Raw genomic sequence first — 57671 nt, forward strand, 5'->3', positions numbered from 1 at the left:
CCGAAGAAGCAGCTCGAGGGGGTGGGACTCACCCTCACCGGCGCGTGCGTGCTCCTCGTTGCCCTCATCGTTATCACGCTCATCTTCATGGTCGCCAAGCAGGGCCTATCCGCCTTCTTTGTGGACGGCATCAACTTCTTCTCGTTTATCTCGGGCACCAGCTGGGTCCCCTCCGATGGCGTCTATGGAGCGCTCCCGCTGATCGTGACTTCCTTTGGGGTCATGCTCCTGGCAACGCTCTTCACGCTGCCCATAGCGCTTGGTAGCGCCATCTTTGTGGTGGAGGTCCAGCCCGGTTTTGGCCACCGCGTCTTCCAGCCGCTGGTCGAGCTCCTGATGGGCATCCCCTCGGTTGTCTACGGCCTTATCGGCCTCACGGTGGTCAACTCGGCGATGCGTGCAATCTTTGGCGAGGCAGCGGGAACCGGCGCGGGCATCCTTTCCGGCGGCATTGTGCTTGCCGTGATGATTCTCCCAACGGTTACCACGCTCTCCATCGATGGCCTGGCGGCCGTCCCCAACGAGTACCGCGAAGGCTCCTATGCCCTGGGCTGCACTCGCTGGCAGACGGTTTGGCACGTTGTTCTCAAGAGTGCCATGCCCTCCCTCATGACTGCCGTCATTCTCGGCATGACCCGCGCCTTTGGTGAGGCTCTCGCCGTCCAGATGGTCATCGGCGGCGTCGAGAAGGTCATGCCCGCCGGTCTCCTTTCTCCTGCGGCAACGCTCACCACGGCTCTCACCTCGGGCTTCTCTAACGCAACCACGGGCTCCATCCAGTACCACGCCCTCTGGGCGCTGGGCCTACTGCTCATGGCAATGTCTCTAGTCTTTATCCTGATCATCCACATCATTGGCGCAAGGGGGGCGAAGAACCGTGGCTAGCGAGACTACCGCAAAGCAGGTCGGCAACGATCTTGGCGTCGACCTCGACGATCACGTCAAGAGGATTGGCAGGCAGGACCGCGTGGCAACGGGCATCCTTACCGTTATCGTTGCCTTCGTCCTTCTCCTCCTTGCCTCGATCGTGGCATTCATCCTCGTCAAGGGCCTGGGCAAGGCGCTGACGCCGGGCTTCCTCACCACTTCGCCCTTGGCAGACGAGAACCCCGGCATCTCCACCGAGATCTTCGACTCGTTCTACATGCTCTTCATCACGCTGCTCATTAGCGTGCCCATCTCGCTCGGCGCGGCCACCTTCCTTGTGGAGTACGCACCTGACAACTGGGCGACCAAGGCTGCGAGCACGGCCATCGAGACCCTCTCGAGCCTTCCCTCCATTGTCGTGGGCATGTTCGGCTCGCTCTTCTTCGTGGTCACGCTCGGCTGGGGCATCTCGATCATCGCGGGTGCCATGGCCCTCACCATGTTCAACATCCCCATCCTCGTCCGCGTGATCCAGCAGGCACTGCAGGACGTTCCGCGCTCGCAGCGTGACGCTGCACTTGCCATGGGCCTCACCCGCTGGGAGACCACGCGCCACGTGCTGCTCCCGGCGGCCATGCCTGCCATCGTCACGGGCATCGTGATTTCCGCCGGCCGTGTGTTTGGCGAGGCGGCTGCCCTAATCTTCACCTCCGGCTCCGCCGCTGTGAACATCAACTTCGCAAGCGCGAACCTCTCGAGCCCGCGTAACCCCTGGAACATCTTCAGGCCTGCCGAGACCCTGGCCGTCCACATCTGGAAGCTCAAGATGGAGCCTACCCCTGGCAACGACGAGATCGTGTGGGGCACCGCAGCCGTCCTTATCATCTGCGTGCTGCTTTTCAACATCCTTGCGCGCGTCCTGGGCAAGGCGCTTGCCAAGAAGATGACGAGCGAATGATGGAGAACGAGAAAATGACACCCACTTCGGGCGAGGGTAGCGCCCTCCTCTACACCAAAGACGTCACGGTCAAATACGACTACACGCATGAGGCCCTGCACCCAACGTCGCTCTCCTTCGACGCTGGCACGGTCACGGCGCTCATTGGGCCCTCGGGCTGCGGCAAGTCCACGTACCTGCGCTGCCTGAACCTCATGAACCGAGAGATTCCTCGCTGCGTGGTCGAGGGCGAGATCCACTACCACGACCATGACGTGAACACGCCCGACGAGAACCTCTTCGAGCTGCGCAAGTCCATCGGCATGGTGTTCCAGCAGCCCACGCCGTTCAGGAAGTCCATCCGCGAGAACATCCTCTTCGCTCCCAAGCGCCATGGGCGCATCAAGAGCCGTGAGGAGGCAGACGAGCTGGTGGAGACGTCACTCAGGCAGGCAGCCCTCTGGGACGAGGTCAAGGACAAGCTCAACCAGAGCGGCCTTGGTCTCTCCGGCGGCCAGCAGCAGCGCCTGTGCATCGCGCGCACGCTTGCCATGAAGCCCGACGTCGTCCTCTTCGACGAGCCCTGCTCGGCGCTCGACCCCATTTCCACCTACTCCATCGAGGAGACCATCAGGTCCATCGCCTCGACGGGCATCTGCTGCATCATCGTGACGCACAACATGGAGCAGGCCACGCGCGTCTCCGACCGAACAGCCTTCTTCTACGTGGGCAACATGGTCGAGACGGGGACGACCAAGCAGATCTTCTCGGCGCCCAATGACCAGCGGCTTGCCAACTACCTGTCCGGACGCTTTGGTTAATGGAGCTGATGATGGAGAAAGAGTTCACGCAAACGCAGCACAGGAGCGTGGCGGACGTGTCCCCCGTCATCTCCGTGAAGCACTTCAACCTCTGGTACACGGACTTCCAGGCGCTCAAGGACATCTCGCTGGACATCCCCGAGCACCGTGCCACGGCCTTCATTGGCCCCTCGGGCTGTGGCAAGTCGACCCTGCTGCGCACCTTCAACCGCATGTGCGACTTTGTCGAGGGCGTGCGCACCGAGGGGGTTGTGGAGTTCAAGGGCCAGGACATCTTCAAGACCGACGCCAACGCCCTTCGTGTGCACGTTGGCATGGTGTTCCAGCACCCCAACCCGTTCCCCATGAGCATTCGCGAGAACATCCTCTACGGTCCGGCGCGCATGAAGCGCCTCTCCCGCGACGAGGGTGACCAGATCGTGGAGCGCTGCCTCACCCGGGCGGCGCTCTGGGACGAGGTCAAGGACAAGCTCAACCAGAGCGGCCTTGGCCTCTCGGGCGGCCAGCAGCAGCGCCTGTGCATCGCGCGCGCCCTGGCAACGAGCCCGGACGTCCTGCTCATGGACGAGCCCACAAGCGCCCTCGACCCCATCTCAACTTCGATGGTGGAGGAGCTCATGGTGGAGCTCTCCCGTGACCACACCGTGGTTGTCGTGACGCATAATATGCAGCAGGCAACGCGCGTGGCGGACAAGACCGCCTTCTTCTACCTGGGCCAGCTCATCGAGGAGGCCCCCACGGCAGAGCTCTTCTCCAACCCGCGCGAGACCCGTACGCAAGAATACCTCTCAGGGAGGTTCAGCTAATGACCATCCAGACCCGCTCCAAGCTCACCGCTCAGCTCAAGGACATCGAGGACCTGCTCGTTCGCTTCAAGGACAAGTGCGCGGCCGACATCCGCGCCACCGGCCTCGCCGCTACCGGCGACAAGGGCGCCCAGGAGGGCCTGGCCCGAGGGCGCAAGGCAGAGGACCGTCTGCGCTCCTCGATCGAGTCCTCCTGCCTCGATGTGCTTCTCCTCCAGCAGCCACTCATCGGCGATGACATGCGCTTTGTCACCGGCTCCTTCAGGATTGTCTCGGACCTCTCGCACATCGATGGCATGACGCGCGACGCCAGCTTCCTGGTGTCAGAGGTTCCCGAGAAGGCCACGTCCAAGTTCACCAGCGAGTTCACCCAGATGGCCGATGCCACGGCAAAGATGGTCGAGAAGGCCATCGACGCCTTCTGCAACTCCGACGTTTCCGCGGCCCAGGAGGTCATTCAGGACGACGCCGCCGTCAACCTCATCTACGGGGACGTGACGGAAAAGCTCGTGGCCCAGATCCGCGAGGGCAAGTCCTCTGCCCGCTACCTCCCCGAGGTCCTCATGGTGGCCAAGTACTTCGAGCGCATTGGCGACCTTGCCAAACGCATTGCCTCTTGGGCCATCTTCCGCGTGACGGGCGAGCACGTGACTGAGAAGGGCGTCGATCCCATCCCGACCGACGACTAGACTCTCTGTTTGACAGCGCAAGGGAAGGGACGGGTTTAGTCGATGCCAGAGAAGGCGGCACCGGTCTCGGGCGTGGTGTACTACGTCGAGGACGACAAGAACATTCGCGAGCTCACGGTCTACGCGCTGCGCCAGGCGGGGCTCGATGCAGTTGGGTGTGACGATGACTCCGAGTTCAGGCGCCTGTGCGCCGAGAGGAGGCCGGACGCCGTGCTTCTCGACATCATGCTTCCCGATGCTGACGGCCTGGACATCCTGGCGCGCATTCGCCACACGCCGGGTATCACCCGCGTGCCCGTGATGATGCTCACGGCGAAGGACTCCGAGCTTGACAAGGTGCGTGCCCTTGACGGTGGTGCCGACGACTACCTCTCGAAGCCCTTTGGCATGATGGAGCTGGTGAGCCGCACCCGTGCCCTTCTCAGGCGCGCTGGCCGCTTGTCCGACAGCATGCCCGAGCGCAAGGCGCTCTCTGTCGAGAACCTCACGCTCTGGCCAGACCGCCGCGAGGCGACCATCGATGGCGAGCCCCTGTCGCTCACAATGCGCGAGTTCGATCTTCTCGAGTTCCTCATGAGGAGTCCCGGCGTGGTCTTCTCGCGCGAGACCCTGCTCCAGCGCGTGTGGGGCTGGGACTTTGACGGCGGCTCCCGCACCGTCGACGTGCACGTGCAGCAGATTCGCGCCAAGCTCGGGGATTCCTCGGATCTCATCGAGACCGTACGCGGCGTTGGCTACCGCATGCGCGGGTAGGCGAGGCCGGTGCCAGATGGAACCAATGGAGTCGTGAGCGGAACCCATTCGCTTCGCAGGGGCGTCTTTGTGTCGTTTGCCGTCTCGTGTTCGGTTGTGGCGGTCGTTTTGCTCCTTGCGCTCTCGCTGTTTTACCAGTCGTCCGTCCTTGCCGACGTCAAGGGGATGCTCGCGCGCGAGTGCGACACCGTTGCAACGGCAATCGATGATGGGGGAACCGCCAAGGAGGAGATTGCCCTTCTCTCCTCAATCGACTTTGGCGAGGAGCGCGCGACGCTGGTGGCGCCCGACGGCACCGTACTCTATGACTCGCAGGTGGATGCCGCCACGCTTGAGAACCACGCCGACCGGCCGGAGATTGCCGAGGCGCTCAAGGACGGCGAGGGTGAGTCTGACCGCGACTCGGATACGCTGGGCTATGTGAGCCTTTATCATGCGCGCCGCCTTCCCTCGGGTGATGTTGTGCGTCTGGGGCTGGACCGCAGCAGCGTCGGGCGCATAGTTGGCCAGGACCTTTTCATCTTGGCCATCGTTGTTGGGTGTCTGGTTGTTGTTGCGTGGTTCGTCTCGCGCGTCATCGCCAATAGGCTTGTGCGTCCCATCCTGGAGATTGACCCCGAGGCCGAGGAGGCGAAGGCCCCCTATGTGGAGCTCGAACCGTTGGTCTCGCGCCTGAACGAGCAGCACCACGACCTTGTCGAGCGCATGGACCAGGTCCAGAGCGCCAGCGACATGCGCCGCGAGTTCACCGCCAACGTGACGCACGAGCTCAAGACGCCCATCGCTGCCATTTCCGGCGCCTCCGAGCTCATTCGCGATGGCATCGTGCGCCCGGAGGACATCCCCAACTTTGCAAGCCGGATCTACGACGACGCGCAGCGTCTCTCGGCCTTGGTGAGCGACATTCTCACGCTATCCAAGTTGGATGAGACGGAGCGCTCCCAGGATCGGCAGCTCTTTGGCAGCGTCGAGCCCGTTGACCTGCTCTCCGTTGCCTCGGACGTCTGCCAGCGCTACGAGCAGCGTGCCCGCGACGCAGGCGTGAAGCTCAAGCTGGACGGCGTGTCCACCACCATTAAGGGCAACGCACGCCTGCTTGACGAGTTGATTGGCAACCTTGTCTCTAACGCCATCAGGTACAACCGTCGCGGCGGCAGCGTCTTTGTGTGGGTGCTGCCGCAGGACGGCAAGCCGTGCGTTCGCGTGAGCGACACGGGCATCGGGATTCCTCAGGAGGACCAGGCCAAGGTCTTTGAACGCTTTTATCGTGTTGACAAGGGACGTAGCCGCGAGAAGGGCGGCACCGGCCTTGGGCTTGCAATCGTGAAGCACGCTGCGGCCTTCCACGACGCGACAATCGATCTCAAGAGCGAGCTCGGCAAGGGCACCCAAATCACAGTGACGTTTCCGTGAGACAAAGGGACAGTCCCTTTGTCTCACTGGCGGACCGTTGTGCCGTGCTCGCTCGCGCGTAGCGTGCGAACCCACAGCGCGGGCATGGCCTCGCCCACGGCGCGGGCAACGCTTGCCGCGCGCTCGTCACCGTCGGCAATCGCCATCATCGTGGCACCCGAGCCCGAGATGAGGAACGTGCATGCGCCGTTCTCGTGCGCCGCGTCGTGCAGCATCTGGTAGTCGGGGATGAGCGGCGCACGGTATGGCTCGTGGATGCGGTCGTGGCAGCAGGCGCGAATGGCGTCGGGGTCACCCTTGGCCATGGCGCTCACCATGGCAAGGCAGCGACCCACCTGCCAGGAGACGGTGCTGGTGGGGACCATGGCGGGCAGCGCTCGCCGCGCGTCGCGCGTGAGAACGCGGTAGGGGGGAGCCATGCAGACAAAGCGCAGGTTGTCGGCAACAACCCAGCGCGTGGTGACCGTCGTTGGCCCCTCGACGTAGGAGCTCACGAGACCGCCCATCACGGCAGGGGCAACGTTGTCCGGGTGGCCCTCGATGGCAGTGGCGAGAGAGAGCGTGCGCTCGCGGTCGAGCGGCAGGCCCGCAAGCGCCTGGGCTGCTGCGATGCCCGCAACCACGCATGTGGAGCTGGAGCCAAGCCCGCCAGATGCGGGAATGGTGCAGGACTCCGTGATGTGGAGCGGTTGCGGCTCAAGGCCAAACTCCCTGCATCCGCAGAGGTAGGAGGTCCAGACCAGGTTGTCCTCGCCGGCAAGCTCGGGTGCGCATCCGTCGATCTTCAGGGAGTCTGCGTGTTCGAAGGAAAACTCGGCAGAGAGGTCAAGCGCAAGCCCCAGCACGTCAAAGCCCACACCCAGGTTGGCAGAGGTTGCGGGGACGCTTACACGCACGGTACCAGTCACGCCTGCCTGCCCCTTCTCGGCCGCGCTCACAGGAAGATCCTTGCGCACGCGGACTCCACGAAGGCGCCCATCTTGTCCCGGTCGCACACGTCGTCGTGAAGGCTCTCGGCATCGCGCAGGCTCGAGAGCTGTACGGGCGCGGCGGTGCCGGTTATGTGCTCGAGCGAGTCCATGCTCGCAAAGCCGTTCATGCCCGAGGCGTCAACGCCAAGCGCCCCCAGAACGTCTGCCGGGAATTTGTAGGGGCTTGCCGTGGAGAGGCACACCCGCGTCGAGCCGTCCTGGGGCAGCGCGTCCATGACGTGCTTTGCCACGGCAGTGTGCGGGTCGATGAGTTTGTGGCTCTCCTCCCAGGTGGTGCGGATTGTCTCGCGGGCCATCTCGTCGTCCGCGCGGCCGCAGCCAAAGGTCTCCTGGATGCTTGCGAGAAGCTCCGGTGGAACGGTGTAGGCGCCCTTCTCGGCGAGGTCCGCCATGAGGAACGAGACAAGCTCAACATCTCCGTTGGAGGCAAAGTAGAGCAGGCGCTCCAGGTTGGAGGAAACCAGGATGTCCATGGAAGGCGAGATGGTCTTCACAAACGGACGGCGCTTGTCGTACGTGCCCGTGGTGAGGAAGTCCGTGAGGACGTCGTTTGCGTTCGATGCCACGACCAGCCTGCGCACGGGCAGACCCATGCGCTTGGCATAATAACCGGCCAAGACGTCGCCAAAGTTGCCCGTGGGGACAACGTAGGTAACCTCGTCGCCCTGGGAGATGGCGCCCGCCCGCACAAGCTGCGCGTAAGAGTCGAAGTAGTACGTCACCTGGGGCGCAAGGCGGCCAACATTGATGGAGTTGGCGCTCGAGAGCACCACGTTGCGCGCCGAGAGGCGCTCTGCGAGGCTGCGGTCCGAGAAGATGCGCTTGACCTCGGACTGCGCGTCGTCGAAGTTACCGCGAATGGCGCATACGGCAACGTTGCCGCCAATCTGCGTGACCATCTGGAGGCGCTGGATGTCGGAGACCTTGCCCCAGGGATAGAAGACGCAGACGCCCGTGTGGGGTACGTCCGAGAACCCGTCGAGCGCAGCCTTGCCGGTGTCTCCCGAGGTTGCCGTCACAATCATCACGTCATGGCCGTCGCCCTCGCGCGCAACGCCCATGAGCTGCGGCAGCATCTGCAGGGCAACGTCCTTGAAGGCGCAGGTGGGGCCATGGAAGAGCTCGAGGAGCCAGTCGGTGCCCAAAGGCGTGACGGGGCAAATGGCCGGGGTGTCCCACTGGGCGCCGTAGGCCGCGCGCACGCAGCCGGCAAGCTCCTCGGCAGTGTAGTCGGGCAGGAGCGTCCCAAGCACACGCTCGGCAGTCTGGGTGAAGCTGCTGGCGCACACCTGAGCAAGATCGAGCTTTTCCGCACCAAGCGCGTCGGAGACGTAGAGGCCTCCGTCAGGCGCTAGGCCGGCGAGAATTGCTTGCTTGCTTGTTACCAATTCCCCGCGCGAACGGGTGCTGTGGTAGAACGTTTCCACGGTCGGCTCCTTGCGTCGTTAGGCCTTGTATTGTGTCCAGCACGTATGATAGCTGGTACCGTGCATGGCAGTGCGTCGCACGGCAAGCGCCGACACACAGTTGAAAGAGATTGGAAGCCGATGAAGATAGCCATCCTGGGATACGGCACCGTTGGCCGTGGCGTTGCGCAGATCATCGAGGAGCGCGTGCCCGAGGTCGAGGTCGCCCGCATTCTCGAGCTGCCCGACCGTCTCACCGACCCGCGCATGACCCCCAACTATCAGGACATTGTCGATGACCCTGCCATCGAGCTCGTGGTGGAGTGCATGGGCGGCATCGAGCCCGCCCACACCTTCATCCTGCAGGCACTCAATGCCGGAAAGCACGTGGTGACGTCGAACAAGGCCGTTGTTGCGGCCCACTTTGCCGAGTTCGCCGAGGCCGCCTCAAAGGCAGGTGTTGGCCTTCTCATCGAGGCGTCGGTGGGCGGCGGCATCCCCTGGATCGCGAGCATTGAGAAGGTGCGCCGCATCGAGGACGTCCAGTCCTTCTCGGGCATCATGAACGGGACCACCAACTACATTGTCTACTCCATGCTCAAGGACGGTGCGGACTTTGCCGAGGTCCTGAGCAAGGCCCAGGAGCTGGGCTTTGCCGAGAGGGACCCCACCGCCGACATCGATGGCATCGACGTGCGCAACAAGACCATCATCTCGGCATCCGTGGCGTTTGACGTCGCCTGCACGCAGGATCTTCCCGTCTCGGGCATCAGGAACCTCACCAAGTACGATCTCAGCCTCTTTGGCAGCCGCGACCTCACGGTCAAGCTCATCGGCCGCGGCGTCCAGGCGGATGGCCGCTATGCCGTCTCGGTCGAGCCGGTGGCTGTGAGCACCTCGACGCTCGAGGCAAACGTGCCTACCAACTTCAACCTCGTGACGCTTGACGCGCCGTCCATCGGCGAGCTCAAGTTCTACGGTCAGGGTGCGGGAAGCCTCCCCACGGGCAACGCCATCGTCCAGGACATCCTGGACTGCGTGGCAGGCAGGCGCCCCACCTACGACTTCTCGCGCGGCCTCGTGTACGACCCCGCCATGCTCCACGGTCCCTACGTGTTCCGCACCGAGGCCACCATCCCCGGCGCCAAGTTCTACGAGCCCGGCGCCGTCATCGTGGACGACCTCACCGCAACCCAGGCGCGCGCCCTTCTCGACGATGCCCTGAAGTCTGACCCAACCACGTTCATGGCGGCCGTGTCCGCGAACAGCTAGGAGAGGATCACATGATCAAGATCTGCAAGTTCGGGGGCTCCAGCGTCGCTACCGCTGACCAGTTCCGCAAGGTCAAGTCCATTGTCGAGGCGGACCCCGACCGCCGCTTTGTGGTGGTCTCTGCCGTGGGCAAGCGCTTCTCGGGGGACAACAAGATCACGGACCTTCTCCTTCTGGTGAACGCGCACATCGAGTACCACGTGGACTGCACCTCGCTTCTCGCCGACATCGAGCAGCGCTTTGTCGACATCGCGGACGAGCTGGGCGTCAAGTGGCCCGTGGCCGAGAAGTTCGAGACCTTCGCTGCCAACATCAAGAAGCACTCGCCCGAGTACGTTGTCTCGCGCGGCGAGTGGTTCACCGCCAACATCATGGCCGAGTACCTGGGCCTTCCCTTTGTCGATGCGGCTGACGTGATCGTGTTCCACCACGACGGTAACGTGGACATGGAGCGCACCGCCGCGCGTCTCAAGGACTTTGCGCACAGGAACGGCGCCTTTGTGCTCCCCGGCTTCTACGGAGCCACCGTCGACGGAGCCATCAAGCTTTTCCAGCGCGGCGGCGGCGACATCACGGGCGCCATCGCGGCGCGCTGCCTCGACGCCGACGTCTACGAGAACTGGACGGACGTCTCGGGCTTCCTCTCCGCGGATCCCAGGATTGTCGAGAACCCCCGCTCCATCCGCCGCATCACCTTCGACGAGATGCGCGAGCTCTCCTACATGGGTGCCTCGGTGCTCCAGGAGGAGGCCATCTTCCCGGTGCGCGAGGTCAACATTCCCATCAAGATCATGAACACCAACCGGCCCCAGGACGCGGGCACCACAATCCGCGAGACCGCCGAGGCCGGCGCAGACGAGCACCTCATCACGGGCATCGCAGGCCGCAAGGACTTCATGGCCGTGCACGTCAAGAAGGCCCATATGTCCAACGAGGTGGGCGTGGTCTCCCGCGCGCTCTCCATCTTCGAGCGCTACGGCGTCTCCATCGAGCACATCCCCACGGGCGTCGACTCGTTTGGCGTCGTGGTGGCCGCCGCTGACGTCAAGGACAAGATCTACTCGATCGTCAATGACATCCGCCGCGAGATTAAGCCCGACGACATCGTGATGGTGGACAAGCTCGCCCTCATCTCGGTGGTGGGCCGCAACATGTCCAAGCGCTCGGGCACCTCGGGCAAGATCTTCGGCGCGCTGGGCGACGCAGGCATCAACATCCGCATGATTACCCAGAGCTCCGAGGAGATCTCCATCATTGTGGGCGTTGATAACACCGACTTTGATCGCGCAATCAAGGTCATCTACGAGCGCTTCGTTCGCAACGAGATGGTCTCGGCCGAGAAGGAATAGCTTTCCGCACACCCGCCCGCACGGGCATAGAGAGAGGAACCATCACCATGGCAGACAAGACCGTTGCCATTCTCGGCGCCACGGGCGTCGTTGGTACGCAGATGATCCAGTGCCTCGAGGAGAGGAACTTCCCCGTTGGCAAGCTCGTGCCACTGGCGAGCGCCCGCTCCGTTGGCAAGACCGTCTCCTTTAACGGGGAGGACGTCCCCGTGGTCGAGGCCACGCCCGATGCCTTCGAGGGCGCCGACATCGTCTTGGGCGCCGCTGGGGACGCAACCGCCAAGGCGCTTCTCCCCGAGGCGGCAAAGCGCGGTGCCGTTTGCGTAGACAACTCGCACGCCTTCCGCCTCGACCCCGACGTGCCGCTGGTCATCCCCGAGATCAACGCGGCAGACATCGCCAACCACCCGCGAAACATCATCGCAAATCCCAACTGCGCCACGATCATCGGACTTGTGCCCACCTGGCCGCTCCACAAGCTTGCCGGCCTGCGCCGTCTGATTGTCTCCACCTACCAGGCGGCCTCTGGCGCCGGCATGCCCGGCCTCACCGAGCTCAAGAGAGAGATGAGCGTTGTCGCCAACGGCGGCGAGATGGGCGACACCAGCCCGTTTGCCTACCAACTGGCCGCTAACCTCATCCCACAGATCGGCTCCTTCAAGGACGAGGGCTACACCTCGGAGGAGTGGAAGATGCAGAACGAGGGGCGCAAGATCATGCACCTTCCCGAGGTCCGCGTGAACTGCACCTGCGTGCGCGTGCCCGTCATGCGCTCGCACTCCGAGTCCATCACGGCAGAGTTCAACCGTCCCATCTCGCCCGACGAGGCGCGCGAGGCGCTTGCCTCAGCCCCCGGGGTCAAGGTTGTGGACGACCCAGCCAACCTGCGCTACCCCATGCCGCTCGACACCTCCGACCAGGACCTTGTCTACGTTGGCCGCATCCGTCGCGACCTCTCGGCCCCTGACGGCGTGAACTCCCTCACGTTCTGGTGCTGCGGCGACCAGATTCGCAAGGGCGCTGCCACTAACGCGGTCCAGATCGCAGAGTACCTGCTCTAGGGCGGGGGAGTGCCATGCCACTGCTTTCCAGCTGCTACCTTCCTGGCATCTACGCCGAGGACCACTCCATCGACGTGCCGCTTGACTGGCGGGGCACCAGCCCTGCAGCCCTTGCCGGTGCGGAGCAGGACGAGTCTTCCGCGCTTGCCATGGAGGGTGCTGCCGAGAAACCCAACCCCGCCTTTGTCGGGAAGAGCATCAAGCTCTTCTACCGTGTGCTCTGCTCGCCGGAGAACGTGGGCCGCGACCTGCCGCTCATTGTGTTTCTCCAGGGCGGCCCCGGTGGCGCGTGCCCGCGCCCGCTCTCTCCCCAGAGCGACGGGTGGATCGAGGAGGCCCTGCGCCACTTCCGCGTGGTCTTGCCCGACCAGCGTGGATGCGGTCGCTCCTCGCGCGTGGACGGCGCCCGCATTGCCGCCGTGGGTGCTGAGGCTTTAGCCCAGGGCGCGGACCCGGCGCGGCGCCAGGCAGACTATCTCAAGCGCTTCCTTGCGGACTCGATCATTAGGGACTTCGAGTACCTGCGGCTTACGGAGTTTGGCGGTCGCAAGTGGGTGACGCTTGGCCAAAGTTACGGAGGCTTTCTCACCCTGGCGAACCTCTCCACCTTCCCGGAAGGGGTTGCCGCGAGCTTCACCTGCGGTGGTATCCCCCATGTGCCGGCAAGTGCCGCCGAGGTCTACGCGCACACGTTTCCGCGCATGGCCGCCAAGACTCGGGCCTACTACGAGCGCTACCCCGAGGACGAGACGCGCGTCTCCCTTGTGGCAGACCGTCTCGCCGCAGGTGACGTGCTCCTGCCTGATGGCTCGCCCTTCTCGGTAAGGCGTCTGCAGCTGGTGGGTGGCGGTCTTGGCATGAAGCCCGCGCCGGAGCGCCTGCACGCCCTCTTTGACGTTGCCTTTGGCGATGGCGACGGCTCTTGTGACGATGCCCTTGCCGCGGCGGGTGGAGACGCCTCCCACGTGCGCCTCTTTGGCGGCTTCCTCGATCAGGTGCAGTCGATGACCTCCTCGTACGCAAGCCCGCTCTATTGGACGCTTCAGGAGTTCATCTACGCGGACGGCACGCTTGATGAGCCCATTGGGTGGGCGGCCGCGCGCGAGGCAGCGGGCAGGTCGGAGTTCTCCGAGGGCGCGCGTCCCCTCATGCTCTTTGCCGAGGCGATGTTCCCCTGGATGTTCAAGGAGGATCCGTCGCTCAAGCCGTTTGCCCCCGCGATGGACGTCCTCATGGCCGACACCGAGTTTGGCCACCTCTACGACCAGGACCAGCTGGCGAGAAACGAGGTTCCGCTCCAGGCGGCCGTCTACTACGACGATGCCTACGTGGACTCGGGCCTTCAGCTGGACACGCTTTCTCGCGTGGGCGCGAGCCACGCTTGGGTGACCAACGAGTTCGAGCACGACGGCCTACATGGCAGCGTGGTCTTCAAGCACCTCTACGAGGAGGCGCTCAACCGCGGCGACTTGGCTGGCGTGAAGTAGGGGAGAGCTTCTCGGCACTCCTGCGGTGGGGCCGTCACGGCGCTTCAAAGAAAAAAGCCCAGGGCACTTTTCGTGCTCTGGGCTTGTCTTTTCTGGTGCTCCCTGGGGGATTCGAACCCTCGACATTCGGATTAGAAGTCCGCTACTCTATCCAGCTGAGTTAAGGGAGCGTTGCCTGTGCGGCTCTGACATTCTAGCGCAAGTCGCCCGCTGGCTCATCGCCGAGAAGCGCTCGCGCGGCAAGAACCCCCGCGACGGTCTTCCCGTCTTGGATGAGTCCGGCAGAGATTGCGTGCATGACCTCGTCCAACGGGATCCAAACCGTGCGTACGACCTCGCCCTCGTCAGGGTGGGCCGTGTCCTGTGAGAGTCCCTGGGCGAGAAACACCTCGGTGTGCTCATCCGTGAAGCCGGGAGACCCCAGCACCGTTGCCAGGTGTATGAGCTTCTCGGCACGAAGGCCGGTCTCCTCGGCAAGCTCTCGCGCCGCGCAGCTTTCGCCCCGCTCGCCTTCCTCGAGCTTTCCCGCCGGGATCTCGAGTGTGACGCGCCCGAGGACCACCCGGTACTGACGCACCAGGCATACCTTGCCGCTGCGAATGGCTACGACCCCCGCGCCGCCATGGTGGTGCACGACCTCGCGCCACGCATGCGAGCCGTTAGCAAGCTCTACCTCAAGGTGGTCCACGGAGAAGATCTTGCCTTGCCAGACGTGCTCGTCCCCGGTCACACGCTCAAGAAGCGAGGGCTCTGGTTCGAGTGCCCTGCGAACCTCGCCAAGATCGGCGTCCTTGTCGCCAAGCCCCTGGGCCGTGCTGTTCATGCGCTCCTCCTGGTTCGCCTGCCTTCTGCGCTCCATACCATAGTCGGTTTTCTTTGCGGGTCCAACGGTGGAGTTGCGCCATCGCCTTGCGGCCACTGAACTGCACACGGTCGCGATTCAGGTTTGTGGAGTGCTGGGCGTTTGCTCGCCTTGACCCTTACCGTGTGTAGTTTGGACAACTGTCAGACCGTTGGGCATGCCGTGCGTGGTCGCCCTTCTCGTGCGCTGTTGAGGAGAATATCGGCGTTTCATGTGCTTCGTTCTGAAGCTCCGGTAAAACCTCCTCAACAGTGCCGCCGGCGGCAGGCTCCAATTGTTAAACGAAGGATGCATGCCGGCTGAAAGTGTTGAACGTGGGCAATGTCGCAGCTATTCTGTACACCTGTACTCCATCGTACTAAAGCGTCAAACGTCACTTCTCGCGTCACACACCGCAGATGGGAGTAACCATGTCCAACGCCACGCTCAACCGCCGTCAGTTCATCACAGCCGCTCTGGGAATCACGGGTGCCCTTGGCCTTGCCGCCTGCGGCTCTTCCGCAACCGCCGGCAACTCCGGAGCCACCTCCAGCTCGGCCGGCTCCTCCTCGGCCTCCACGTCCTCTTTTGATGGCAACTTTGTTCTGGGCTTTGACCAGGACTTCCCGCCCTACGGCTACGTGGGTGACGACGGTTCCTACACCGGCTTCGACATCGACCTCGCCCAGGCCGTCTGCGACCGCGAGGGCTGGAAGCTCGTGCCAACGCCCATCTCCTGGGACGCCAAGGACACGCTGCTCAACTCCGGCCAGATCACCTGCATCTGGAACGGCTTCACCATCGAGGGCCGCGAGGACGGTTACGCCTTCACTGACCCCTACATGGAGAACCGCCAGGTCGTCGTTGTGCCCGCCTCCTCCGACGTGCAGCAGCTCTCGGACCTTGCTGGCAAGAACGTCATCACCCAGGCAGACTCCGCAGCGCTCGACGTCCTCTCCGAGGGCGGATCGCAGGAGGAGCTTGGCAAGAGCTTTGGCAACCTCCAGACCATCGACAACTACAACACGGCCTTCATGATGCTCGAGAGTGGCCAGGTGGATGCCATCGCCATCGACTATCCCGTGGCCGTTTTCAACATTGGTGACAAGACCTCCGAGTTCCGCATCCTCGACGAGAACCTCAACTCCGAGCACTTTGGTGTTGGCTTCGCGAAGACGGACGACGGCGCCCAGCTCGCCAAGACTGTCGAGGCGGACCTCCAGGCGCTCGACTCCGAGGGCACTGCCAAGGAGCTCTGCGAGAAGTACGCTGACCAGGGCGTCTCCTACGACCTCTGGTGCCTGCCCAAGGCGTAGGCGCAACTGCGCAATCACGACAACAACAGCGCACGCAACGGTGCGACAAGGGAGCTGGTAAGGTGGACTTTGGAACGATGATGGGGATGCTCCTCTCGGGGTATCGAATCTCGATAATCATTTTTGCGGTGACGCTCGTGGGGTCCATTCCCCTGGGCATGCTGGTGGCGTTGGGACGCCTCTCCAAGTTCAAGCCGCTCTCGCTGCTCATGCAGCTCTTCATTTCGGTGCTGCGCGGCACGCCCCTGATGCTTCAGATGTTCGCCGTCTCCTTCATGCCGTATTACGTGTTTGGCCTCAAGACCGATGCGAACTTCCCCATGATCGCGGTGCTCATCTCGTTTGTCATCAACTATGCGGCATACTTCGCCGAGATCTACCGCTCGGGTATCCAGTCCATTCCGCGTGGCCAGTACGAGGCCGCCGAGGTCCTTGGCTACTCCAGCCGCCAGACCTTCCAGCGCATTGTTCTGCCGCAGGTGGTCAAGCGCGTGCTTCCCGCCATGGGCAACGAGGTGGTCACGCTCGTCAAGGACACCTCGCTGGCCTTCTCGCTGGGCGTCCTCGAGATGTTCACGCAGGCGCGCGCCATCGTCACGAGTCAGCGCACCATGGCTGCCTTCGCCGTTGCCGCACTCATCTACTGGGTCACCTGCCTCATCATCGAGTACGTCATGAGGCACATCGAGAAGAGGCTGGACTACTACCATGACTAACGCCGAGAAGCACGACGCCCGCGCGTCTCGTCACCAGATTCCCGTGCCCGACGCCTCCGTCTCGCAGATCTTGGGACTGCCTGCCGTCTACGTGAAGGGCGCGCGCAAGTCCTTCTCGGGTCGAGAGGTGCTCCACGACGTGTCGCTCTCCATTGCGCGAGGGGAGGTCGTCTCGGTCATTGGCCCCTCCGGCGCCGGCAAGTCCACGCTTCTGCGCTGCCTCACGCTGCTTGACACCTTTGATGCGGGCGAGCTCTACTACGGCAGCCTCCGCGTGACCGAGCAGGACGAGAACGGCAGGGCCAGCTACTCCAAGGATGCCAGCGCAAAGGCGCGCATGCAATTTGGCATTGTGTTCCAGAACTACAACCTCTTCCCGCACTTCACCGTGATGCGCAACGTCTGCGACGCCCCTATTGCGGTGCAGGGGAGAGACCCAGCCAAGGTCGAGGAGGAGGCCAAGCAGATACTTGAGCGCCTGGGTCTGTCGGAGCACGCCGAGAAGGTTCCCAACCAGCTCTCAGGCGGCCAGCAGCAGCGCGTGGCGATTGCGCGAGCGCTTGCCATGCACCCCAAGGTCCTTTACTTCGACGAGGCAACCTCGGCCCTTGACCCCAGGCTCACGGCGGACATGCGGCGCATCATCCGCGAACTAGCCGCTGACGGCATGGCCATCGGCACCGTGACCCACGAGATGGGATTCGCCCGTGATGTCTCGGACCGTGTGGCGTTTCTCCTCGACGGGCGGATTGTGGAGGAGGGTCCTGCCGATGAGGTCATGGACAACCCCACAGACGCCCGCGTGCGGGAGTTCCTGGCCACGGCGGAGGACTAGTGGCAGGTCCAATAATCTCTTTTTGAAGGTCCTGTGTTGAGACAGTGTGCGTGTGAACTGGTGTTTTGCGAAATTGGTGCCATTCGAATGTGATTCTCGAAAAAGTTCTTCAAGAAAGTGCTTGCATCTGTCTGATTCTTTGTCATAATAAACGAGCGCTTCACGAGGTGGGCCAAATGGTGGGTGTAGCTCAGTTGGAAGAGCGACGGACCGTGGCTCCGTAGGTCGAGGGTTCGAACCCCTTCACCCACCCCATCTGAAAGCTGAATATGGGTCGTTAGCTCAGTTGGTAGAGCAGGGGACTCTTAATCCCAAGGTCGAGGGTTCGACCCCCTCACGACCCACCACGAATCTGCAGCCCAGGGCACGTGTTGTCCTGGGTTTTTTTCGTCGCGCAAGATCGTCCGGTCAGCTTCTTCTCGCTTTCGATTGGCTCTTGCCCACACTCTTTTGAAAGCCGTTGGTCATGACCGCGTTTTGTAGGTGGGTGCGAGGTTTCGATACGGTACACTTGGTGTTAAATTACGCCGGCGCAGGCGCTGCGTGGGGTTTGCGGGGTGAGAACGATTCCACCTCCCTCGTTGCCCAATTGCGGCATACTGTACCTTGCCGAGGTAACCCGCTGGAAGGAGCTTGCGTTGATTTACACCATGACCCTGAACCCCGCGCTCGACTACGTGATGCACCCCCTCACGCTGGATATGGGCTACACCAACCGTTCTTCGAGCGAGGAGCTCTACTGCGGTGGCAACGGCATTAACATCTCCACGCTTCTCAACGAGCTTGACGTAGTCAATGTGGCAATGGGCATTGTCGCGGGCTTCACTGGCGAGTACCTCATCAACGAGCTCCAGGAAGCGGGCATTGCCAGCAACTTCGTGAAGCTGGATCGTGGCTACACGCGCATCAACGTCAAGCTCAACGGCATCGTCATGACCATGGTCAACGGCATGGGCCCCAAGATTTCGCAGAAGAAGGTCGACGAGCTTCTCGATCGCATGGACGTCCTGCAGTCCGGTGACACCCTCGTCCTTACGGGCTCCATTCCCAATTCCCTGCCCGAGGACATGTACAACCAGATCATGGCCCGTCTCGCCGGTCGTGGCATCCAGTTTGTGGTCGATGCGCCCGGTCAGCTCCTCATGGAGTCCATCAAGGCTCATCCCTTCCTCATTAAGCCCAACAACCACGAGGTCGGCCGCATCTTCAAGGCGGACCCCATGCCCGAGACGCCTGAGGACTGCCTGCCCTATGCGCAAAAGCTCCAGGAGGGTGGCGCCCGCAACGTCATTGTCTCCTGCGGTGGCAACGGCTCGCTCCTGCTCGACGAGTATGGCACTGAGCACATGGTGCCCACGGCTCGCGTGCGCCTCGTGAACGCAACCGGCGCCGGTGACTCCATGGTTGCGGGCTTCCTCGCAAAGGTCACGCGTGGCTTGGACTACGAGAACGCCCTCATCTACGCCTCTGCCTGTGGCACGGCAACCGCTGCCAGCAAGGGCATCGCCAAGCGCTCGACCATCGACCGCGTGGTCACGGCCCTCTACAAGAAGATGGGTCGCGAGATGCCGGCGAGCATCGCGGACGATATCAAAAACGAAAAGGCACGCGCTGAGGCTCAGGCTCTTGCCGCCGAGGGAAACGATGAGGAGAAGCAGTCTCCAGAGGGCGCATAGCGCGTTAGACTGTGTTCGGCTCTTTAGCGCCCCACCCGGGGCGCTTGGCATTCTGGGAGGTGGCCGCACAGCGGCCGGTTATGAGGGGGATTGCAATGTATGAGGGAGTAAACGCATCTGATGGCATCGGCATTGGCGTGGCCCGTGTAGCCGTCGAGCCTGACCTCTCGTTCACGCCGCATGCGCCGGAGGATCCGGAGGCCGAGAAGGCCCGCTACGCCGCTGCCGTCGAGAAATTCGTCGAGCAGACCAATGCGCAGATTGAGCGCATGAAGCAGACGGTGGGCGAGGATGCCGCCGCCATCATGGGCGCCCACATCGAGTTTGCCGAGGACGAGGGCATCCGCGAGATGGTCACGGGCTCCATCGACTCTGGCATGTGCGCCGAGCAGGCTGTGAGCGAGGCCTACGGCACCTTCTACACCATGTACGCCAACATGGACGACGAGCTCTTCCGCGAGCGCGCCGCCGACGTTGCGGACGTCAAGACCGGCCTTCTCGCGGACCTGCTGGGCAAGGAGGTCGTTGACCTCTCCACGTTGCCCGAAAATTCCATCGTCGTGGTGCACGAGCTCACGCCGTCCATGACTGCCGACATCGACAAGGAGAACGTCGCGGGCATCGTTACCGAGACCGGTGGCCGCACGTCCCACTCCGCAATCATTGCCCGCGCGCTGGAGATTCCTGCGGTTCTCTCCGTTGCGGATGCTACGGTCAACATCAAGACCGGTGACATGGTTGTGGTTGACGGCACCAACGGCAAGGTCATTTCTCAGCCTTCCGACCACGACCTCGAGCACTACCGTGCCAAGGCCAAGGCGTTCGCCGAGGAGAAGGCCGCCCTCGAGGCGTACCGCGGCAAGGAGACCGTGACCGGTGACGGCGACAAGAAGCTGCTGGTTGCCAACATTGGTAACCCCGATGACGCCAACGCCGCACTCGAGCACGACGCCGAGGGCGTGGGCCTCTTCCGCTCTGAGTTCCTGTTCATGGACGCCAAGGAGCTCCCCAGCGAGGACGAGCAGTTTGCTGCGTACCAGAAGGTCGCCCTTCGCATGAAGGACAAGCCGGTCATCATCCGTACGCTGGATGTGGGCGGCGACAAGGAGATCCCCTATCTGCACCTGCAGAAGGAGGAGAACCCCTTCATGGGCTTCCGCGCCGTGCGCTACTGCCTGAACAACCCGGACCAGTACAAGGTCCAGCTCACGGCACTGCTCCGCGCCTCCGCCTTTGGTGACATCAAGATCATGCTGCCGCTCGTCACCACCATCGACGAGGTGCGCCAGGCCAAGGCCCTCATCGAGGAGTGCAAGCACGACCTCGACGAGCGCGGTGTTGCTTACAACAAGGACATCGAGGTTGGCACCATGATCGAGACGCCTGCCGCCTCGCTCATAGCCGACGACCTCGCCGCCGAATGCGACTTCTTCTCCATTGGCACCAACGACCTTATCGGCTACACCATGTGCGCCGACCGCGGCAACGATCGCGTGAGCTACCTCTACCAGGTGTACCAGCCGGCGGTCCTGCGCTCTCTTAAGCGCATCATCGGCGAGGGCAACAAGGCTGGCATCATGGTCGGCATGTGCGGCGAGGCCGCGGCAGACCCGCTGCTCATCCCCATCCTCATGTCCTTTGGCCTGGACGAGTACTCCGTCTCCGCTCCCTCCATCCTGCGCACGAGGAGGATTCTCTCCCTCTGGACCAAGGAGGAGGCCGACGCCCTGGCCGAGAAGGTCATGGCTCTCAAGACCGCAACCGAGGTCAAGGCCATGCTTCAGGCTGCCGCCAAGTAGGGGAGTGCAACTTCTCTGCTTTAGAGCTTGAGACCAAGGGCCCCGACGCTACCGTCGGGGCCCTTTTGTGAGACAAGGGGAGATCCCTTTGTCTCATTGCCGGTGGTGGAAAAGCGCTACGGGACGATGACGCGGAGCGCCTTGGGTATCACGTCTACCTCGAAGTGTGTTCCGCAGAGCTCCTCGCCGTCGACCTGGCAGGGAGGCTGCGTCTCGAAGTCCATGGTTGCATGGGCGAACTTAAGCAGGTTCACGCAGCTCGAACCCGTGTGACGGCCAAACCTCGCAAGGCCGAGAAGCGAGAGCAGCCATGGGCGGCTAGGAATCTTGACGTTGTAGCACGCGTCGAGAAGGCCGTCGGATGGATCGGCGTTGGGGCAAATGGCAAAGCCGCCGCCATAGGTGGGACCAACCTGCACCGCAAAGATCACGGTTGGTAGCGTTACCTCGGGCCTCTCGTCAAAGCGCGCTCTGCAGGGCCAGCCATTGGAGCCCTCGGAGAAGATGCGGATGCCAGACGTAATGAAGAGCCCCTCGCCGTGCTGGGAAGTCGTTTCTTCTTGGCGGCGCCTCACAGTGTCGAGAGCGATTGCCGCGTCCATGCCAAACGAGAGCGTCTCCATGAAGTGCACGCCATTTACGCGGCCAACCTCTAGCGGCGTGACGTGGCCACGGACAAGCTGAGCCAAGGCATGAGATGGATCGTTGATTGCCATCCCCAGGGTCCGTGCGTAGTCGTTGCCGGACCCCATGGGAACGATGCCCAGCTGAGGCCGGTCGTTCTCGTCGCGATCCATGAGGCCGTTCACTACCTCGTGGATAACGCCATCGCCACCAAGGGCAATGACGGAGTCGAAGTCCCGGGCCTCGCGAGCGAGGTTCTGCGCGTCGCCCGCCGCCTTGGTAAGAATGACCTTGTGCGACGTGGTTGCGCCACGATAGGAGTCAAGGAACCGCTGCACAAATGCGGCGCCCTCTGCACCCTCGCCCCGGTTGGCGGCGGGGTTTGCAATGACAAGCGTGCGGCCGAGCGGAGACGTGCCCATCCAATACCTCCCAAATCGCGTAGCGGCATCATTGTACGGTATGAGATGCGGTCAGGATTGGTGGGGTCCCGACCGTGATGGATGTCCACGTTGAATGCGAGAAAAATGAAAAAAAGCCCAGGGTCACGGAGGCCCTGGGCTGCAATTACATGGAGCGGCGGACGGGACTCGAACCCGCAACAATCAGCTTGGAAGGCTGACGCTCTACCAATTGAACTACCGCCGCAGAGCATGGGGAAGTATACAACAAGATGGGTGATGGTGGGAAGCGGGGTCAAAAGGCCTGCGCTACCTACAGCACTTCTCTATTCGTTGCAATTGCAACACACACGTCTTGCCGCGCGTGCCACAGTGGAGTCAGCAACATTGAGGCAGGAGGCTCTTCCATGACAGGTACTCAAGCAGACTTCGATAGCGTCTTCCAGGCGATTCGCGCAGACGAGCAGAATGGGGAGTTCACGCGGCAGGGGATTGACCCCCTCTACACGGCGTCTGCAACTTCTCGGTTGGTGATTATCGGCCAGGCTCCCGGCAGGGTTGCGCAGGAGACGCGCATCCCCTGGAACGACAAGAGCGGCGACCGTCTGCGTGACTGGCTTGGCATCGACCGCGTCACGTTCTACGACCCCTCCGCCGTCGCCCTTCTCCCCATGGACTTCTACTACCCCGGCAAGGGCAAGTCTGGCGACCTTCCGCCTCGTCGTGGGTTTGCGGAGAAGTGGCACCCCGTGCTTCTCGGCATGATGCCCCAGGTGCGGCTCACCGTGCTGGTGGGCTCCTACGCCACCCGCCGCTACCTCGAGCTCTCCTCGTCGGCAAAGCTCACCGACGTAGTCCGCAACTATGCCGACTATCTGCCGCGATTCTTCCCGCTTGTGCATCCCTCTCCCAGAAACCAGCTCTGGATGAGCCGGAACCCCTGGTTCGAGACGGACGTCCTGCCGCGCCTTCGTAGCGAGGTCGCATCGGCGCTGCGCGGATAGGGGAGAGGGCCCCGCTATCGCCTGGCTGCCACCACGGGAAGCGAGAAGTGACGGCGGTTTGCCGTGAGCTTACCTTCTCGCTCAAGCTCGCCGATCGCAGTGCAGAGCGCGCACCTGTCAACTCCCAGGTAGTCGGCAAGCTGCTGGCGCGTGAACGGAATGTCAAACTCGCTTGACCCCGCAAGCTTCGATTGTGTTGAGAGGTACGCGAGCAGTTTGCCCTTGATTGACTTTGGGGCAGCGTCGCGAATCCTTCGGGTAAGGCGCACGTTCTTGCGCGCAACGGATGCCAGGAGGTTCTCGGCAACTCGCGCGTGGTAGGCGCAGGCCATAGGACAGCTGTGCATGATGTGGGTCACGTCGACGAAGAGCACCCGCGTGGGAGTCTTTGTGGCAACCACATTGGTGAGCAGCGGCTCGTCCTGGAGGGCGGCAAACGCTTCTCCAAAAAGCTCGCCAGCCGAGAAGCTCCCCATCACGCTGGCGTTGCCCCAGACGTCCGCGCCCTCCACGCGCACGCCGCCCTCAAGGACGATGCCCACGCTTTTGACGGGGCTTCCCTCCACCCAGACCAAATCGCCCTTCTCGTACGTCTTGGGCCGTGCCGCAAGGCACCCCAGCATCTCGTTAACCTCCTGAGGCGTCACGCCCCTAAAGAGGGGCGTCTTGGACAGGAACTCGGCATCTACACCACGCATGTCACACCGCCAAAATAATCGAGGAATGTTGTGAACACAACTTAGCACATCTCTGGACGCGAGCAGACTAGTACACAACGAACCACCCAAAGAGAGAGGGAATTGATGGACGAGAAGATGTTCTGCTTCCAGTGCGAGCAAACTGCAAAGTGCACCGCGTGCACCGGGCGCGCCGGCGTCTGCGGCAAGCCGTTCGACGTTGCGCTTGCACAGGATGAGCTCACGGGTGCGCTCGTGGGTCTCGCCTGCACCTGCAAGCAGGCCGGTACTCGCAGCGAGCTTGCCGACAAGCTCATCGTTAGCGGGCTCTTCACCTGCATCACCAACGTCAACTTCTCCAAGGACACCGTCGACGCCATCACGGCAGACGTACGTGCCGAGAAGGAGCGCATCGCTGCCGCCGCTGGAATCGAGGCTGCCCAGGACCTGCTCCTCGGCCACGTTTGGTCTGACAACGAGGATGTGCGCTCGCTGAAGTCGCTCATTCTCTTTGGGCTTCGTGGAGCGGCTGCCTACGCGTACCACGCCCGCATGCTCGGCTCCGTGAGTGACGAGGCCCAGCAGGCCTTTGTCGATTGCCTTGCCACCCTCGCCACCGAGAGCGACCTCAACAAGCTTCTCGCTGTCTCCATGCAGGTGGGCAAGCTCAGCCACGACGTGATGGGCCTCCTCGACGCAGCCAATACTGGCGCCTACGGCATGCCCGAGCCCACCGAGGTCTCGCTCAAGATCGAGAAGGGCCCCTTCATCGTCATGTCCGGCCATGACCTCCACGACCTCAAGCTGCTCCTCGAGCAGACCGAGGGCACAGGCGTCAATGTCTATACGCACGGCGAGATGCTGCCCGCCAACGCCTATCCCGAGCTCAAGCGCTATCCGCAGCTCAAGGGCAACTTTGGCACCGCATGGCAGAATCAGCAGAAGGAGTTCGCCAACGTCCCCGCTGCCTTTGTGTTCACCACGAACTGCCTCATGCCTCCTCGCCCCAGCTACGCAGATCGCGTCTTCACGACTGAGGTTGTCTCCTATCCTGAGCTCGTGCACATCCCCGCGGCTGCCGATGGCTCGAAGGACTTCACCCCGGTCATCGAGAAGGCCAAGGAGCTTGGTGGCTACGACGAGGATGTGCAGCTCACGGGCATTAACGGCGGCACCAAGGTCGTGACTGGCTTTGCTCGCGCGGCGGTGCTCTCGGTTGCCGACAAGGTTGTCGACGCCGTCAAGGCTGGCAAGATCAAGCACTTCTTCCTCGTTGGCGGCTGCGACGGCGCCAAGCCCGGCCGTAACTACTACACTGAGCTCGTCAAGCAGGCTCCCAATGACACGGTCATCCTCACCCTTGCGTGCGGCAAGTACCGCTTCAACGACCTTGACCTGGGCGACATTGACGGTATCCCCAGGCTTCTCGACATCGGCCAGTGCAACGACGCCTACAGCGCCGTCGAGATTGCCCTGGCTCTTGCGGATGCCTTCGACTGTGGCGTGAATGACCTGCCGCTCTCGATCGTGCTCTCCTGGTACGAGCAGAAGGCTGTTGCGGACCTGCTTGCCCTTCTCTACCTGGGCATCAAGGACATCAAGCTTGGGCCTACGCTCCCTGCTTTCGTGAGCCCCAACGTCCTTGACATTCTGGTGCGCGAGTTTGGCATTTCTCCCATCTCGACGCCCGAGGAGGACCTCACCGCGCTTCTCGCATAGGGGGAGTGAGCTGTTGCGGCGTTAGGCGAGAGGGGCCAGGCGAATTGTCGCCTGGCCCTTTTTCTTATCGAAGGCGCCTTTTGTGTTGCTGCGGCCTTGCCTAAACCTCACACGTGTTGTTTCTACTCTTATCTGTTGCGAGAAAATCCCTGTTAGTCTGCTGGCAAAACTAAATAAGAAACAACACGTGTGAGGTTTCGGGGAAGAGGCAATCTGTGCCTCCTTGTGGTCGACGACGGCCGGTTCTCGAACAGCATGCGTTATCCGGGCGACCCCGCGGGGCCGGCCTCCGAGGTGTGGAACTGCCGCTGCACGCTGGTGGCGTCGATGCCGGGCGCGGATGCCTTCGAGGACCGAAATGCCTCCAAGCTTGAGACCAGCTACGAGGACTGGAAGGCCGGGAGGGACCCGAAGAAGGCCAAGCCCAGCGGCAGGAGCCTCAGGGAGTTCATGGGCACGCCGGCCGTGGGCAAGGCCGCCAGCCGGGCCGGTGTCAGCAAGGCGCGCGTGCGCAAGGCCATCACCGACGAGCTGGAGCGCCAGGGCAAGACAGGCCGAGACTTCCCGGCCATGTCGCGCGCTGAGCAGCAGACGGTGCTGCATTCTGCAGTCGAGAGGGGAATCACGAACAAGCGGTATGCCTACCCGTCGGCTAAGGTAGACGTGGGGTACGTTAACAGTTCGGCATACGCGTCGAAGTTCAAGGGCCTAACCGGCAACGCGAAACTTGACAGGACCATTGCGGAGGCGTGCCGCTCCGCGCTTGTGAACAGGTCCGGAACGAGCGGCGAGGACTTGATTCTCGTGTCCAGAGAGACCGGAGAGGTGGTTGCCAGAAGCAACAGGGAGACTGCTGCAAACGAGATGGTGTATACCGAGGAGGTCCTTGATGCCATCAAGAGCCACAAGCCGGGGTCGTTGATTTCCATTCACAACCACCCAACGAACATCCCACCGACAGGGAGCGACTTTGACGCTCAAATAGCGCGGTCGTATGGCGGTGGCGCAGTCACCCTGCACAATGGGGATGCATACTACTTCGAGCAGGGGGACGTACCAGTGAGCGGGGTATACTACGACATGAAGGTATCCGAGCTCGTATCTGGAGGCACAAGCGAGACCGACGCAATCCTAACGGTCATGGAGAGGCTAATGGGGGAGGGGAGGATACGATGGACGAAGATTTGAGGAAGAAGCTGAAGTCGTATTTCTCCGCTCCAGCAGACGCTTCGGTAACCGTGAAGTTGGCCGGGTGGACTGAGGACGACTTCAAGAAGCTCGATGCCCTTGGGATTCTCGACCCACGGACTCCCGAGGAATGCGAGAGATACCTCGAAATCCGTAAGGAATGCCTGGGAGGCTAGCTGCATGAGCGACTTCCACGTCATGGCCCGCATTCTGGGCGCCATCCGCTCGTGCGAGGGGCGACCGTTCGACGTGGCGGCGGTGAGCCCGGAGGCCCTGGGCGTCAGCGAGGAGCAGCGCGACGTGCTGGCGTGCAAGCTCCAGCGCGCGGGCAAGGTCGGCGGCCTCGTGACCACCGAGGACATCGACGGCGCGCCGCTTCGAGTGCTGTGGGCGCAGTCGGCGCCCGAGGTCACGCTGGACGGCCTGGAGTACATGGCCACCTGCGAGCCGCTCAGGAGCGCCGCGCGCGAGGTCGTGGGCGCGTCGGTGTCGGCGGCGGTCTCCGCCACGGTTGCCGCGCTCGGCTCGATGCTGTAGCCAGGCTCCAGAACACAACTTGCATTCAGGCCCCCGCCACCACGGCGGGGGCCTTTCTCGTGCCGCGTGACCGTGCCGCGACCATGGCCGCGAGGTGATGCGGGATGACGAACAACGTTGACGCAGTCGACCACACGCAGGAATGGCTCTCGGCGCTCGTGCCGGCGCTCTCGCGCGGCCTGGAGCAGGTGGGCCTGGCCGCCGAGGGCCACGCCAAGGTCAAGTGCCCAGTCGACACGGGCAGGCCGAGCAACTCCATAACCCACGTGCAGCTGGACAACTGCGTCAAAGCGTCTGACAAGTAGTCGGTGTGTCTTTCGATAGGAAAAACAAAAAATGGGGCGGGTTTTACCCCGCCCCACCTGCGTTTCTATGGTCGGGGCGACTGGATTCGAACCAGCGACCCTCTGCTCCCAAAGCAGATGCGCTACCAAGCTGCGCTACGCCCCGAATGTTGTGAAGTATAGGGTAGTTCCGGCTGCGGTTCAACGGTTCCATCTTGCCTGATCAGTCGGACGCTGCCATTCACCCGTATATGAACGGCGTTCGGTTACTGACACATTTCTATCGTGTCTCTAGCAAGGCATAGATCGTTTTCAACTCGTTCCTAACTCTATGATGTTCTGCGATGTGCGCGTTCGGGGAAATCACCGCGCGTCTGGAAAGGGTCCAGAAGATCGAGGAACAGGAGACTTCATGACGTATTCCGAGAGGGTCATTGCACAGCTGGAGGAGCGCTACTCCGAACAGCCCGAGTTCATCCAGGCCGCCAAGGAGGTCCTCACCACGCTGCAGCCGGCACTCGATGCTCACCCCGAGTATGAGCGCGCCGCGCTTCTCGAGCGTCTTGTCGAGCCCGAGCGCATCGTAATGTTCCGCGTGCCCTGGGTTGACGACGAGGGCAGGGTCCAGGTGAACCGCGGCTACCGCGTCGAGTTCAACTCCGCCATTGGCCCCTACAAGGGCGGCCTGCGCTTCCACCCGTCCGTGAACCTCTCGATCCTCAAGTTCCTGGGCTTCGAGCAGATCTTCAAGAACTCCCTTACCACGCTGCCCATGGGCGGCGGCAAGGGCGGCTCGGACTTCGACCCCAAGGGCAAGTCCGACCGCGAGGTCATGGCGTTCTGCCAGAGCTTCATGACCGAGCTCTGCCGCCACATTGGCCCCGACACTGACGTCCCCGCCGGTGACATTGGCGTTGGTGGCCGCGAGATTGGCTACATGTTTGGCCAGTACAAGCGCGTCCGCAACGAGTGGTCCAGCGTCCTCACGGGCAAGGGCATCCCGTACGGCGGTTCTCTCGCCCGTACCGAGGCCACGGGCTACGGCGCTGTCTACTTCCTCGAGAACATGGTCACCGAGAAGGGCGAGGAGCTTGCGGGCAAGACCATCTGCATCTCCGGCTCCGGCAACGTTGCCCAGTACGCAATCCAGAAGGCCGAGCAGCTTGGCGCCCACGTGGTGACTGCCTCCGACTCCAACGGCTACGTCTATGATCCCGAGGGAATCGACTTCGACCTTCTCTGCCAGATCAAGGTCGTCGAGCGCGGCCGCATCAAGGAGTACGCGGAGCGCAAGCCCGGCTCCGTCTACCACGACGGCGAGCGTCCCTGGGGCGAGAAGTGCGACATCGCGATGCCTTGCGCCACGCAGAACGAGCTTGACCTCGATGACGCCAAGAAGCTCGTGGCCAACGGCTGCGCGTACGTGGTTGAGGGTGCCAACATGCCCACCACCACCGACGCGACCACGTTCCTCATCGAGAACGGCGTGTACTTCGCTCCCGGCAAGGCGGCCAACGCCGGCGGCGTCGCTGTCTCTGGCCTCGAGATGAGCCAGAACCACGAGCACCTCTCCTGGTCCTTCGATGAGGTGGACGAGAAGCTCAAGGGGATCATGAACTCCATCTACAGCGCCGCCGCTTCCGCTGCGCGCGAGTACGGCCACGAGGGCAACCTCGTGTTTGGTGCCAACATCGCCGGCTTCCTCAAGGTCGCCGACGCCATGATGGCCCAGGGTGTGTGCTAGCCCGCTGATCTGCGTTTTTCGCGGCAAGTGATTGGTCTAGCCCTCCGGCGGCGTGACGTCTCCGGAGGGCCTTTGTGTTTTCACCTTCAGAAGCGGCCCGCTCGCGATACTTGTAATGCCGCGCCTCTTGGACGTTTAAGGTGCCCTAACCGTCCAAATTGCGCGGAACAATTTTATGCCGCCAAAGTTCGACGTTTAAGGGGGCTTAAACGTCCGGAATCAGCGCCTTGACGAGAAGGTCATGGGCTTCGTTCCACGGTACCAAACAATATGTTTGGTATCCACACAAGTATTCATATCCATGCCAAACCATAGGGGATTGTTGCAGACTTGTTGAATTCGCTCAACGAATCATGCATGCCCCGTATACTTGCAACGACCTTTAACGAGCGGTACGAGATACCGAGAAGGCGTCTATAGCGCAGTATCTGGCCCAGCCTCTCGGGAGCACGCGCACGCTGCGCGCTGCTCCTTTTTTGTGGCACGCCGGCGGCGCTGCACGCGGAAAGGACGGTGTTGCTGTGAACCTCTTGGTCGATGGCGGCAGGCATCGGGAGGCCCTCCTGGCGCTTGAGGACGGCACGGCCCTCAGGGGCAGAAGCGTTGGCGCGGAGGGTGAGACCTTCGGCGAGATTGTGTTCAACACGTCTATGGTGGGCTACCAGGAGATTGTGAGCGACCCGTCATATGCGGGTCAGATTGTCACCTTCACCTATCCCCAGCTGGGCAACTACGGCGTCAACGAGAAGGACATGCAGGCAGACGCACTGCATCTCAAGGGCTTTGTGTGCCATGACGCCTGCTACACGCCAAGCAACTGGCAGAGCGTTGTGAGCCTGCCGGACTTCCTTGCGTCCCGCGGTGTCGTGGGCATCGAGGGCGTTGACACCCGCGCGGTCACCCTGGCCATCCGCGAGGGCGGGGCCATGCGCGCGGCAATCTCGACCACGGACCTCGACCCCAAGAGCCTCGTTCGCCGCGTCCGCGAGTCCCCGCACATCGAGGAGCACAACTACGTCGCCGACGTCTCCTGCAAGGAGCCGCACGTCGTGAGGCCCAAGGGCGAGGTGCACCACCGCGTGGTTGCCGTAGACTGTGGCGAAAAGGCAGGCATCGCGCGTCGCATGGCCGAGGTGGGCATCGAGGTCACGGTTGTCCCCTGGGACACGCCTGCCGAGAAAATCATTGCCATGGAGCCCGACGGCGTCTTCTTCTCCAACGGCCCCGGCGACCCCGACACCGTGCCCACCGTGCCCGAGACCGTGCGCGCCATTCTCGGCAAGCTCCCCGTCTTTGGCATCTGCCTGGGCAACCAGATGATCACCCTGGCTGCGGGCGCCCGCGTTGAGAAGCTACCCTACGGCCACCACGGCGGCAACGAGCCTGTGATGAACCTTCTCACCGGCAAGGTCGAGATAACGGCGCAAAACCACAACTACGGCCCGGTCTTCTCTACCTTTGGTCCGCTTGTCCCCGAGCTCTCCGGCGGCCTCACCGAGCATCCCGAGAGCCTCCTTACGTGGAGCCGCATGCACGTTGCCCCCGTCGCCATGAACGAGCGCTACGGCCGCATCCGCCTCACGCACGTGAACCTCAACGACGGCACGCCTGAGGGCATCCAGTTCCTCGATCTGCCGGCCTTCTCGATGCAGTACCACCCCGAGGCCAAGCCCGGCCCCAACGACTCGGCGTACATGTTCGAGTCCTTCTCGCGCCTCATGGACGGACGCGAGGACTACCTAGCCATCGACGTTCGCGAGGGGAGGCGCTTCTAGTTGCCTAAGCGTACCGACATCAAGAAGATCCTCATCATTGGCTCTGGCCCCATTGTCATTGGCCAGGCTTGCGAGTTTGATTACTCCGGCACCCAGGCGTGCAAGGCGCTGCGCGAGGAGGGCTACGAGGTCATTCTCGTCAACTCCAACCCTGCCACCATCATGACCGACCCCGAGACGGCCGACCGCACCTACGTTGAGCCCATCACGGCCGCTTCGGTCGCCAAGGTCATCGCCAAGGAGCTCCCAGACGCGCTGCTCCCCAACATGGGCGGCCAGACGGGCCTTAACTGCGCCGTGGCGCTTGCCGAGCAGGGCGTGCTTGACAAGTACGGCGTGGAGGTCATTGGCTGCGACATCGAGTCGATCCAGACCGGCGAGGACCGGGAGCTCTTTGCCGAGGCCATGCGTGACATTGGCCTGGAGGTCGCCCGCTCCGAGACCGCGCACACGCTCGAGGAATGCGAGCGCGCAGCGGAAGACATTGGCTACCCCGTGGTGATCCGTCCCGCCTACACGCTGGGCGGTGCCGGCGGCGGCATGGCATACACCCACGATGACCTGGTGCGTATTGCCCGCGAGGGCCTGGCCCTCTCCGCGAACTCCGAGGTCCTCATCGAGCAGAGCCTCGAGGGCTGGAAAGAGATCGAGATGGAGGTCATGCGCGACTCCGCCGGCAACGGCATCGTGGTGTGCTCAATCGAGAACCTCGACCCCATGGGCGTCCACACCGGCGACTCCATCACCGTGGCGCCCTGCCAGACGCTCAACGACTTCGAGATGCAGCGCCTGCGCGACTACTCGCTGGCCGTGCTCGAGCGCGTTGGCGTCGCGTGCGGCGGCTCCAACGTTCAGTTTGCCGTGAACCCCACCGATGGCCGCGTCATCGTAATCGAGATGAACCCCCGCGTGAGCCGCTCCTCCGCGCTGGCGTCGAAGGCCACCGGGTTCCCCATCGCCAAGGAGGCGGCGCTTCTCGCCGTTGGCTACACGCTCGACGAGATCACCAACGACATCACACAGGCAACGCCGGCCTGCTTCGAGCCCTCGATCGACTACTGCGTGGTCAAGATCCCGCGCTTTGCCTTCGAGAAGTTCAAGGGCGCCGACTCCACCCTCACCACGCGCATGAAGGCCGTGGGCGAGGTCATGGCCATTGGCTCCACCTTCGAGGAGGCGCTCCAGAAGGCCATGCGCTCGCTCGAGCAGGGGCATGCCGGCCTGGGGGCCGACGGCAACGACAACTTTGACGAGGAGGCCTTCGAGGAGCGCGTGGCCACGCCCACCCCGCAGCGCATCCTCTACGTGGCCGAGGCGCTTCGCCGCGGCTGGGGTGTGGAGCGCGTCTTCGAGGCCACGCACATTGACCGCTGGTTCCTGAACCGCATCGCGGACATCGTAACTGCCGAGCGCACCATATCCGAGCTTGGACTCATTGGCCTCGACCACAACCACATGCTGGCCGCCAAGGAGCTTGGATTCTCCGACCGCCAGCTCGCCTACCTCACGGGGACGAGCGAGGAGGTCGTGCGCGCCGTGCGCGAGGTCGTGGGCGTGCGCCCGCTCGTGAAGACCGTCGACACCTGCGCCGGCGAGTTTGCCGCCCGCACGAGCTACCACTACTTCACCTACGAGGACGGCGGAGCCACCGAGCGCACGGAGGCCGAGAAGCCGCGCGTGGTGATCCTCTCGGCCGGCCCCAACCGCATTGGCCAGGGCATCGAGTTTGACTACTGCTGCGTCCACGCCGCGTACGCGCTTGAGGCCAAGGGCTACGAGACGGTCATGGTCAACTGCAACCCCGAGACCGTCTCCACCGACTACGACACCTCCGACCGCCTGTACTTCGAGCCGCTCACCTTCGAGGACGTCATGAACGTCATCGAGGTCGAGAAGCCCGTGGGCGTCATCGTGACGCTGGGTGGCCAGACCCCCATCAACCTTGCCGGCAGGCTCAAGGCGGCGGGCGTCCCCATCATGGGCACCCAGCCCGAGGCCATCGACCTGGCCGAGGATCGCGATCGCTTCGCGAGCCTGCTCGACCGCCTGGAGATTGCCTACCCGCCCTCATCGACGGCAGAGACCATGGAGGACGCCACCGAGGTCGCGCGCCGCATTGGCTACCCGCTGCTGGTGCGCCCGAGCTACGTGCTGGGCGGTCGTGGCATGGCGATCGTCTACGACCACGACGACCTGCGCACCTACATGGCCGAGGCCACGCGCATCTCGCCTGACCACCCCGTCTACCTCGACTCCTTCTTGGAGGATGCCATCGAGCTGGACGTTGACGCCCTCTGCGACGGCACCCAGTGCTACGTGGGCTCGGTCCTCGAGCACATCGAGGAGTGCGGGATCCACTCCGGTGACTCCGCGTGCTGCTGGCCGCCCTTCTCGCTCTCCGACTCCATCATGGAGCGCGTGCGCGAGATTACCCGCAAGCTTGCGCTTGCGGTGGACATCCACGGCCTTCTCAACATCCAGTTTGCGGTCAAGGACGAGCAGGTCCTGGTCATCGAGCTGAACCCGCGCGCCAGCCGCACGGTGCCCTTCTCGTCCAAGGCCACCGGCGTGCCCCTTGCGCGCTGCGCCGCACGCATCATGTCCGGCGAGACCATCGCCCAGCTGGGGCTTCCGCCCGAGGACCGCATGCCTTCGCATTACGCCGTGAAGGAGGCCGTCATGCCCTGGAGCCGCTTCCCGGGTGCCGACGTCCACCTTGGGCCCGAGATGAAGTCCACCGGCGAGGTCATGGGAATCGACACGACGTTCCCTAAGGCTTACGCCAAGACGCGCGAGGCCATTGACTACGAGATCCCCATGTCGGGCAAGGTGTTTGTCTCTGTGTGCGACAGGGACAAGCGCTCCATTGCACCCGTGGCGCTCTCGCTCACCAACCTGGGCTATGACCTTGTCGCCACGCGCGGCACGGCCAAGACGCTGCGCGCCGCCGGCATTCCGTGCGAGGTCGTGCGACCCATCAGCGAGGGCAGCCCCAACGTCCTCGACATGATGGCGGCGGGGGAGATCGCGTTTCTCATCAACACTCCGCGTGGCGGGAGCTCCCGAGGCGACGGCGCCAAGATTCGCAGCGAGGCCGTGAACCGCGGCGTCGACATGGCAACGACAATGTCCGGCGCGACGGCGCTCATCCAGGCAATTGCCGCGCTGCGAAAGGGCCCCCTCGACGTCTACGCGCTGCAGGACCTGTAAGAGCTTCTCGCACAGTTGCGCTTGCGAGCCCTCCGGCGTCACCGCGACGCCGGAGGGCTCTTTCGTGCGGGATTGCTGCCATTACGGGCCCTTTGGCGACGGTGATTGGCGCCACCTACGTGTGCGCATGTCGATTTTCTTTCTCGTTTCCTAGGCCAAGACCTGTGCATTTGCTATTATGGCAAGGCTATGTGTGACTATGCGGGCGTGGCGGAACTGGTAGACGCGCTGGATTTAGGTTCCAGTGGGGGAGACCCCGTGAAGGTTCGAGTCCTTTCGCCCGCACCACATGAGCCACATGCGCAGGAAATCACGACGGGCACCCGCCCGCCGAGAACGAGACACTGGAGGAACGTTGAAGATCACCGTCACCGCTGAGGAGCCCAAGGACAACAAGGTTGCCGCAAAGCTCACCATTCCCGCCGCCGACGTTGACGCGGCTGTCAAGAAGACCTACAAGGACTTCGCGCACAAGTACAACTTCCAGGGCTTCCGTCGTGGCCACGCTCCCCGTCCGGTGATTGACGGCATCCTGGGTAAGGAGTCGGTGCTCGCCCAGGCCACCAACGACCTCCTCAACGCCGCCGAGCCCCTCATGCTCGAGGAGCTCAATTTTGTCCCCGTTGGCCGTCCGGACTTTGCTCAGGACGCTGACCTCGCCAAGGAGGGCCAGGACTACACCATCGACGTCACCATCGGCGTGCGCCCCGAGGCTGAGCTTGACTCCTACGACGCGCCCCAGATCAACATGCCTCCCGAGGATGTCACCGACGCCGAGGTCGAGGCCCAGGTCAAGCGCTACATGACCTACCACACCTCCTACGAGGACGTCCCCGAGGGCGAGGCTGCCCAGGAGGGTGACGTCGTGAAGGCCGACATCGAGAACGTCGAGGGCGCCGAGAAGCTCGCGGGCGAGGGCCAGACGCTCGCGCTCGTCGATGGCCAGGTCCCCGACGAGGTCAAGCAGGCACTCACTGGCGCCAAGGTGGGCGACGTTGTTGACCTCGCCTGGACCATCAAGCACGAGGACGGCGAGGAGAGCCACGAGCACTCCTACAAGGCCAAGGCTACGGTCAAGGGCATCCAGCGCCCCACCACGCCCGAGCTTGATGACGAGTTTGCCAAGAAGAGCTTTGGCTACGACACCGTCGACGAGTTCAAGAGTGCCGTCCGCGACGAGATCGCCGAGGACAAGAAGGTCAACCTTCCCAACCTCAAGGAGGACCGCGTTGTCGAGGCCGTGGGCGAGCGCCTGCAGCTCGACGAGGTTCCCGCTGACTACCAGGAGGAGGTCTTCAACGAGCTTGGCCAGGAGGTTCTCGGCCAGATGCAGCGCTCTGGCATCTCTCTCGACATGTACCTCAAGGCCCGCAACATCTCTCCCGACGCCTTCATCGCCGACCTCCACGCCCAGGCCGAGGAGCGCGCCCGCCAGTCCCTGGCGCTCGACGCCATCGCCCGTCAGCTCGGCCTTGAGGCCACCGACGAGGACGTGCGCAACGAGTTCGAGAAGGCCAACGTCGGCGACGTGGACAAGGCCATCGAGCAGTGGCGCTCCGAGGGTCGTCTCCCGGCCATCCGCGATTCCATCAAGCGCACCAAGGCCCTCGACTGGCTGGTCGAGAACGCTCAGGTGACCATCGTGGACGAGGCCGCCGAGGCTGCCAAGGAGTCCGAGGGCGAGAAGTCCGAGGACGCCGAGTAGCCCTCGCGCTACCAGAACCAATGGTGCAGACCCTGTGAACTGACGCCGTGCCCCGGATGGCGCAAGCCATTCGGGGCACATTGGAACGGAACACATACTATTCCTGAAGGGAGCATCATGCACAACCCAACGAACATCCCGCTCATTCCGTACGTCGTTGAGCAGACCCCGCGTGGCGAGCGTAGCTACGACATCTACTCGCGCCTGCTCAATGACCGCATTGTCTTCCTCGGCGAGGAGGTCACGCGCGACTCCGCCAACCTGGTGATCGCGCAGCTCCTGCACCTGGAGAGCCAGGACCCCGACAAGGATATTTCGCTTTACATCGACTCTCCTGGCGGTGACGTCTACGCCGGCCTGGGCATCATCGACACGATGAACTTCATCAAGCCCGACGTCTCCACCATCTGCGTGGGCATGGCGGCTTCCATGGGCGCAGCCATTCTCGCCAGCGGCACCAAGGGCAAGCGCCTTGCGCTGCCCAACTCGATGATCCTCATCCACCAGCCCAGCTCTGGCGTCCAGGGTCAGCAGACCGACATCCAAATCGTGGCTGACGAGACCAAGTGGATTCGCGAGCACCTCAACCAGATGCTTGCTGAAGCCACCGGCCAGCCCATCGAGAAGATCAACGCCGACACCGAGCGCGACAACTACATGCGCGCAAGCGAGGCGCAGGCCTACGGCCTTGTCGACAAGGTCATCACCAACCGCAACGACCAGGGTAAGCAGGAGTAGCGCATGGCTCAGGACCGCGACAACGGAAACGGACGCTCGTACGGCGACAACGAGATGCACTGCTCGTTCTGTGGCAAGAGCCGCAGCCAGGTGAGCAAGCTCATCCAGGGTCCCGGCGGAGTCTACATCTGCGACGAGTGCGTGCGCGCGTGCTCTCAGATGATCGAGGAGGCGGATGGCACCGCTGCGGAGGAAGACGACGTGGACGAGGAGTCCCCGCTTCCGCTCAAGGAGCTGCCCACCCCGCACGAGATCTACGACGAGCTCTCGCAGTACGTGATTGGCCAGGAGGCGGCCAAGCGCGCCATGAGCGTGGCCGTCTACAACCACTACCGCCGCATTCTCTCGGGCAACGACGAGGTCCCTGAGGGCGAGGAGGAGGTGGAGATTGCCAAGAGCAACATCCTGCTCCTTGGCCCCACCGGTACCGGCAAGACGCTGCTTGCGCAGACGCTTGCCCGCTTCCTTGAGGTGCCCTTCGCCATCGCCGACGCCACCACCCTCACCGAGGCTGGCTATGTGGGCGAGGACGTAGAGAACATCCTGCTCAAGCTCATCACCGCGGCCGACGGCGACGTCTCCCGCGCCGAGCTTGGCATTGTCTACATCGACGAGATTGACAAGATCGCGCGCAAGGCAGAGAACCTCTCCATCACTCGCGACGTCTCCGGCGAGGGCGTGCAGCAGGCCCTGCTCAAGATTCTTGAGGGCACCGAGGCGAGCGTGCCCCCGCAGGGTGGCCGCAAGCACCCGCAGCAGGAGCTCATCCACATCGACACCACCAACATCCTGTTCATCTGCGGTGGCGCCTTTGTGGGTCTCGATAAGATCGTGGCCGACCGCATTGGCAAGAAGGGCGTTGGCTTCAACGCCGAGCTTGGCAAGAACGGCGACCAGGACGAGGACGAGCTCATGGAGCAGGTCATGCCCCAGGACCTGCACAAGTTTGGCATGATCCCCGAGTTCATCGGCCGCATCCCGGTGATCACCTCTACGAGGGAGCTCAAGGAGGCAGACCTCGTGGACATTCTCACCAGGCCTAAGAACGCGCTGGTCAAGCAGTATCGCCGTCTCTTCGAGATCGAGGGAGTGGACCTGGAGTTCACGCCCGATGCCCTGAACGAGATTGCACGCCAGGCCATTGCCCGCGGTACGGGCGCCCGCGGCCTGCGTGCTATCTGCGAGTCGACACTTCAGTCCACGATGTTTGACCTCCCGAGCGACCTCGACATTACCAAGGTCATCGTTACCAAGGAGTGCGTGGGCGGCACCGAGAAGCCCGAGGTGGTACGGCAGGAGTCGCTACTGCCCAAGCATCGCGCGAGCTAGCACGCGTTCACTGGTTGTATCAACCCTCGGCCGCGTCCGGATGTCCGGGCGTGGCCGTTTTTTGGCTATGGAAGTTGACGTGGGAAGTCCTACATCGGCTTTAACCCACCGAACCGCCAAAGCGCTCGTAGTACTCGATGAACTTCTGGCGCCGCTTGGTCCCCGCGGGGCAGGTGTAGTCAAAGGCGTGCATGATGCCGCGATAGATGGCAACGGCCTTTATGCGGCGCGCCATGCCGTCGACGGTGCTGCGCGACTTCTCAAGCTGGTCTCGCAGGTACTCAAGGTAGGGGGAGCCTGCCGCGTACTGCCAGAAGAGACCAGCGAGGTCGGAGTCTGGGTAGAGCCAGGGCCTGTTGTCGGGCCCGGCGTAGTGGACAATGCGATAGTCGCGCCTGGCCTCGTCGTACTCGTCCTGAACGTCTTTGGGGGCCTGCGCCACGATGTGGGTGCGTCGCATGTACTGCCAGTCAACAAGGTAGTTCCACTTCATGTGAACCCGACGGTAGTGACCGTCCACCACCTTGTTGAGGACGTCCTGGTCAAGCCAGCGCCACGTGCGCTCCGTGGCAATGTCAAGCAGTTCCTCCGCCGTGATGGTCTGACGGAACTTCTCTAGGTTCATGAGGAGCACACCCGCCTGGAAGTAGTCGTGCGGCTCGGTCATACCCAGCTGGTCCTTGAGGTACGAGTAGACCGTGGGATCATAGCCGTCGATCTGGCCGATGGTGTCCGCGTCGCGCGTGGCCGCCAGCAGGTAGCCTGTGACGTCCGTGTCGAAGAGCTCCGCCACGTCTGCGCACACAACGATGTCCGAGTCCAGGTAGATGGCCTTCTCGACGTTGTCGAGAAGCGTTGGTGCCAAAAGGCGGAAGTACGTCTCGGGTCTAAAGTGGCCGTGATGGGGGAGCTTGATGTCCCCAAGGGCGGCGTCAACGTCCAGGAAGCCCAGCCCAACGTGGTACTTGGACGCCTGCTGCGTGAGCGTGATCATGCTCTTGGGCGTGATGTCGCGTGTGAGCACCACAATGTCGTAGTGGCGGTTGGGCGAGGCGTTCACCAGGATGGACTGAAGCGCCACCGAGAGGTAGGGAACAAAGAGCTCGTTACAGGCAAAGACGAGAACAACGTCGTTGAGGTCAAGCGGCAGCTCGCGTGACGAGGTGGCCAACATGGTCCCCCTCTGCGTCTGCTGGGTGGCAGGTGTTCCGCTCTGTGAGATCATCGTCTGGCTGCTCCCTGTAGGATGCCCGTGTCTGCGTGCCAAAACAGCACTGTATGACTCTACCATGACGTGCGAGCCGTGCTCCGTTCGCCCGCTCGTCCCCGCCAAAGGCCCATCTGTGAGACAAAGGGACAGTCCCTTTGTCTCATTCGAGAAGGGCGGCAGCGTTGGAGCGCGCAAGTGCCCCCACGTCTTCGCCGCGCACCTCGGACGCCTTTGCGATTGCGCGTTCGAGCGAGGAGGCAATCTCCTCTGCGCTGCCAACGACATTCTCTCCCGCAGGGAGGTCCGTCTCGGTGAGCAATAACTCTGCGGGCACCTCGCGAACGTACTCGCGCCCGCGCCTGGTGGCAAGGGAGTGCTCGCCAAACGAGAAGGAACAGCCCATGCGGGCAGCACGCCACAGCTCCTCCGGTCTTCCGGAGAACCAGTGAAAGACGCAGCGACAGGACTTCGCGGCGCCTGTGCGCTCCAGCACGTCGAGCACCACGTCTGTCGAGCGCACGGAGTGGATTGAGACGACCTTGGGGCACGTGGGATCGCTCGTCTCGGAGCAGGCGCGCATGATGCGCTCGAATGCCGCGACCTGAGCGCGCTGCGTTCCCTCGCCCACGTGCGCTGGCGAGAAGTCCAGGCCAACCTCGCCAACAAAGCGCAGTTCAGGCAATATGGAGACCAGCGTGTCAACGTCCTTCTCGGCAATGCGACCGTCTGCGACCCACCAGGGATGGGCGCCAGCGGTGAGGAAGACTCCCTTAGCGCCCGCAAGCTCCTGCGCCGCACGAAGGTAGCCCGCAGGCGTCACGGTGCAGGCGAGAAGCGATAGGCCAAGCTCGTCTGCTTGGGCTACTACCTGCGGCGCATTTGCGTAGAAGTCCAGATGCACGTGTGCGTCGAAGAGCCTCACCGCTCGCCACCTTCCTCAGGGGATTTCCCGTCCAGCCCCGTGAGCGAGAGGATCACGTCTCCCGCGATCATCTGGCCCATGATGGGTGGAAAGTACGACATGGTGCCCAGTGTCGCGGCCTTGCCGCTCGCGCCCTCGGGCGTGTGCGGGCGCACCGGCTCCTCGGGGGAGTAGAGCACGCGCAGCTTTCGAATCCCCCGCTTCCTGCTCTCCTTGCGGATGATGCGCGCAAGCGGGCACCCGTGCGTCTTGGAGATGTCCGCGAAGCGAAGGAGCTCTGGGTGAAGCTTGTTCGCGCCTCCCATGCTCGATACCAGGGGCATGTCGTTGTCCTGGCACCAGCGAGCGACCACAAGCTTGGCTGTCACGTTGTCGATCGCGTCGACCACGAAGTCCGGCCGTGGGTCGAGGCCGCCAAGGATTTCTCCGATATTGTCCCGCGTGAGGAACACATGGATCGGCGTGATTTTGCACGAAGGGTTGATGTCGGCCACGATGCGTGCCATCACGTCCGTCTTGCGCTGGCCTACGGTGCTCGTGTATGCCACGGCCTGCCGGTTGATGTTGCTCGGCTCGACCACGTCTCGGTCGACGAGGACGAGCGAGCCCACGCCACCTCGTGCCAGCGCCTCGGCGCAGTTGGAGCCCACGCCGCCAAGGCCCAGCACAACCACGCGGGAGTCGGCAAGCCTTCCCACGGCGTCCTTGCCCATGACCAGCTCGAGTCTGGACGTGGGTGTCTCCAACGTGTCAGCCATGTGTCTTCCCGTGCCTCTCGTCCGTCCGCCCGCAATCGCCCCGATAATAGTCGAAAGCATGAGACAGAGGGACTGCCCCTTTGTCTCATTGCGCCTGTGCTAAGCTGGGAAGCTGCAATCTGGGCGCTCGCTGCGCCCCACATGGCTGTGTTCGAGAGGACCGTATCGTGGAAGAGATGCCCAAGACCTACAATCCGCAAGAGGCCGAGCCCCAGCTCATCCAGAAGTGGGTTGACGCTGGCTGCTACCGTCGCAGCAAGGGCGTAGGGGACTGCACCGTTGTCATCCCGCCGCCCAACGTGACTGGCATCCTTCACATGGGCCATGCCATGGACGACTCCATCCAGGACACCTTCATCCGTTACAACCGCATGCGCGGCCGCTCTACCCGCTGGATTCTGGGTACCGACCACGCCGGCATCGCCACGCAGACCAAGGTGGACAAGAAGCTCAAGAGCGAGGGCAAGTCTCGCCTCAAGATGGGGCGCGAGAAGTTCCTGGACGCCTGCTGGGACTGGACCCACGAGTACGGCGGCACGATCGTCTCGCAGATCAAGCGCATGGGCTGCTCGATCGACTTCGATGACGAGAAGTTCACCATGAGCCCCGAGTTTAGCCGCGCGGTGCGTAAGGTTTTCTGCGACTGGTACCACGACGGTCTCATCTATCGCGGCAAGCGCATCGTCAACTGGTGTCCCGTGTGCGGCACCGCCATCTCGGACGACGAGGCGGAGTACCACGACGAGAAGGGCCACCTGTGGTTCCTGCGCTATCCGCTCACCGAGCCCGTCGACGGCATCGAGTATATCACCGTGGCCACCACGCGCCCCGAGACCATGCTGGGCGACACAGGCGTTGCCGTCTCGCCGGAGGACCCGGAGAAGGCCAAGCTCGTGGGCAAGACCGTGATGCTGCCCATCGTGAACCGCGAGATTCCCATCTTCTCGGACTGGCACGTCGACAAGAACTTTGGCACCGGCTTTGTGAAGGTCACGCCCGCGCATGACCCCAACGACTTTGCCATGGGCCAGACGCACAACCTGGAGCAGATCAACATCCTCGACGAGCACGCGCACATCGTGGACGGCTACGGCGAGTTCTCCGGCATGGACCGCGACGAGGCGCGCGAGGCCATCGTGAAGTGGTTCGACGAGCACGGCCTTCTCGACCACATCGAGGACCTTGAGCACTCGGTCATGCACTGCTACCGCTGCGACACCGCGCTTGAGCCCTGGCTCTCCGAGCAGTGGTTTGTTGCCGTCGACAAGCTCAAGGGGCCTGCCACCAAGGTCGTCAGGGACGGCGAGGTCAAGTTCTATCCTGAGCGCTGGACGCAGACCTACCTCACCTGGATGGACAACCTCAAGGACTGGTGCATCTCTCGCCAGCTGTGGTGGGGCCACCGTATCCCCGTCTTCTACTGCGAGGATTGCGGCTGGGAGGACGCCCTCATGGAGGACACTGACGTGTGCCCCAAGTGCGGCGGCCATCACGTGCACCAAGACCCTGACGTGCTGGACACCTGGTTCTCCTCGCAGTTGTGGACTTTTGCCACGCAGGGCTGGCCCGACCACCCCGAAGAGATGGAGGGGCACCACCCCACCAAGGTCCTCGTGACGGCTCGAGACATCATCGCCCTCTGGGTTGCCCGCATGATCATGAGCTCGCTCTACTTCACGCATGAGGTGCCGTTCCACGACGTGTACATCTACGCCACCATCCTCGCCAAGGACGGCAGTCGCATGTCCAAGTCCAAGGGCAACGGCGTTGACCCCATGGCGCTCATGGACAAGTACGGCGCGGATGCCATGCGCTACAACCTGCTCACGCTCATTACCACGAACCAGGACGTCAAGTTCGACGCCAATCTGGACAAGAAGACGCGCGAGCTCATCGACAGCCCGCGCACCGAGCAGGCGCGCTCCTTTGTGACCAAGATTTGGAACGCCAGCCGCTTCGTCCAGATGAACCTCGACGGCTACACGCCCGGTGCCCCCAAGGCCGAGACGGCCGAGGACGCCTGGATGCTCTCGCGCCTTGCCCGTGCCGTTGACGCCGCCACACGCCAGCTTGAGGGCTACGAGTTTGGCGACTATGCCCGCGACCTGCAGTCGTTCTTCTGGGGCGAGGTCTGCGACTGGTACATCGAGCTCTGCAAGGGCCGCCTGCTTCACGGCACGCCCGAGGAGCGCCTCCAGGTGCAGCGCAACCTCGTCTACGTGCTCGACGTCTCCATGCGCCTGCTGCACCCCGTGATGCCCTTCGTCACCGAGAGCGTGTGGGACGCGCTGCCCGCAAGCGGCCTTGACGACCACTCCGCGCAGTTCCTCATGACTGCCGCATGGCCCGAGCCGGCTGACCTCGCCGCCTTTGTGAACGACAAGGCCGAGCACGACTTTGAGCTTGCCCGCCGCGTGGTCTCTGCCGTGCGCTCGACGCGCGCCCGCTATCGCCTGTCGCCCAAGGCAGAGCTTGACGTCTGCGTGCGCGCCGCCGCCGAGGACGTTGCCGTTCTCGAGTCTCAGCGCGACTTCATCTGCAGCGTTGGCCACGTGGACCAGCTGGCGCTTGGCGCCCAGCAGGACAAGCCCGCCGGCTCCGTGAGCGTTGCGGACGGCGCGCTTGAGATCTTCGTGGTGCTTGGCGGCCTGGTTGACCTTGCTGCCGAGGGCAAGCGTCTGGAGAAGGAGCTGGCAAAGGCCGAGAAGGAGCTTGCCGGTACCCAGCGCACCCTTTCCAACGAGGGATTTGTTGCCAAGGCGGCGCCCGAGGTCATCCAGAAGAAGCGCGACCGCGCCGAGGAGCTGGAGCAGTCCATCGAGCAGCTCCGCGCCCAGATTGCCGACCTGGCGTAAGTCGGCACGTTTCTCTCGTCCCCGGTGTTTGCTGGGCCCGCGACGGTTGATGCCGCCGCGGGCCTTTTCTTGCGCGTGCCGTTTGGTTGCCCGTCCGGCATGGTTTCCAGTCCGGCATGATTGCCCGCCCGGCGATCTCACTTGCCGCGTCTTCTCGCCGTTTAGGCGGTCCTAACCGTTCGGATTCCGCGGCACTTCGGGGATGCCGCTCCTTCTCGCCGTTTAGGCGGTCCTAACCGTTCGGATTCCGCGGCAGGTGCAATTCCCGGCAGCAGTATCGCCCGGCTAACGGCCCGATAGATCTCCCAAAAAAGGCCGTCTGCCGCCCTTTCCACAACCGCTGGTCGAACAAATGAGAACGTTAACATCCGCAGATAAAAGTGGAGTTAACGTACTCACATCGAAGGTTCGCGCAACGGGGCGCGAACCACGGGGAAAGGGAGAAACCCATGGAAATGTCTCGTCGTAGGTTCCTTGAGGTCTGTGGCCTTGGCGCCCTGAGCTTTGCCAGCGTGGGTGTGCTCGCCGGCTGCGGGAGCAGCTCCGACAGCGCGAGCAGCGACTCCGCCACTTCCTCTGGAACCAGCACAGTTGCCAACAAGGACAAGCCGCTGGTGTGGTTCAACCGCCAGCCGTCCAACAGCTCCACCGGCGAGCTTGACTCCGCCGCCCTCAACTTCAACGACAAGACCTACTACGTTGGCTTTGACGCCAACCAGGGCGCCGAGGCTCAGGGCAAGATGGTCAAGGACTACATCGAGAAGAACATTGCCACGCTTGACCGCAATGGCGACGGCATCATTGGCTACGTCCTTGCCATTGGCGACGTGGGCCACAACGACTCCATCGCCCGCACCCGCGGCGTGCGCAGCACCCTTGGCACCGGCGTCGAGAAGGATGGCAAGGTTGTCTCCGACCCCATTGGCACCAACACCGACGGCTCCTCCTCGCTGGTCCAGGACGCCACGATGGAGATTGGCGGCAAGACCTACACCATTCGCGAGCTTGCCTCGCAGGAGATGAAGAACTCTGCGGGTGCCACCTGGGATGCAGCAACGGCTGGCAACGCTATCGGCACCTGGGCGTCCTCCTTTGGCGAGCAGATTGACCTCATCGTCTCCAACAACGACGGCATGGGCATGTCGATGTTCAATGCATGGTCCAAGGACAACAAGGTCCCGACCTTTGGCTACGACGCCAACAACGACGCCGTTGCTGCTATCGCCGAGGGCTACGGCGGAACCATCAGCCAGCACGCCGACATCCAGGCCTATCTCACGCTGCGCCTGCTTCGCAACTCCCTCGATGGCGTCGATATCAACACCGGCATCTCCACGGCCGATGACGCCGGCAACGTGCTTGCCGAGGACACCTACAAGTACGTCGAGGCCGAGCGCTCCTACTATGCGATGAACGTTGCCGTGACCGCCGAGAACTATACCGACTTCACGGACTCCACCAAGATCTACGAGGGTGCTTCCAAGCAGCTCGACTCTTCGAAGTCTCCGTCCAAGAAGGTGTGGCTGGACATCTACAATGCGGCAGACAACTTCCTGAGCTCCACCTATCAGCCGCTGCTCCAGCAGTACGACAAGCTCCTCAACCTCACGGTGGACTACATCGGCGGCGACGGCCAGACCGAGTCCAACATCACCAACCGCCTTGGCAACCCGAGCGAATATGACGCCTTTGCCATCAACATGGTGAAGACCGACAACGCCTCGTCCTACACCTCCCTCCTGAGCTAGGGCGTTCCCGTAGGTTTTGTTCGTGACACGCGTCCGATGCGGGGGGAGGGGAGTTCCCCCCGCATCTTTTGCGGGCATCTAGTAGGAAGGATGGGGGAGCATGGCAGACAGCCAGAACGACGTGGTGCTGTCGATTCGCGGGATGTGCAAGTCCTTCGGGCGCAACCAGGTACTCGACCACATCGACCTCGACCTCAAGCGTGGAACGGTCATGGGCCTCATGGGCGAGAACGGCGCCGGCAAGTCAACTATGATGAAGTGCCTCTTCGGCACCTACCAGAAAGACGAGGGCACCATCATCCTGAACGGCCGAGAGGTGAGCTTCTCGGGCCCCAAGGACGCCCTCGAGAACGGCATCGCCATGGTGCACCAGGAGCTCAACCAGTGCCTGGAGCGCAGCGTGGTGGACAACCTCTTCCTCGGCCGCTATCCGGTCAACTCGCTGGGCGTCGTGGACGAGGGCCTCATGCGCAAGGAGGCGGCAGAGCTCTTCCGCCGCCTGGGTATGACCGTCGACCTCGATCAGCCCATGCGCAGGATGTCCGTCTCGCAGCGCCAGATGGTCGAGATTGCCAAGGCAATTTCGTACAATGCCCAGGTCATCGTCCTGGACGAGCCCACCTCCTCGCTGATGTCTCAGGAGGTAGAGAAGCTCTTTGGCATGATGCGCATGCTCAAGGAGCAGGGCATCTCGCTTATCTACATCTCGCACAAGATGGATGAGATTTTCGAGATCTGCGACGAGATTTCTGTACTTCGTGACGGCAAGCTCGTCATGACCAAGCCTACCTCCCAGACGACGATGAACGAGCTTATCGCCGCCATGGTTGGCCGCTCGCTGGAGAATCGCTTTCCGCCCGTCGACAACGTGCCGGGAGAGCCAATCCTCTCCATTAGGCATCTCTCCACGAAGTATCCGCCCTACCTGCAGGACATTTCGTTCGATGTACGCAAGGGAGAGATCTTTGGCCTCTATGGCCTTGTAGGGGCCGGCCGCACCGAGCTCCTCGAGACCATCTTCGGCGTGCGCACGCGCGCCGCTGGCCGCGTGTACTTCCGCGACCACCTCATGAACTTCGAGAATGCGCGCGAGGCCATGGAGCACGGCTTTGCGCTGATCACCGAGGAACGCAAGGCAAACGGCCTGTTCCTCAAAGGCAACCTTACCTTCAACACCACGATTGCCAACCTCAACCACTACAGGAGCGGCATCGCCCTCTCCGACCCCAAGATGACCAACGCCACGGCAGCCGAGATCAAGCTCATGAACACCAAGTGCATGGGTCCCGACGACATGATCTCGAGCCTCTCCGGCGGCAACCAGCAGAAGGTCATCTTTGGCAAGTGGCTCGAGCGGGGACCGCAGGTGTTCCTCATGGACGAGCCCACGCGCGGCATTGACGTAGGCGCGAAGTACGAGATCTACGAGCTGATCATTGGCATGGCCAAGCAGGGCAGGACCATCATCGTGGTCTCCTCCGAGATGCCAGAGATTCTCGGCATCACCAACCGCATTGGCGTCATGTCAAACGGCCGGCTTTCCGGCATCGTCAACACACGGGAGACCAACCAGGAGGAGCTCCTGCGTCTAAGCGCGAAGTACCTGTAAGGGGGATGAGCACACATGGCAAACCAGGGCGATAAGGTGCTTACGATCGAGGAGGAGCAGACCCTGCTCCGCCCCATTGACGAGCACGTTTCCGCCATCCAGGCAAAGATTGACGAGCTGCGGCGCGACGGAACCGACCGCGTGGTGAAGCTCCAGGGCGACATTGACGCAACTAAGCGCGACCGCATCCTCTCAAAGGAGGAGCGCGAGCAGGCAATATCTGGTTACAAGAGCGAGCTCGACGCCGCAAAGGCTGTCGAGGCGAGCCACAAGGCAGAGGTGGCGGGCCTTGTCTCCGAGGCCGAGGGCTACCTCAAGGAGCACTACGCCAAGGAGTACCTCGAGCCCGTGCGCCAGAGCTGTGCCCAGGAGCGCGTGCTTGCCAAGGATCGCTACCAAGCCAACCTCAAGGCGCTCGAGGACGAGCATCGTGCCAACCTCTCGGGCCTTACCGACCGTGCCGAGGTCAAGGACGAGAATTACGTCTACAAGAACAGGCGCTTCGACGCGAAGGTCGTCTTCGAGAAGGAGATGCAGCAGATCAAGGACCGCGAGCATGCGGCCTTCAGCTACGAGTACCACCTCATCGACCTCCTGCGCATGTCCAAGTTTACGTTTGCGCAGCGTCAGGCCCAGAAGTGGGAGAACTACAAGTACACCTTCGACCGCAGGCAGTTCCTCCTTAAGAACGGCCTCTACATCGTCATTCTCCTTGTCTTCGTCTTCCTGTGCGCCATCACGCCCGTCGTGAAGGGCACGCAGCTTCTCACGTACCAGAACATCCTGAACATCCTGCAGCAGGCCTCGCCGCGCATGTTCCTGGCGCTGGGTGTTGCCGGCCTTATTCTGCTCACCGGCACCGACCTCTCCATTGGCCGCATGATGGGCATGGGTATGACGGCAGCGACGATCATCATGCACCAAGGTATCAACACGGGCTCGGTCTTTGGTCACGTCTTTGACTTCACCGGGATGCCGCTCGTCGGGCGCATAGTGCTTGCCCTTGTGGTGTGCGTTGCCCTCTGCACGCTCTTCACCTCGATTGCAGGCTTCTTCACCGCTCGCTTCAAGATGCACCCGTTCATCTCGACCATGGCCAACATGCTCATCATCTTTGGCCTGGTCACCTATGCCACCAAGGGCGTTTCGTTTGGTTCCATCGACCCCGCCATCCCCAACATGGTGATTCCCAAGGTCAATGGCTTCCCCACGATCATCCTCTGGGCAGTCGCGGCAATCATCATCGTGTGGTTCATCTGGAACAAGACGACCTTTGGCAAGAACCTCTACGCCGTGGGCGGAAACCCCGAGGCTGCCGCCGTCTCCGGAATCTCGGTCTTCAAGGTGACGCTGCTGGCCTTCGTGATGGCCGGTATCCTCTACGGCTTTGGTGACTGGCTCGAGTGCATGCGCATGGTTGGCTCCGGCTCCGCCGCATATGGCCAGGGCTGGGACATGGACGCCATCGCGGCCTGCGTCGTAGGTGGCGTCTCCTTCACCGGCGGCATCGGCAAGATTTCCGGCGTCACGGTGGGCGTTCTCATCTTCACCGCGCTTACGTACTCCCTGACCATCCTGGGCATCGACACCAACCTGCAGTTTGTGTTCTCCGGCGTGATTATCCTCACCGCCGTCACGCTCGACTGCCTGAAGTACGTCCAGAAGAAGTAACCGGTACATCCTCCCTCGCCGCCCGGAACCCCCTCCGGGCGGCGCCCATCCCTGAAGGCCCGACCCAGGCGCGTTGGTTCGCTGGGGCGGGCCGCTGGTATGCCGCGCGTTCTCGCCGGTTCAGGGCTGCAGCGTTTGGAATCCGCGGCACTGAGAGAGGAGGCAGCGGATCTTGCAATTTCCGATCGTTTAAGGTGCGCTAACCAATCGAAATTTGCAGGAAAGAGGGGAGGTCGCACCCGCCAGGCTATCCCGTCACGCTACCCCGCATAGCGGGGGTCCGCCTTCCTCATCGACCAGGGATATCGCGCGAGAAGGCGCTCCCATGCGGCCCTTACCTCGTTAGGGATGTCCACATGCGCAAGAAAGCCCTGGCCACACGGTCCATAGCCGTTCTCGTCGTCGGTGAGGCGCGGAATCTCGCCCATGAGCAGGGTCAGGTAGCGGCGCATGTTCCACATGCCAAGCGGGGAGTGGTCAAAGGCCAGCTCTCCGTCGCGCACAACCACGCTTACCGCATAGGTGGCAAATGCGATGGGCAGCACGCGGGGCATCTCCTTCTCGACCTCGGCCACCATGCGCCTCTGCATGGTGGCGTCCTGCGAGAGAATCAGACTCTTGCAGGAAATGCCCTTCTCGGCGAGAAGGTCTCTCAGGTAGGTGATGTTGTTTCCGCAGTTGGTTGAGCGAGTCTCCAGAAAGTCCGCCTCAAGGCCATGAGCGTGGGATAGGTATGCCGAGAAGATCTGTGCCTCCGTGGCATCGTCTGCAAACTCCAGCTCCGGGCAGAGCTCGCGCACCCTCGCCCTGAACGTCTCCGTGGTGTGCCCAGCGCCGCCCACAATTACGTACGTGCGCGCGACGCCGGTACGCATCGCGTCTGCCAACACGTCCCCGCCGGCAAGAATGGAGCCGCCAAAGAGTGCCATCACGTCTGCCTGTTCAAAGCCATAGCGTGCGACGAGGGCGTCGCGGCTGAGTGCGGGCACGTCTCGCATCCCCAGGAAGCTTGCAAGCGTGTTGATGTCCCGCGAAACCCGTTCCAGGCCTATCTCGGATTCCATGCTGGCCTCCCCGGCTCAACTTCCCGCTTCTCTGCATAGTGTATCTGGTCGGTATTCCTCGCCTCTCGGGAACCCTCACCACGTAGAAACTTGCGGTTTAGTAGCAGCTCTCAAATGACGAGCAAAGCGCTTACCTGCGGTTTCCATCAGCAAGACGCTAAAGTAACGGCAATTAAGCCGCAGTTTTTCGAAATAGGAATGCGGGCGCGCCTCACGCAAACGAAAAGGCCATCCCGGCACCGCCGGGATGGCCTCAACCGTTCGCTGCCGTCTGCCGCTACAGCGATGCCACAAACCGCATCTGCGCCGCGCGGCCCGCCTCGTCCCATTTAAAGACGCCGGCGTCCTCAAGTACGTGAGAGAAGACCAGGCCCACACCGTCGCGAACCACCTGGTGCACGTTTGCTGCGGTAAGCCCAGGGTTCTCCTCAGCAAGCTGCGCTGCCCAGGCGGCGTGCGAGGACGCCAGCGGGTCTGCCGCCATCTCCTCCCTGGTCGCTGCAGCAACAAGCAGCTCTTCCACACGCCCAAGTTCTCCCACCAGGCGCGGCGGCAGGATGGCAAGCCCCATGACCTCGATGAGGCCGATATTCTCGCGCTTGATGTGGTGCCACTCCTCGTGCGGGTGGAAGACGCCCAGCGGGTGCTCGGCACTTGTGACGTTGCACCGAAGGGCAAGATAGGCCTCGTACGTGGCGCCACCCACGTTGCCCTGGGCATCAACGCGGCGAACAATGGGGGTCACCGTGTTGTGCGGAGTACCGTCCGGGTCGTGCGCGACCACTCCCACAGACTCGTCGCTCCAGGCGCGCCACGCCGCAACCACGTGGTCGGAGGCGTCAAGCAGCTGGTCTCGGCTCTGGGAGGAGAGCCGCAGGACCGAGAGGGGCCAGTGCAGAACCTCGCCGGAGACCTCTGGGAAGCCGGGCAGTGAGAACCTCTCGGCCGTGGCCGCGCGCATCATGGGAAAGACGTGCGCGCCCCCCTGGAAATGATCGTGCGAGAGGATCGATCCGCCAACCACAGGCAGGTCAGCGTTGGAGCCAATGAAGTAGTGGGGCAGCAGGTCCACAAAGTCGAAGAGGCACGAGATGGAGGTACGGTCAACGTGCATTGGGCGGTGACTTGCGCTCATGGCAATGCAGTGCTCGTTGAAGTACGCGTACGGGCTGTACTGCAGGCCCCAGCGCTCGCCGCCCAGGGAGATCGGGATGATCCGCAGGTTCTGCCGTGCGGGGTGCGCGCCCATGGGGTCTGTGGCGGCGCGACCGGGGTAGCCCTCGTTCTCAATGCAGAGCTGGCAGGCGGGGTACTTCTCGCCTGCAGGGGCCTTGCCTGCCGCAGCAATCTCGCGCGGGTCCTTCTCGGGCTTGGAGAGGTTGATGGTTATCTCCAGCGACCCCCAGTCTGTCTGCGTATTCCAGCAGACGTTCCGGGCAATGGCAGTGCGGCGTACGTAGCCAGCGTCACAGCAGGTGCGATAGAACCAGTTTGTTGCTGCCTTGGGGCCGCTCTGCGCGAGAAGCCCCTTGAACGTTGCCTCGATCTCGGATGGCTTGGGCATGAGAAGCCCCATGACGCGCATGGCTATGCGATCACGTCCGCTCGCGGTGTCTGCGGTGCAGCCGTTAGCCACCGCGGCCTCGGCGAGAGTGGCGAGAAGGTCGTCTGGTGCCGTGGCCGCGGTACCCTGCGTCACGGCAGGGGAGTCCGGTCCCTCGGCGAGCACCCATGCGTCGCTGGGACCGGGGCTGGTTGCGCCCACGGCCTCAAGCACGGCATTCACGCCCCAGACACGGTCCGCCCAGCCAATGAGCCCATGGTTGGCGGCATAGTCAACAATCCCAGTAGCGGCGGCAACCAGGGCCCCACCGTCAATGGGCGTATGTGCGCTCTCTACTCCCATTCCGCATACGCCCCCCTGTCAGAGATGCGGTAGCGCCTGCAGGAGCCAGCGCCAAGCCATGCGTCCATGCGGTCGGAGAACTCCTCAACAAGGTCGAGCGGGACAAAGCACTGGATGGTGCCGCCAAAGCCGCCTCCATGGATCCTCGTGGCGCCGCGACCGTCGAGAACGCGCTCGGCAAGCCCAAGCGCCACCATGGCAGGCTGGCTCTCCACGCCGCACGAGACGTTCTGGAGGAACATTGCCGAGCTCGCACCCGAGGTGCGGGTGCATGAGAGGAAGGCGTCGATGTCCGGGGCGTTGAGCGCCGCCCAGCGCTTGTCGACCAGCTCGTTCTCGCGCCAGTAGTGGATGGCGCGCAGGACCGCACGGTCGCCAAGCTTGCGTCGCAGCTCGGGCACGTGGGCGTCGAAGTCGTCCTGGTCGACCTCGCAGAGGCGCTTCTTCCCAAACACGGCGGCAACAGCCTGCATCTCCTGGGGCATGGCGGCGTAGGCGTCGGTAAGGTCGGCGTGGCTCGAACCAACGTCCACGAGGCAGAGCGCATAGCCGTGGTCTTCGAAGTCGAACTCCAGGCGGCGTGCCACAGGGTCCTCGGGGATGGCGAAATCGATGAAGGCAAGGCCGCCCAGACAGACGGATGCCTGGTCCATGAGGCCGCACGGCTTGTCAAAGTAGACGTTCTCGGCAAACTGGCTCATGCGCGCCATCTCGAGCGCGTCATAGCTGCGTCCCTCCCAGAGGGCCTCCATCGCGCGTCCCAGCGCTGCCTCGACAGCCGCGGACGACGAGAGGCCCCCGCCTACGGGGATGGTGCTCGTTATGGCAAGGTCAAAGCCTGCAGGGGTTCGCCCGTCCTGGGCCATCCTGAACGCCATGCCCCTTACCAGCGAAGCCGTAGTGTTCTTCTCGGCGTCCTGGGGGTCTAGCGAGTCGAGGGAGACCTCGATGGTGGGGTATCCGTCGCTTGCCAGGCGCACGACGCCCAAGCCATTGGGGCGGCCGAGAGCGTTTACAGCCACGTCCAGGGCGCCCGCGATAACGTGGCCCCCCTCGTGGTCGGTGTGGTTGCCTGCGATCTCCGAGCGGCCCGGAGCATGCACCCGGAGCAGGCGCTCTCCTGCGGGGGGTTCGCCAAACTCCTGGCAGAAGACCTGTCGCGCCCGCTCAAAGCCGTCCTGGCGTCCGACGCACGTCTCGTTCATCGTGTTCTCCTTTCTCCCGGCATGCCGGGCAACGCATCTTCGCAATGAGGGGGCAGCGCCCGTCTCACCTTTACAGCATTTTTCCTCAGCGTGACATGATTCCTAGCTGGTAGACAATCGTTTGGGTGTACGGCTGGGCAGGTGTGCAGATGGGCTGCGGCCACGAGAGGTGGTGGGCACAGTCCGGGTAGAACTCGGGCTCAAACGCAAAGCCGGCGCGCGGCAGGTAGGTGCCGCCGCCCTTGGCGTGGGCGTCATCGAGCCAGTTGCCCGTGTAGAGGTGCGCGCCCGGTGTGCTCACGCGTATCTCAAGCGTGCGGCCGCTAGCGGGGTCAAGGGCGGAGAGGGCCAGGCGCGGTGGGGTACCCGGCTTCCAGCCCCGGATGCAGAAGCAGTGATCGTATCCGCGCGCTCGATACAGCTGCTCGTTGTTCCCGTTGATGTCGCGCCCCACCGGCTTTGGCTCGCGAAAGTCGAAGGGCGTTCCGTCGACGGGGCGAATCTCACCCGTCGAGACCGAGTCCTCGCGGATGGGAAGAAACTCGTCTGCCTCGAGGCGCACGACCGTTCTCATTGCGCTGCCGGCGTCATGGCCTGCCAGATTGAAGTAGCTGTGGTTGGTCATATTCACAAAGGTGAGGGCGTCGGACTTGCATGCATACGAGACCGTGAGACGTGTGGTGTCATCGGGAAGGTCGACGAGCGAGACCTCGCAGGTGAATGTGCGGTTGCCTGGCAGGCCAAGCTCTCCCTCGCCAAGCCGGCAGGTGAGGCGCACCGCGTTTCTCTTCTCGACGGCCGCTGCCCTCCACACGCGTTTGTGGAGTCCCGAGGTAAGGCTGGTGTGGAGGTTGTTGCGCTTGCCGGGCCCATCGTTTTTGGCGAGGTGGCAAGCGACGGCGGGGCCTATGGTCATCTCTGCCCCATCTGTGCGGTTTGCGATGGGTCCCACGGTGGAGCCATGGCAGGCTGGGTTATCGAAGTAGTCCTCGAGCGACGCTAGGCCGAGAAGAACGTCCCCTTGTTTTCCAAATGCGTCAGGAACCTCTAGCGAGAGGAGCGCCGCCCCAAACTCCATGAGCCTGAGGCGTGCCCTGGGGGTGGTAATCGTGAAGACGTGGACCAAAGCTCCCGATGGCGTGCAACCAAGGGCCTCCGAGCTGACCATGGGGTCTCCTCTCGTGTGCGATAATTGCCCAGTAAGCAAGCGAATGCCGTTATGCGCTTCGTTTGGAAGCAGAGTTATGTTAACGTACTCACAACGGTTGGGCAGCGAGAGTCTTGGGGAATTTCTGGCTTGTCCGGCAGACGGTAAGTGACAGGGCCCGACTGGGCACGTTCGATCAGGAGGGGGCTTGAGATGAGCACGGGGCGTCAAGACAGCTCGCATCGCTTCGTCTCAATGGCAGACGTCGCGGAAAGGGCGGGTGTGTCTCAGCAGACGGTCTCCCGCGTGGTTAACGGTCAGCCCAATGTGAGCGAGTCGACCCGCAAGGCCGTCCAGAAGGCCATGGACGAGCTTGGCTTTAGGCCAAACTTTGCGGGAAGGTCGCTCAGGAGCGGTCGTTACCGCTCTGTGGGTCTCTGCATCTACAACATCACCCAGTTTGGCAACCTCTCCACGCTCGATGGCATCATGACCGCCGCGCGAGAGCACGGTGACGCCATCACTATGGTGGAGATGGGCGACGATGACCCGGTCTCCCTCGAGCGCATGACAAAGCGCATGCTCACGCTGCCGGTTGACGCCATGATCATGAGCATGAGCATCAAGGCCGAGGACTTCGATACCTTCCGTCCCAGCCCGGGGTTTGGCACGGTTCTGCTCACCATGTACGAGCATCCCCATTGCACAACGGTCGACTCCGACCAGTACGGCTGCTCCATGCTCGTGATGGACCACCTACTCTCGCGCGGGCATAGACAGGTTCGCTTTGTGGGGGGTCCCTCGTACTCCGTCGACTCCAACTTCCGAGAGCGGGGCTGGCGAGACGCGCTCGAGGTGCGTGGCATCGACGTTGCCGAGCCTCTGCGAGGGGACTGGACGGCTGACAGCGGCTACGAGGCTGGCGCGGCGCTTGCCGCCGACAAGGACATGACGGCTGTTTACGTTGCCAACGACCAGATGGCGCTCGGTGTCATTGCTGCGCTGGAGGATGCCGGCAGGAGGGTGCCGGAGGACGTGAGCGTGGTGGGCGTGGACGACTCGCTTACCGCCTCGGTGCCGCACAACCGGCTCACGACCGTTCGATTTGACCTCTTCTCGCGCGGACGTCGTGCCTTTGAGCAGGCACTTCTTGGCACAAGCCCCAACTACCACGTCCAGCAGATTAGGATTGCCGGAACACTTGTCGAGCGCCAGACCGTCGCCGATTTGCGATGAGACAAGGGGACAGTCCCTTTGTCTCATTTCGAGCCTCGGTGCCCCCCTGAACCGGCCTCCCCAGGGAGCCACACTGGGGAGGTTGTCTCAAAGGGGCACCGTGCTCAAGACGCCCGTGAAGGCGGCAGACGCCGACACGCACGAGGACATCATGCGCACCGTGCAGTTTGCCAAGGACATCGACGCCTCGAAGCTCCAGCCAGCCATTCTCACGCCCTTCCCGGGTACGCCCGTCTACGAGGGGTACGAGAAGGAAAGCCGCATGCTCGTGCGCGACGAGTGCGACTGGGAGCCGTTCGACATGATGAACGCCACCTACCAGCCAAAAAACATGTCGCCGTGGGACCTGGAGATGGAGTTCTTCCACGCGGCGTGCTCGTTCTACGACAGGCGCGGCGCCATTCGCATGGGGAAGACCTTTGGGCCGGCCTATGGACTCACGCGCTATGCCCTGGCTCTCATCGCACGGCTGGGCAAGTGGGGCACGTGGCTGGCTGGCGTCGTGGGGAAGGGGAGCTGGTACTACTACCTGCGTCACATTCCCTGGCGCTACGCCATGGACCACGAGAGCGACGAGATCGGCCACGAACTCAAGCTGCTGAGAAGGAAGGACGATGCCCAGGAGGTTGCGACAACGCTAGCCGTTCTTGCCGCCCTTGTGTCTCCCGTGGCGAGGCGTGTGCGTCGGCTCATGAAAGACGGGTCTCCTTCTCTGCCTGTGAGACAAAGGGACTGTCCCTTTGTCTCATAAAACGTTACGATTGGGCCACGCGAGGCTGCGCCCTTCCTGCAGCGGTGGTAGTGTCAACCTACCTGCGTTTAAGGAGAGGCCGACGCATAAAGAGTTCCTCACGGGCAACGAGGCCATCGCGCTTGGTGCCCTCGCTACTGGGGTGAACGTTGTCGCGGGGTATCCCGGCACTCCGTCCACAGAGGTCATCGAGACCATCGCAAAGCGCCGGCCCGAGGGCGTGCACGTTGAGTGGTCCGTGAACGAGAAATCCCCCATGGAGGTTGGTGCCGGTGCCGCCTATGCCGGGGCGCGCGTGCTGGTGACCATGAAGCAGGTTGGTCTCAACGTGGCGTCCGACCCCCTCATGAGCCTGGAGTACGTGGGGGTCAAGGGCGGCATGGTGGTCATGGTCGCGGATGACCCGGGCCCAATCTCAAGCCAAATCGAGCAGGACACGCGCACCTTCGCGCGCTTCTCCAAGGTTCCCGTTCTGGACCCGTGCTCCGTGAGCGAGGCCCTTCGCTATGGTGGGCGAGGCCTTCGAGCTCTCCGAGCGGCTGGGGAGCCCCGTCTTTCTCCGCGCCACCACGCGCATCGACCATGGCTACGAGGCAGTGGACGTGGCGGATGCCGAGGAGTACGTGCGCCACGAGCCCGATGGCTTCGAGCGCGACCCCAAGCGCTGGGTCATCTTCCCCGCGCTCTCGGTGAGGAACGACGCCGCCATCGAGCAGCGCAACGCGAGGCTGGCCGACGAACTCTCCGACTACCCACGCAACCAGGTGATCGAGCCTGTCTCTGGCACACGTCTGCGTCTGGGCATCGTAAGCCACGGTATCAACTGGCAGTACGTCCTCGAGAACGTGGAAGAGGGCGACTCGGTGCGGCTCATGCGGGTGGCCACGCCGTTCCCGTTCCCGGAGCGCCTGGCACTCGATTTTCTCGACGGCCTCGACGAGGTTCTCTGCGTGGAGGAGCTCGACCCCGTGATTGAGCGTTCGCTCATCGAGACGTGCGGCCGCAACCACCTCAATGTGCGGATTCGCGGCAAGCTCACTGGTGACGTGAAGCCCTCGGGCGAGAACTCCGTGGGCTACGTGGGCGGCGTCGTCTCCGCGTTCCTGGGGCGCGAAAGCGAGACCGCCCCGAGCGGGCCCGTCCCGGAAGCCCCTGCCCCGCAGCTCCCCGTGCGGCCTCCCGTGCTCTGAGCCGGCTGCCCGCACCGCGCCAGCTTCTACGACGTGAAGGTTGCCATGCGCGGCAAGAAGTGCGTCTTCTGCGGCGACATTGGCTGCTACACGCTGGGCAACGCAGCTCCTCTCGACATGTGCGACACGTGCCTGTGCATGGGCGCTGGCATCACGGTGGCGCAGGGACTCTGGCAGGTGGAACCGGACACCAACTCCTTCGCGTTTGTCGGCGACTCCACGTTCTTTGCGTCGGGCATCACGGGGGTAGTGAACGCCTTCTACAACCAGGCCCAGCTCACGGTATGCGTGCTGGACAACTCGACCACGGCCATGACCGGCCACCAGCCGCACCCCGGGACCGGGCACACGGCTATGGGGCAAGACGTCACGCCTGTCTCGATTGAGCGCGTGTTGTGGGCGATTGGTCTCACAACTGTGGAGACGGT

At 63.0% G+C, this 57671-nt stretch carries 48 protein-coding genes, 6 tRNA genes and 1 pseudogene (2 of these 55 running past the window's edge); 40 read left to right on the forward strand and 15 right to left on the reverse strand.

The window, feature by feature from the left end; genetic code table 11:
* The 7 genes in view from pstC to NVS32_RS11055 are tightly spaced (at most 42 nt apart) and all read left to right on the forward strand, a layout consistent with a single transcriptional unit that may run on beyond the window.
* On the forward strand, positions 1-885 hold the 3' portion of the coding sequence (gene pstC / locus NVS32_RS07280) for a phosphate ABC transporter permease subunit PstC (protein WP_258499224.1). 18 nt of this gene lie to the left of the window's left edge; 885 of the gene's 903 nt are visible here — the last part of the coding sequence; the start codon falls outside the window, past its left edge; the stop codon is at positions 883-885.
* The gene (gene pstA / locus NVS32_RS07285) at positions 878-1825 is read left to right on the forward strand and encodes a phosphate ABC transporter permease PstA (protein ID WP_258499225.1); all 948 of its coding nucleotides are present in this window, start codon (positions 878-880) and stop codon (positions 1823-1825) included. Before pstC ends, pstA begins: the two co-directional genes overlap by 8 nt.
* Positions 1826-1839: 14 nt before the next feature.
* On the forward strand, positions 1840-2625 hold the full coding sequence (locus NVS32_RS07290; protein ID WP_258499226.1) for a phosphate ABC transporter ATP-binding protein: 786 nt from the start codon (positions 1840-1842) through the stop codon (positions 2623-2625).
* A gap of 11 nt (positions 2626-2636) precedes the next feature.
* The gene (gene pstB, locus NVS32_RS07295) at positions 2637-3431 is read left to right on the forward strand and encodes a phosphate ABC transporter ATP-binding protein PstB (RefSeq protein ID WP_368407217.1); all 795 of its coding nucleotides are present in this window, start codon (positions 2637-2639) and stop codon (positions 3429-3431) included.
* A complete protein-coding gene (locus tag NVS32_RS07300; protein WP_258499228.1) occupies positions 3431-4120 on the forward strand; it encodes a phosphate signaling complex PhoU family protein in 690 nt (229 codons plus the stop codon). The genes pstB and NVS32_RS07300 overlap by 1 nt, the downstream gene beginning before the upstream one ends.
* Positions 4121-4162: 42 nt before the next feature.
* The gene (locus NVS32_RS07305) at positions 4163-4873 is read left to right on the forward strand and encodes a response regulator transcription factor (protein WP_258499229.1); all 711 of its coding nucleotides are present in this window, start codon (positions 4163-4165) and stop codon (positions 4871-4873) included.
* A gap of 9 nt (positions 4874-4882) precedes the next feature.
* Positions 4883-6286 carry a sensor histidine kinase gene (locus NVS32_RS11055; protein WP_258499230.1) on the forward strand — a complete coding sequence of 468 codons (1404 nt, stop codon included), beginning with the start codon at positions 4883-4885 and terminating at the stop codon, positions 6284-6286.
* A 23-nt stretch (positions 6287-6309) separates the two neighbouring features.
* Here the strand turns inward: NVS32_RS11055 and thrB are convergent, their stop codons facing one another.
* Entirely contained in the window at positions 6310-7242 is a 933-nt protein-coding gene (gene thrB / locus NVS32_RS07315; RefSeq protein WP_258499231.1) for a homoserine kinase, read from the reverse strand.
* Positions 7221-8705, reverse strand: coding sequence for a threonine synthase (thrC, locus tag NVS32_RS07320; protein WP_258499232.1), 1485 nt, complete (start codon positions 8703-8705; stop codon positions 7221-7223). The genes thrB and thrC overlap by 22 nt, the downstream gene beginning before the upstream one ends.
* Before the next feature lie 120 nt (positions 8706-8825).
* Here thrC and NVS32_RS07325 point away from each other — a divergent pair, with 120 nt between their 5' ends.
* Genes NVS32_RS07325 through NVS32_RS07340 form a run of 4 tightly spaced genes read left to right on the forward strand, consistent with a single transcriptional unit; the run spans position 8826 to position 13853 of the window.
* Complete coding sequence (locus NVS32_RS07325) at positions 8826-9956, forward strand: homoserine dehydrogenase (RefSeq protein WP_258499233.1); 1131 nt, start codon at positions 8826-8828, stop codon at positions 9954-9956.
* A gap of 11 nt (positions 9957-9967) precedes the next feature.
* Complete coding sequence (locus NVS32_RS07330; RefSeq protein ID WP_258499234.1) at positions 9968-11305, forward strand: aspartate kinase; 1338 nt, start codon at positions 9968-9970, stop codon at positions 11303-11305.
* A 47-nt stretch (positions 11306-11352) separates the two neighbouring features.
* Complete coding sequence (locus tag NVS32_RS07335) at positions 11353-12366, forward strand: aspartate-semialdehyde dehydrogenase (RefSeq protein WP_258499235.1); 1014 nt, start codon at positions 11353-11355, stop codon at positions 12364-12366.
* Between the two features lie 14 nt (positions 12367-12380).
* Positions 12381-13853 (forward strand): alpha/beta fold hydrolase, encoded by a 1473-nt coding sequence (locus NVS32_RS07340; RefSeq protein ID WP_258499236.1) that lies wholly within the window; start codon positions 12381-12383, stop codon positions 13851-13853.
* 93 nt (positions 13854-13946) lie between these two features.
* Here the strand turns inward: NVS32_RS07340 and NVS32_RS07345 are convergent.
* Positions 13947-14023 (reverse strand) — tRNA-Arg (locus tag NVS32_RS07345).
* A 23-nt stretch (positions 14024-14046) separates the two neighbouring features.
* A complete protein-coding gene (locus NVS32_RS07350; protein WP_258499237.1) occupies positions 14047-14676 on the reverse strand; it encodes an NUDIX hydrolase in 630 nt (209 codons plus the stop codon).
* A 449-nt stretch (positions 14677-15125) separates the two neighbouring features.
* Between NVS32_RS07350 and NVS32_RS07355 the strand changes: the two genes are divergently transcribed.
* The 7 genes from NVS32_RS07355 (at position 15126) to ptsP (ending at position 21036) form a co-directional block, all read left to right on the forward strand.
* Positions 15126-16010 (forward strand): transporter substrate-binding domain-containing protein, encoded by an 885-nt coding sequence (locus tag NVS32_RS07355; protein ID WP_258499238.1) that lies wholly within the window; start codon positions 15126-15128, stop codon positions 16008-16010.
* A 62-nt stretch (positions 16011-16072) separates the two neighbouring features.
* Positions 16073-16726 (forward strand): amino acid ABC transporter permease, encoded by a 654-nt coding sequence (locus NVS32_RS07360; RefSeq protein WP_258499239.1) that lies wholly within the window; start codon positions 16073-16075, stop codon positions 16724-16726.
* Positions 16719-17561 (forward strand): amino acid ABC transporter ATP-binding protein, encoded by an 843-nt coding sequence (locus NVS32_RS07365; RefSeq protein ID WP_258499240.1) that lies wholly within the window; start codon positions 16719-16721, stop codon positions 17559-17561. The genes NVS32_RS07360 and NVS32_RS07365 overlap by 8 nt, the downstream gene beginning before the upstream one ends.
* 179 nt (positions 17562-17740) lie before the next feature.
* Positions 17741-17816 (forward strand) — tRNA-His (locus NVS32_RS07370).
* A gap of 16 nt (positions 17817-17832) precedes the next feature.
* Positions 17833-17908, forward strand: a tRNA-Lys gene (locus NVS32_RS07375).
* Positions 17909-18199: 291 nt separating this feature from the next.
* The gene (locus NVS32_RS07380) at positions 18200-19237 is read left to right on the forward strand and encodes a 1-phosphofructokinase family hexose kinase (RefSeq protein WP_258499241.1); all 1038 of its coding nucleotides are present in this window, start codon (positions 18200-18202) and stop codon (positions 19235-19237) included.
* Positions 19238-19332: 95 nt separating this feature from the next.
* Positions 19333-21036: a phosphoenolpyruvate--protein phosphotransferase gene (gene ptsP / locus NVS32_RS07385; protein WP_032110841.1), complete on the forward strand. Its 1704-nt coding sequence runs from the start codon at positions 19333-19335 to the stop codon at positions 21034-21036.
* Positions 21037-21152: 116 nt separating this feature from the next.
* Here ptsP and NVS32_RS07390 read toward each other — a convergent pair whose 3' ends face one another.
* Complete coding sequence (locus tag NVS32_RS07390) at positions 21153-22082, reverse strand: diacylglycerol/lipid kinase family protein (RefSeq protein ID WP_258499242.1); 930 nt, start codon at positions 22080-22082, stop codon at positions 21153-21155.
* Between the two features lie 150 nt (positions 22083-22232).
* Positions 22233-22308 (reverse strand) — tRNA-Gly (locus NVS32_RS07395).
* A 160-nt stretch (positions 22309-22468) separates the two neighbouring features.
* Here NVS32_RS07395 and NVS32_RS07400 point away from each other — a divergent pair.
* Positions 22469-23065 carry a uracil-DNA glycosylase family protein gene (locus tag NVS32_RS07400; RefSeq protein WP_258499243.1) on the forward strand — a complete coding sequence of 199 codons (597 nt, stop codon included), beginning with the start codon at positions 22469-22471 and terminating at the stop codon, positions 23063-23065.
* A gap of 14 nt (positions 23066-23079) precedes the next feature.
* On the opposite strand, the gene NVS32_RS07405 is transcribed toward NVS32_RS07400, so the two are convergent.
* Positions 23080-23763, reverse strand: coding sequence for a Crp/Fnr family transcriptional regulator (locus NVS32_RS07405; RefSeq protein WP_258499244.1), 684 nt, complete (start codon positions 23761-23763; stop codon positions 23080-23082).
* A 105-nt stretch (positions 23764-23868) separates the two neighbouring features.
* Here NVS32_RS07405 and hcp point away from each other — a divergent pair, with 105 nt between their 5' ends.
* From hcp to NVS32_RS07430, 5 genes are all read left to right on the forward strand, one after another.
* Positions 23869-25461, forward strand: a complete 1593-nt coding sequence (gene hcp / locus NVS32_RS07410; RefSeq protein WP_258499245.1) for a hydroxylamine reductase — start codon at positions 23869-23871, stop codon at positions 25459-25461.
* Positions 25462-25650: 189 nt separating this feature from the next.
* The gene (locus NVS32_RS07415; protein ID WP_258499246.1) at positions 25651-26649 is read left to right on the forward strand and encodes a hypothetical protein; all 999 of its coding nucleotides are present in this window, start codon (positions 25651-25653) and stop codon (positions 26647-26649) included.
* On the forward strand, positions 26634-26825 hold the full coding sequence (locus NVS32_RS07420) for a hypothetical protein (protein WP_258499247.1): 192 nt from the start codon (positions 26634-26636) through the stop codon (positions 26823-26825). Before NVS32_RS07415 ends, NVS32_RS07420 begins: the two co-directional genes overlap by 16 nt.
* Positions 26826-26829: 4 nt before the next feature.
* Positions 26830-27186 carry a YjcQ family protein gene (locus tag NVS32_RS07425; protein ID WP_258499248.1) on the forward strand — a complete coding sequence of 119 codons (357 nt, stop codon included), beginning with the start codon at positions 26830-26832 and terminating at the stop codon, positions 27184-27186.
* A 104-nt stretch (positions 27187-27290) separates the two neighbouring features.
* Positions 27291-27491, forward strand: a complete 201-nt coding sequence (locus tag NVS32_RS07430; RefSeq protein ID WP_258499249.1) for a hypothetical protein — start codon at positions 27291-27293, stop codon at positions 27489-27491.
* A gap of 68 nt (positions 27492-27559) precedes the next feature.
* Here NVS32_RS07430 and NVS32_RS07435 read toward each other — a convergent pair.
* Positions 27560-27636: transfer RNA gene (locus tag NVS32_RS07435), tRNA-Pro, on the reverse strand.
* Between the two features lie 246 nt (positions 27637-27882).
* On the opposite strand from NVS32_RS07435, the gene gdhA reads away from it, so the two are divergent.
* The 7 genes from gdhA to clpX all read left to right on the forward strand — a co-directional run bounded on the left by gdhA (position 27883) and on the right by clpX (position 37971).
* Positions 27883-29214 (forward strand): NADP-specific glutamate dehydrogenase, encoded by a 1332-nt coding sequence (gene gdhA, locus NVS32_RS07440; protein ID WP_258499250.1) that lies wholly within the window; start codon positions 27883-27885, stop codon positions 29212-29214.
* Between the two features lie 521 nt (positions 29215-29735).
* A complete protein-coding gene (gene carA / locus NVS32_RS07445; protein WP_258499251.1) occupies positions 29736-30989 on the forward strand; it encodes a glutamine-hydrolyzing carbamoyl-phosphate synthase small subunit in 1254 nt (417 codons plus the stop codon).
* Positions 30990-34199 (forward strand): carbamoyl-phosphate synthase large subunit, encoded by a 3210-nt coding sequence (gene carB / locus NVS32_RS07450; protein ID WP_258499252.1) that lies wholly within the window; start codon positions 30990-30992, stop codon positions 34197-34199.
* 201 nt (positions 34200-34400) lie between these two features.
* Positions 34401-34487, forward strand: a tRNA-Leu gene (locus tag NVS32_RS07455).
* A gap of 67 nt (positions 34488-34554) precedes the next feature.
* Positions 34555-35904 carry a trigger factor gene (gene tig, locus NVS32_RS07460; protein WP_258499253.1) on the forward strand — a complete coding sequence of 450 codons (1350 nt, stop codon included), beginning with the start codon at positions 34555-34557 and terminating at the stop codon, positions 35902-35904.
* 117 nt (positions 35905-36021) lie between these two features.
* Positions 36022-36642 (forward strand): ATP-dependent Clp protease proteolytic subunit, encoded by a 621-nt coding sequence (locus NVS32_RS07465; protein WP_258499254.1) that lies wholly within the window; start codon positions 36022-36024, stop codon positions 36640-36642.
* 3 nt (positions 36643-36645) lie between these two features.
* Positions 36646-37971 (forward strand): ATP-dependent Clp protease ATP-binding subunit ClpX, encoded by a 1326-nt coding sequence (clpX, locus tag NVS32_RS07470; RefSeq protein WP_258499255.1) that lies wholly within the window; start codon positions 36646-36648, stop codon positions 37969-37971.
* Positions 37972-38071: 100 nt separating this feature from the next.
* On the opposite strand, the gene NVS32_RS07475 is transcribed toward clpX, so the two are convergent.
* From NVS32_RS07475 to NVS32_RS07485, 3 genes are all read right to left on the reverse strand, one after another.
* A complete protein-coding gene (locus NVS32_RS07475) occupies positions 38072-39196 on the reverse strand; it encodes a glycosyltransferase family 8 protein (protein WP_258499256.1) in 1125 nt (374 codons plus the stop codon).
* Positions 39197-39341: 145 nt separating this feature from the next.
* Complete coding sequence (locus NVS32_RS07480; RefSeq protein ID WP_258499257.1) at positions 39342-40103, reverse strand: TatD family hydrolase; 762 nt, start codon at positions 40101-40103, stop codon at positions 39342-39344.
* Positions 40100-40861: a tRNA threonylcarbamoyladenosine dehydratase gene (locus NVS32_RS07485; RefSeq protein ID WP_258499258.1), complete on the reverse strand. Its 762-nt coding sequence runs from the start codon at positions 40859-40861 to the stop codon at positions 40100-40102. Before NVS32_RS07485 ends, NVS32_RS07480 begins: the two co-directional genes overlap by 4 nt.
* A 167-nt stretch (positions 40862-41028) precedes the next feature.
* On the opposite strand from NVS32_RS07485, the gene NVS32_RS07490 reads away from it, so the two are divergent.
* The 4 genes from NVS32_RS07490 (at position 41029) to NVS32_RS07505 (ending at position 48744) form a co-directional block, all read left to right on the forward strand.
* Complete coding sequence (locus NVS32_RS07490) at positions 41029-43716, forward strand: valine--tRNA ligase (RefSeq protein ID WP_258499259.1); 2688 nt, start codon at positions 41029-41031, stop codon at positions 43714-43716.
* Between the two features lie 449 nt (positions 43717-44165).
* Positions 44166-45464 (forward strand): substrate-binding domain-containing protein, encoded by a 1299-nt coding sequence (locus NVS32_RS07495; protein ID WP_258499260.1) that lies wholly within the window; start codon positions 44166-44168, stop codon positions 45462-45464.
* Positions 45465-45564: 100 nt separating this feature from the next.
* Entirely contained in the window at positions 45565-47073 is a 1509-nt protein-coding gene (locus NVS32_RS07500) for a sugar ABC transporter ATP-binding protein (protein WP_118100110.1), read from the forward strand.
* Between the two features lie 15 nt (positions 47074-47088).
* The gene (locus tag NVS32_RS07505) at positions 47089-48744 is read left to right on the forward strand and encodes a galactose/methyl galactoside ABC transporter permease MglC (RefSeq protein ID WP_258499261.1); all 1656 of its coding nucleotides are present in this window, start codon (positions 47089-47091) and stop codon (positions 48742-48744) included.
* 260 nt (positions 48745-49004) lie between these two features.
* On the opposite strand, the gene NVS32_RS07510 is transcribed toward NVS32_RS07505, so the two are convergent.
* The 4 genes from NVS32_RS07510 to NVS32_RS07525 all read right to left on the reverse strand — a co-directional run bounded on the left by NVS32_RS07510 (position 49005) and on the right by NVS32_RS07525 (position 54087).
* Complete coding sequence (locus NVS32_RS07510; RefSeq protein WP_258499262.1) at positions 49005-49808, reverse strand: ElyC/SanA/YdcF family protein; 804 nt, start codon at positions 49806-49808, stop codon at positions 49005-49007.
* Between the two features lie 277 nt (positions 49809-50085).
* Entirely contained in the window at positions 50086-51714 is a 1629-nt protein-coding gene (locus tag NVS32_RS07515) for a UDP-glucose--hexose-1-phosphate uridylyltransferase (protein WP_258499263.1), read from the reverse strand.
* Positions 51705-52919, reverse strand: a complete 1215-nt coding sequence (locus tag NVS32_RS07520) for a galactokinase (RefSeq protein WP_258499264.1) — start codon at positions 52917-52919, stop codon at positions 51705-51707. Before NVS32_RS07520 ends, NVS32_RS07515 begins: the two co-directional genes overlap by 10 nt.
* A gap of 85 nt (positions 52920-53004) precedes the next feature.
* Positions 53005-54087 carry an aldose epimerase family protein gene (locus NVS32_RS07525; RefSeq protein ID WP_258499265.1) on the reverse strand — a complete coding sequence of 361 codons (1083 nt, stop codon included), beginning with the start codon at positions 54085-54087 and terminating at the stop codon, positions 53005-53007.
* Between the two features lie 192 nt (positions 54088-54279).
* On the opposite strand from NVS32_RS07525, the gene NVS32_RS07530 reads away from it, so the two are divergent.
* The 5 genes and pseudogenes from NVS32_RS07530 to NVS32_RS07545 form a co-directional block, all read left to right on the forward strand.
* Positions 54280-55302, forward strand: coding sequence for a LacI family DNA-binding transcriptional regulator (locus NVS32_RS07530; protein WP_258499266.1), 1023 nt, complete (start codon positions 54280-54282; stop codon positions 55300-55302).
* Between the two features lie 100 nt (positions 55303-55402).
* Positions 55403-56053 carry a hypothetical protein gene (locus NVS32_RS07535; protein WP_258499267.1) on the forward strand — a complete coding sequence of 217 codons (651 nt, stop codon included), beginning with the start codon at positions 55403-55405 and terminating at the stop codon, positions 56051-56053.
* Between the two features lie 10 nt (positions 56054-56063).
* Positions 56064-56546, forward strand: a pseudogene (locus NVS32_RS11115) (hypothetical protein); the annotation flags it as partial.
* A 13-nt stretch (positions 56547-56559) separates the two neighbouring features.
* Positions 56560-57243 carry a hypothetical protein gene (locus tag NVS32_RS07540; protein ID WP_258499268.1) on the forward strand — a complete coding sequence of 228 codons (684 nt, stop codon included), beginning with the start codon at positions 56560-56562 and terminating at the stop codon, positions 57241-57243.
* Between the two features lie 45 nt (positions 57244-57288).
* A protein-coding gene (locus tag NVS32_RS07545; protein WP_258499269.1) for a thiamine pyrophosphate-dependent enzyme crosses the window boundary here: on the forward strand, positions 57289-57671 show its 5' portion. 298 nt of this gene lie beyond the right edge of the window; 383 of the gene's 681 nt are visible here — the first part of the coding sequence; its start codon is at positions 57289-57291; its stop codon lies off the right edge, out of view.

The organism is Tractidigestivibacter montrealensis, from assembly GCF_024741235.1.
GTDB classification, from domain to species: domain Bacteria; phylum Actinomycetota; class Coriobacteriia; order Coriobacteriales; family Atopobiaceae; genus Tractidigestivibacter; species Tractidigestivibacter montrealensis.

Excerpts from the sequence above, each read along its gene's own strand:
- NVS32_RS07355 (WP_258499238.1), top strand. The coding sequence starts at position 15,126 with ATGTCCAACGCCACGCTCAACCGCCGTCAGTTCATCACAGCCGCTCTG.
- NVS32_RS07405 (WP_258499244.1), bottom strand. The coding sequence starts at position 23,763 with ATGCGTGGTGTAGATGCCGAGTTCCTGTCCAAGACGCCCCTCTTTAGG.
- NVS32_RS07475 (WP_258499256.1), bottom strand. The coding sequence starts at position 39,196 with ATGATCTCACAGAGCGGAACACCTGCCACCCAGCAGACGCAGAGGGGG.
- NVS32_RS07505 (WP_258499261.1), top strand. The coding sequence starts at position 47,089 with ATGGCAAACCAGGGCGATAAGGTGCTTACGATCGAGGAGGAGCAGACC.
- NVS32_RS07485 (WP_258499258.1), bottom strand. The coding sequence starts at position 40,861 with ATGGCTGACACGTTGGAGACACCCACGTCCAGACTCGAGCTGGTCATG.
- NVS32_RS07515 (WP_258499263.1), bottom strand. The coding sequence starts at position 51,714 with ATGGGAGTAGAGAGCGCACATACGCCCATTGACGGTGGGGCCCTGGTT.
- NVS32_RS07495 (WP_258499260.1), top strand. The coding sequence starts at position 44,166 with ATGGAAATGTCTCGTCGTAGGTTCCTTGAGGTCTGTGGCCTTGGCGCC.
- NVS32_RS07500 (WP_118100110.1), top strand. The coding sequence starts at position 45,565 with ATGGCAGACAGCCAGAACGACGTGGTGCTGTCGATTCGCGGGATGTGC.
- NVS32_RS07330 (WP_258499234.1), top strand. The coding sequence starts at position 9,968 with ATGATCAAGATCTGCAAGTTCGGGGGCTCCAGCGTCGCTACCGCTGAC.
- NVS32_RS07465 (WP_258499254.1), top strand. The coding sequence starts at position 36,022 with ATGCACAACCCAACGAACATCCCGCTCATTCCGTACGTCGTTGAGCAG.
- NVS32_RS07420 (WP_258499247.1), top strand. The coding sequence starts at position 26,634 with ATGGACGAAGATTTGAGGAAGAAGCTGAAGTCGTATTTCTCCGCTCCA.
- NVS32_RS07525 (WP_258499265.1), bottom strand. The coding sequence starts at position 54,087 with ATGGTCAGCTCGGAGGCCCTTGGTTGCACGCCATCGGGAGCTTTGGTC.
- clpX (WP_258499255.1), top strand. The coding sequence starts at position 36,646 with ATGGCTCAGGACCGCGACAACGGAAACGGACGCTCGTACGGCGACAAC.
- NVS32_RS07540 (WP_258499268.1), top strand. The coding sequence starts at position 56,560 with ATGGTGGGCGAGGCCTTCGAGCTCTCCGAGCGGCTGGGGAGCCCCGTC.
- NVS32_RS07430 (WP_258499249.1), top strand. The coding sequence starts at position 27,291 with ATGACGAACAACGTTGACGCAGTCGACCACACGCAGGAATGGCTCTCG.
- NVS32_RS07340 (WP_258499236.1), top strand. The coding sequence starts at position 12,381 with ATGCCACTGCTTTCCAGCTGCTACCTTCCTGGCATCTACGCCGAGGAC.
- NVS32_RS07350 (WP_258499237.1), bottom strand. The coding sequence starts at position 14,676 with ATGAACAGCACGGCCCAGGGGCTTGGCGACAAGGACGCCGATCTTGGC.
- NVS32_RS07530 (WP_258499266.1), top strand. The coding sequence starts at position 54,280 with ATGAGCACGGGGCGTCAAGACAGCTCGCATCGCTTCGTCTCAATGGCA.
- NVS32_RS07365 (WP_258499240.1), top strand. The coding sequence starts at position 16,719 with ATGACTAACGCCGAGAAGCACGACGCCCGCGCGTCTCGTCACCAGATT.
- gdhA (WP_258499250.1), top strand. The coding sequence starts at position 27,883 with ATGACGTATTCCGAGAGGGTCATTGCACAGCTGGAGGAGCGCTACTCC.
- hcp (WP_258499245.1), top strand. The coding sequence starts at position 23,869 with ATGGACGAGAAGATGTTCTGCTTCCAGTGCGAGCAAACTGCAAAGTGC.
- NVS32_RS07400 (WP_258499243.1), top strand. The coding sequence starts at position 22,469 with ATGACAGGTACTCAAGCAGACTTCGATAGCGTCTTCCAGGCGATTCGC.
- ptsP (WP_032110841.1), top strand. The coding sequence starts at position 19,333 with ATGTATGAGGGAGTAAACGCATCTGATGGCATCGGCATTGGCGTGGCC.
- NVS32_RS07510 (WP_258499262.1), bottom strand. The coding sequence starts at position 49,808 with ATGGAATCCGAGATAGGCCTGGAACGGGTTTCGCGGGACATCAACACG.
- NVS32_RS07325 (WP_258499233.1), top strand. The coding sequence starts at position 8,826 with ATGAAGATAGCCATCCTGGGATACGGCACCGTTGGCCGTGGCGTTGCG.
- NVS32_RS07300 (WP_258499228.1), top strand. The coding sequence starts at position 3,431 with ATGACCATCCAGACCCGCTCCAAGCTCACCGCTCAGCTCAAGGACATC.
- NVS32_RS07390 (WP_258499242.1), bottom strand. The coding sequence starts at position 22,082 with ATGGGCACGTCTCCGCTCGGCCGCACGCTTGTCATTGCAAACCCCGCC.
- pstB (WP_368407217.1), top strand. The coding sequence starts at position 2,637 with ATGGAGAAAGAGTTCACGCAAACGCAGCACAGGAGCGTGGCGGACGTG.
- NVS32_RS07520 (WP_258499264.1), bottom strand. The coding sequence starts at position 52,919 with ATGAACGAGACGTGCGTCGGACGCCAGGACGGCTTTGAGCGGGCGCGA.
- NVS32_RS07305 (WP_258499229.1), top strand. The coding sequence starts at position 4,163 with ATGCCAGAGAAGGCGGCACCGGTCTCGGGCGTGGTGTACTACGTCGAG.
- NVS32_RS07335 (WP_258499235.1), top strand. The coding sequence starts at position 11,353 with ATGGCAGACAAGACCGTTGCCATTCTCGGCGCCACGGGCGTCGTTGGT.
- NVS32_RS07290 (WP_258499226.1), top strand. The coding sequence starts at position 1,840 with ATGACACCCACTTCGGGCGAGGGTAGCGCCCTCCTCTACACCAAAGAC.
- NVS32_RS07425 (WP_258499248.1), top strand. The coding sequence starts at position 26,830 with ATGAGCGACTTCCACGTCATGGCCCGCATTCTGGGCGCCATCCGCTCG.